Consider the following 45,815-nt stretch of genomic DNA (forward strand, 5'->3'; position numbering starts at 1 on the left):
GGCGAAGCCTGGTTTATGCAACATCTGATTGATGGTGACCTGGCTGCTAACAATGGCGGCTGGCAATGGTGTGCCTCGACCGGCATGGATGCAGCACCTTATTTCCGGATTTTTAATCCGGTGAATCAGTCACAGCGTTTCGATCCCAACGGCGACTATATCCGTGAATGGGTTCCAGAACTGGCACATCTGGATGCTAAAACCATTCATGAACCTTATGCCAAAAATCCAGATTTAGGGCTGGATTATCCAAAACCGATTGTCGATTTAAAACAGTCCCGCATCCGGGCAATTGAGGCCTTTAAGAATCTGTAATCAAATTTTGAGTTAAATCATAAAAGAATACTTGCATGAAAGAGGTGGCATGAATGCCACTCTTTCCCCTCTTTGCACTGTAGGTTAAAACAGTATTTAAACTGGCTCAGGACGTCATGTATGGGAAACAAAGAGCTTTAGCCTTGCGGAATCTCAACATATTTTGAAAGTCCTCATGGCCCATCAAAAACAGGGTACTGCCAAACTGATCTTTAAGAATAAAAACTTGGATCAGGCACTTTACCCGTCAGTACCCATTCACCTATTTCCTGATATTTATAATCCACCGGATCATGCAGGGTCTGGGTGCGTACATTGCGCCAGAAACGGTCCAGATTTAGCTTGGCTGTCGTTGCCCGTGCGCCCATGACCTGAAAAATATTCTGAGTGATATACAGTGAAGTATTAGTTGCAGCGATTTTTGCGATGGCAATGGCAATAGATACTTCACCACGCTCTTCAGCTGTTAGATCAGGCCCAACATCCCAAGCCTTTTGCAAAGTCTGAATGGCTTTATTTGCCAATAGACGTACACCTTCTAGCTGTACATAAAAATCGGCAAAATGCTTCTGGGTAAAGGGATCATTGACTGCATTTTCAACCAGTGATTTCGACCAGGCTTTCTGGTTTTGTACCGTCTGCTTGGCTACTTCGAAGGCCCCTTCCGCTACACCGAGGAACATATGCACAAAAATCAGCTGGGCAATCAATGGACGCAGGCTGGAATATGGTGTACTCAATGGCCCTGGATTCAATAACAGCTCATCTTTATGAATTTTCACCTGTTCAAAATGACTGGTCCCGCTGTCGGTTTGACGCTGGCCCATATTGTTCCAGTCACCCAGGAAGCTGACGCCTTCACGCTGGGTTGGAATTACGCCAATCAGTAGTTGGTCCTCTTCGTTATAACCTGAACAGAGCAGGATGTCTGAGTCGATTGAACCGGAACAGAAGCTCTTGTCTCCATGGAAAATATATTCTTGGTCAGAAACTTTAATGGCTGTCGTACGTCGATCCAGCGGGTTTAAGGTATTGCCCCAGAATAGGTTTTTACGTGCAGTCTGTTCAAACCACAAGCCATATTGTTCCGGCTGTGAGAACAGCTGTACCGTCGCAATCAATAAATGATGAAAGCCATAAACATGTGCCAGTGAACTGTCTACGCGTGCAATTGCCTGAATGGTCTGGAAAATTGTCTGCCAGTCTGCACCCAGCCCGCCATATTGCTTTGGAATAGACAACCCGAGCAAGCCACTGTCACGAATCAGGTCGCGTTGCTGCTTGGGATTGCCCCCCTGTTTATCACGTTCAGCTGCGCTCAGGGCAAACTGATCTGCCAGAGACTGAGCAATATCAAGCGGAGATTGATTCAGGTATTGTTGTCGCACATTCATTCTTTTGTACTCATTTCAGCTATCTACAGCATGCCAGAAGCTTAACAGATCAAACTCGGAGCCCATATCCGAAAGCATGCAGAGCTTATCAATGATATAAAAATACCGGCTAAAGAAAGCCGGTATTCTCTTGATTTTACAAAAATTTAAGCTGTTCTTTGCACTTCAGCAATCAGGTTATCCACCACCTGTGGTTCAGCTAAAGTTGAAGTATCACCTAAGCTATCCAGTTCATTCGCTGCAATTTTTCTCAAGATCCGGCGCATGATTTTACCAGAGCGAGTTTTCGGTAATGCTGGCGCCCAGTGCAGTGCATCTGGCGTCGCGACTGGTCCAAGAATCTTGCGCACCCAGGCCACCAGTTCAGCACGCAGTTCTTCCGTACTCTCGGTTCCTGCCTGTAAAGTCACGAAAGCACAGATGCCTTGACCTTTAATATCATGCGGCATACCCACGACTGCAGCTTCAGCTACAGACTCATGTGCCACCAGCGCACTTTCAATTTCAGCTGTTCCCAGACGATGACCGGATACATTCAGCACGTCATCGACACGACCAGTAATCCAGTAATAGCCATCTTCATCCCGACGCGCACCATCACCCGTGAAATAGGTCCCCGGATAAGTCGAGAAATACGCCTCGATAAAGCGTTCCGGATCACCCCAGATGGTGCGCATCTGACCTGGCCAGGAATCCTTGATCACCAGATTACCTTCCACTGCACCTTCCATCTCTTTGCCTTCAGCATCAACAATCGCTGGCTTCACACCAAAGAATGGCCGGGTTGCAGAGCCCGGTTTCAGATCGGTCGCACCCGGTAATGGGGTAATCATGAAACCACCGGTTTCGGTTTGCCACCAGGTATCCACGATCGGACAGCGACTTTCACCGACTACACTGTAGTACCAGTTCCAAGCTTCCGGATTAATCGGTTCACCCACTGAACCGAGCAGGCGCAGGCTGCTGCGGTCACTTTCACGCACAAAGGCATCCCCTTCACGCATCATGGCGCGAATCGCAGTGGGTGCGGTGTAGAGAATAGTGACATTGTGTTTGTCCACGATATGCCCGGTGCGTGCCCAGCTTGGATATTGCGGAACCCCTTCAAACATGACTGTGGTGGTACCGTTCGACAATGGACCATACAGTACATAGGAATGACCCGTAATCCAGCCCACATCAGCGGTACACCAGAACACGTCATCCTGCTTGATGTCGAAAACTTCACGAAAGCTGGAGTTCACATACGTCAGATAACCACCGGTGGTATGCAGTACCCCTTTTGGCTTGCCTGTTGAGCCTGATGTATACAGAATAAACAGAGGATCTTCTGCATTCATGGGTTCCGGTGGGCAGATCTCATTGACCGTCATGATTTCCATGTGATACCACAGATCCCGACCTTCTTTCATTTCGATCGGATTACCCGTGCGATGCACCACCATGACATGCTCTACTGATTCAGTACCAGCAATTTTCAGGGCTTCATCCACATTGGCTTTCAGTGGAATGGGCTTGCCGCCACGCATACCAGAGTCAGCCGTGATGACCATTTTCGCCTGACTGTCCTCAATACGGCTAGCCAGCGAGTCTGGCGAGAAACCGCCAAACACCACGCAATGTACTGCGCCGATACGGGCACAGGCCAGCATGGCAATCGCAGCTTCAGAGACCATTGGCATGTACAGCACCACACGGTCACCTTTCTTGATGCCGTTCTTTTTCAGAACATTGGCAAAGCGGCAGGTTTCATCATACAGCTCATGAAAAGAGATAATCTTGTGACGGGATGGATGATCCCCTTCCCAGATAATTGCCGGCTTATAAGGATGTTCTTTTAGATGGCGGTCCAGACAGTTGGCACTGACATTCAGCTGGCCATCAGCAAACCATTCGATCTTGAAATTATCTTTGTCGAAGCTGGTATCTTTAACTTTGGTAAATGGCTTGATCCAGTCAAGGCGCTGGGCTTGCTCGGCCCAAAACTCATCCGGTTCTTCAATAGAGCGCTGATAGCGTTCGAAATATTCAGCCTCGGTGGTCCGTGCGGTTTTTTTAAATTCTGCTGGTACAGGATAGATCTCTTTCATTATTTACTTCCTTGATCTTATTCCCTCTCATCACGAGAGGTTCATGCCACGTTATTGATTGTTTTTTATGCATAGCTCAGTATGAACGGCTTATCTCAAATTGGACAATCATGCTTTGGTAGTATTCTGATCAATTCATTTAAAACATAGGTTTACAGGTGAATCCAATACATTCCTGTCTAGTTTTCGTATCTCACCATTCCGTTTAATCTTATAATGGTGTTGAATTTTTATACTTTCTTACAGGCAAACATGTTTGCCTGTTTTCAATTACTTGAACTGGCTCAGCCCATGAACTCTAAAGATACTTCGCCATTCTTCTCCCGCTCTCCGGCACCTTCCAATGATAATCCGCTATCTCTTGAAGGGCGCTTTGGCCGGCTCAGCTTTATTGGCTGGTACGCTTTCCTGCATATCATTTTTTTCTTTGCTTCGATTGCCCTCAGTCTGGTCAGCGGTATTTTCAGCCTGACCACCTTGTCTCTGGATAATCGGCAGTTTGTTGATGCACTGACTGGTTTGGCTGGCTTGGGCTATCTGCTGTTGGTTGTGTTCTATCTGTATTTCTATATTGTGGTAGTGGCACGCCGCCTGCATGACCTGAATAAATCTGGCTGGCTGATGCTGCTGATGCTAGTGCCGGTGGTTAATATTTTATTTATTTTCTATCTGCTGCTGGCAAGAGGCACAGCAGGACATAACCGCTTTGGTGCACCGCGACCAACTGCAGTCTGGGAAAAAATTCTGGCCTGGCTGATGATTCTATTGACCGTGTTAAGTCTATTTGCTGCTAGCAGCATGGTATCCTTTATGATGGGAAGTGGTGAGCTGGAAAGTCCACAGGAAGTGATCCAGCAAGGAACAGAATATTTTTAAGCTTATGTTAAATTTTGCTACCACCCGCAAGGGCTATGCAACTTTCTATTAAGTTCAATGTAAAAATCAGGCAAAATAATGCGATTTTTTTATAATCGGGATACTCGTGGCTGAAAAAGACAATGCTCTAAGCCAAGTGACTGAAGGGACCACTGAGCTGTTGCATCAAGCAACTGAAAAAACTGCTCAGACCGTCATTGAGCACACGGCTAAATATAATGATGCGTATTCAACCGTCGATAAATTTATTGAGGCGTTTTGGGAGCGCCTGCCTTATATCTGTATCGCACTGGTAGTTTTCAGTATCTTTTACCTGCTTTCGAAACTGTTCAAGTTTTTTGTGCGTAAAGCGATTGGTGAACGGAGTTACAGTAAACAGAACCTGGTATTGGTACTTAACCGTGTCGGTACATCTGCAATTATTTTTATTGGCTTCCTGATTGCCATGGTCATTGCCATTCCAGGCTTTACACCCGGGCAGCTGATGAGTGCCTTGGGGATTGGTTCGGTGGCGATCGGTTTCGCTTTCAAGGATATTTTCCAGAACCTGTTGTCCGGCGTGCTGATTCTGCTCGGTGAACCGTTTAAAATTGGCGATGACATTATTGTCTCAGGTATGGAAGGCACGGTAGAAGATATCCAGATCCGTGCAACTTTCCTGCGCTCACCCGATGGCCGCCGTATTGTGATTCCAAATGCAACGGTTTATACCAGTGCCGTGACAGTAAATACGGCTTATCCGCGCCGCCGCTGTCAGTTTGTGGTTGGTATTGGCTATGAAGATGATGTGCAGAAAGCCAAGAGTATCATTATGGCAATTCTGGACAAGGATCAGTTGATCCTCAGCCAGCCTGCTTTTAATGTTAATGTGACTCAACTGGCTGACTTCTCGATTAATCTGACGGTAACCTGGTGGGTCGATACCCAGGAAAATTCGACAGGTAATTCAATCAGTACCGTTCAGGAACATGTGATTGAAGCCTTTGCAGAACATGGCATTTCAATTCCTTACCCTGTACAGGAAGTAAAAGTGTACCGTGGTGAAAATATTGAAGATGCTTCAGGCCGTGCTAAACAGTCGACCTAAGACATAAGGGATTACTGTTTCAGTACGGATAATACGGTTGCCAAGGCTCACAGCCTGGCAGCCGTTTTTTATAAGCAGATCTATTTCATAAGGAATAAAACCGCCTTCTGGTCCAATTACCACCGTACACGGATGCTCAATTGCAAAAGGCATTTTGTTTTCAGTATAAGGATGCGCCACATAAGCCGGACAATCTGTACGAATCAAGGTCGGTAGTACATCTTCTACGAAGGGTTTAAAACGTTTATATAATTCGATTTTCGGCGCAATCGTATCCCCGGCCTGTTCCAGTCCCAGCTCTATATAATGATCTAACTGTTGTAAAAATGGGGTTTGCCAATAGCTTTTATCAACCCGATAGCTATGCAGCAAAATGATTTTCTCTACCCCAAGTGTCGCTGCATCCATAATTAAACGACGCAATACTTTCGGACGTGGTAAAGCCACAATCAGCGTCACTGGCAATTTCGCTGGTACGGTTTCTTCTTTTAAGGGTTTCAGACGAACTGTTTTTTCTGTAATTTCGATAATTTCCGTAAGATACCGTTTGCCTTCACGGATACCCACTTTAAGCGTATCACCGACCTGAATATCCAGATACTGCTGTAAATGCTCCAGCTGCCGCTTGGAACTAATCGACCACAGTTCAGATTCAGTTTGGCGAGGATCAAGCAGGACGATGTTCATAACTAAAAACCAATCAAAAGATTTAATTCAGTAACGCATTGTCTGCACGACAATCATCAGCACAACAATGAGTCATATAGGAATCACAACTCAATATAGGAATAACAACTCGCCATTGGCATTCGTGACAGGTGACATGGATATCACCCGTTTGATTGGGGTACATGGATGTATCCTCAATCAAACAAAAGATTTTTGCTACTTTTCATCTCTGAAAAGTAGGTCATCTCTACAATTAAACTTTTAGTAGTAAACCGATATATGCGAGTGTGGTGGAGTTTTACAAATACTGATCTATTACTGCAATATGCTTGGCAAGCGAACCCTGATTCTGCTGCATAATCTTTTGTGCTGCGGTATTTAAACTTTCTGCCTTGAATGAATCATTGAGAATCTTCAGCAAAGTTGTAGCTGCCTGCTGAACATTCTCTACCACTTCTACAGCTTGAGCTTCAACAAACTCATCGACAATAGTCTGGAAGTTAAAATAATTCTTACCCAGAATCGTAGGCACATTTAGTGCGATCGGCTCCAGAATATTATGTCCACCACCAGGCTCATTTAAAGAACCACCGACATAGCAGACTTGGCTAAGTGCATACCACAGCCACATCTCACCCATTGAATCTGCCAGATAAATCTGGGTATCCGCTTCAATTTTCTGTTCCAAACTACGGCGTTGGGTGGTTAAGTTAAGAGCCTGCGCGGCCTGAAACACTTCATCAAAACGTTCCGGATGGCGTGGCACCACAATACACAGTAAGTTTGGATCAGTATCTAGAGCTGCTTTTAATTCGGCCATCAGCTGCTGTTCTTCCGGTGCATGGGTACTGGCCAAGGTAATGATCTTACGGCCTTGTAAAGTCCATTCCCGTTTTAACTCACTCGCACGCTCAATAAACTGCTGTGGTGCCGTGATATCAAACTTGATATTACCTAAAATCTGGGTTTTTTTAGTTTCGATGCCTAAATCAATATAACGTTGTTGCGTTGCAAGATCCTGAGCCAATAGCTGCTGCATTGCGTTCAGCATGCCATGGGTTAGCCCTTTAACCTTGGCATAACCTTGAGCTGATTTTTCTGAAAGACGGGCATTCAGCAACAGACAAGGCACCTTATAATTCTTTGCCTGATCAATGAGATTTGGCCAGAGCTCAGTTTCCATTAATAGCAATAATTTCGGCTGATATTTCTGATAAAAATCCCGAATCAGATGTTTTTGATCGGCAGGCAAATAAACGGCCTGAAATAAATTTAAATAGGGTTCTTTAAGAAAAAGAGATTTGGCGCGTGCCTGACCTGTTTTAGTGGTATTGGTCACCAGCACCGGATGGCCTGATTTTAAATAATATTCAATCAGTGGCTGTGCTGCATTGGTCTCTCCAACCGAAACCACATGAAACCAGATGGCATGTTTGTTTTTTGGGGTCTGAAACGGACCAAAACGCTCAAGCAATTCCTGTTGTAGTTGTTCAGGACTTTCCGCACGCTTGCGAATACGTGACTGATATAAAGGCTTGATCAGTGTCAGTGCCGCGTTGTACCAAAAAGGAGTAGCCAAATGTTGCCCCGAAATTGAGTGAATCGGCAAAATATAACAGAGCCACATCGACATGTTAACCGATGTGGCTCATTTTCAGATTATTCTATTGTGCTTAAAACTTTTACTTCGGCCAAAGTCGGGTAATCAATATAACCCTCAGCCGCCTGACTGCCGATCATATTTTCCAGTTTTAGCTCGTTCAGCGGTGCATCTTGCAACAGACGCTCGTATAGGTCCGGATTGGCAATATAGGCCTTACCAAAAGAGACCGCATCCGCTTTACCTGAGGCTAAAAGTTCAATAGCATCCTCACGGCTCAAGCGCATATTAGCAATATACGGCACGCCACCTGAACGCTGTTTCATATATTCAGAAATGCTGTCTTCAGCTAGATATTCACGGGTAAAGAAAAATGCGATCTGACGTTTGCCCAGCTGCTCCATTGCATAACCAAATGTTTCACGTGGATCATCATCACCCATGTCATGCTCATCACCACGTGGTGCCAGATGCACACCAATACGATCTGCGCCCCAGACTTCGATCAAGGCATCTACCACTTCCAGCAGGAAACGAGCCCGGTTTTCAACAGAACCACCGTATTCATCTTCACGCTTGTTGGTCTTGGTTTGCAGGAACTGGTCAATCAGATAACCATTGGCGCCATGCAACTCTACCCCATCGAAACCGGCGTCTTTGGCACGAATAGCAGCTTGCTTATATTGCTCGGTAATGGCATGAATTTCTGAGATTTCCAGCGGACGTGGAAGAACATAAGGGCGCTTAGGACGTAACAGGCTGACATGACCGGCTTGTTGTACTGAACTTGCAGATACCGGTGTTTCACCATTTAACAGCTCTGGATCAGAAACACGCCCCACATGCCATAGTTGGGCAACGATTAAACCACCCTTCTCATGTACAGCATTGGTTACCAGTTTCCAGCCTTCAACCTGTGCATCTGTAAATAGACCAGGTGTATTGCGGTAACCATTGGCTTCTTCAGAAATGACAGTCGCTTCAGAAATGATCAGGCCTGCACTTGCACGTTGGGCATAGTACTCAGCTATCATCGCGGTTGGGACACGCTCATCAGTTGCACGACTACGGGTTAAAGGTGCCATGATGACACGGTTTTTTAATTCAAGCGCACCCAGTTTCAGGGGGGTATTTAATTCAGCCATACTGACTCCGACCTCCAGATCTGTTTTAGAGGTGTTGTTGTAGATGTTCGATGTACTGCTGAATCAAAGCTTCGTTGCGGGAGAAATATGACCATTGCCCATGTCTAGTGGCAGTAATTAATCCCGCCTGCTGTAACACGGACAAATGATTGGACATGGTGGACTGCGAAACTTGCCCTAATTTTTCAATCTGGCCCGCACAAACACCACGCTGAAAGCCGCCACATTCTTCGGCAGACAGAAACTGCTCTGGTGTTTTTAACCATTCCAGAATTTGCCGGCGTGTGGGATTTGCCAGTGCTTTAAAGATCAGATCAAAGTCCATAGTCACATCACATAGTCGTGCGCAACAAAGCTGATTGCAGCATTTATCCCATTATATCGTATTTTTTCGATTTATATATCGAATATTTTAGATATAAGAGTCACAAACTGTATCTGCTTTGCTACGCAGAGAGTTAAAAGGTCTGCTTACAGGCCTTGTTTCAAGCTTGCTTCAATAAATTTATCCAGATCACCATCCAGAACTGCACCTGTATTTGAATTTTCAACACCAGTACGTAAGTCTTTGATACGTGAGTCATCCAGTACATAAGAACGGATCTGGCTACCCCAACCAATGTCAGACTTCGAGTCTTCTAATGCCTGAGCGGCTTCATTACGTTTGCTCATTTCCAGTTCATAGAGTTTTGCACGTAACTGTTTCCAGGCATGGTCACGGTTGGCATGTTGTGAACGCTGGTTTTGACAGGCCACCACAATACCGGTTGGAATATGGGTCAGACGTACCGCAGAGTCAGTTTTGTTAATGTGCTGACCACCGGCACCCGAGGCACGGTAAGTATCGGTACGGACATCTGAAGGATTGATTTCAATCTCAATATTGTCATCTACTTCAGGCGATACAAATACTGCAGAGAATGAGGTATGACGGCGGTTACCCGAGTCAAATGGTGATTTACGTACTAGACGGTGTACACCTGATTCGGTACGTAACCAGCCATAGGCATACTCACCTTCTACACGGATCGTAGCAGACTTAATCCCGGCTACATCACCGTCAGACTCTTCCATCACTTCTGCTTTAAAACCATGACGTTCAATCCAGCGCATGTACATACGCAGCAGCATCGATGCCCAGTCTTGTGCTTCTGTACCACCTGAACCTGCCTGAATTTCCACATAGCATGGATTCGGATCCATCGGATTACTGAACATACGACGGAATTCAAGCTTTGCCAGCTCTTCCTCTGCTGTTGTCAATTCTGCCTGTACATCTTCAAGCATGGCTTCTTCATCGGCTTCTACAGCCAGATCAAGCATGGCTTGTGCATCTTCAAGCTGATTCGCCAGACCATCCAGTACATTCAGTACATTCTCAAGCTCGCCTTTTTCTTTGGCCATAGCCTGCGCACGGTTCTGATCATTCCAGATGGCTGGATCTTCTAATTCACGGAGAACCTCTTCCAAACGCTCTTTTTTCAGATCGTAGTCAAAGATACCCCCGTAGTGTTTGACCACGTTCGTTCAAGTCTTTTAGCTGGAGTAGATAAGGATTAATTTCCACGTGAATTTCTCTCAATCAATAAGGCATAAATTTTTAGCAGGCAATTATATCACAGTCCTTTCCCGCAGTTTGAACAGGACATCTGTATGATTTCTGCCTGCCATAAATATTTATTTCAATAATTCAACTCAATCAATTTAGCAGTGTTGATTCATCTTCATATAGAGAGAAAATGCATTCAAAATGAATTTTATTAACGAAAAACTTCTAATTTTTTAAAACTCAACCAGTCTTTTTAATCATAAATTTTCTGATTATTTATTAATCAAAATCTCTAAAATTCACAATCTTTACATAGTTTTAATAAAACAAAACATTGTTTTTTTTATTTATATTTCAATGAATTAAAATCATAAAATTACACAAAATTACTGAATTGACATTAATGTAACTTTCCCTTGATTGACGATCTGTCGATTTGGGCTAGACTGAAACTGTAACAAAAAATGTATTAAATCCCAGCCAAAATTTCAGAGGGGAGTATCCGCATGAAAAAATTAGCAATCGCTTCAGCACTAATTTCAGCCGTAGCTTTTACGGGTACCGCAGCACATGCTTATCAAGCAGAAATTGGTGCATCAGCAGGCTTAACAGATCCGGACAACGGTAGTTCAAGCGGCTCTTTCGGTGTAGATGGCACTTACTACTTTAATCCTGTACAAACGCGTAATTCACCATTAGCCGAAGCTGCTTTCCTTGATCGTGCAAGTAATGTGAAAGCTGAATACCATTATGATGAAATTGGTGATGCTGAAGCACATCGTTACGGTGTCGGTGCAGAATACTTTGTACCGAATTCAGACTTCTATCTAGGTGGTAAGGTGAGTGGTCATGACTTGCAAGACAATGATGACTTCGATAATGACCTAACGACTTATGCTGCAGAAGTGGGTTACCTTCCAGCACCAGGCTTATTGATTGCTGCTGGTGTGAAAGGATGGGATAACGACCGTGATGACGGTGTAGATCCAACACTTCGTGCAAAATATGTGACTACCTTAAGCAACGGTAAAGACATTAACCTTGAAGCTGGTGCCGCTTTTGGTGATCTTGATGAGTACAACCTGAAAGCTGACTACTTTATCGATAAAACTCTAAGCGTTGGTGCTGACTATCAGAACAATGACCTTATCGACCGTAGTGAATTTGGTGTGAGTGCACGTAAATTCATCAACCAGCAAGTTAGCCTTGAAGGCCGTGTAGGCTTTGGTGAAGCAGGTAATAATGACTACAACAAATTTGGTGTAGCTGCAAAATACCGCTTCTAATCTAAGTTAGACATAGCTTTAATAAAAAAGCCCTTCTTCGGAGGGGCTTTTTAATGCACCAAAATAAGACCAATGGTCTTGACCATAAGAATAAAAAACATACAATTTGTTACAAGTATAAAATTTTAAGTTTTATCAATAACAACCGAGACTTTTACATGTTAAAAAAAATTGTACTTGTAACTGCCCTGCTGGGCACATTTGGTTTGAGCCATGCTTATCAGGCTGAAGTAGGTGGCACTATTGAGATCCTAGACCGCGACCAAGGTGGTTCAGATGTAGGTTTTTCGATTGATGGCACTCATTACTTCAGCCCAGTTCAAATCAAAAATTACCCTTTAAACGAAGCTGCATTCTTAAATCGCGCGAGCAATATAAATGGTGCTTTAAGTTATGTAGATGACTCAGAGATTTTTGGGATTCAAGCAGGTATTGAATACTTTGTTCCAAATTCAGATTTTTACTTGAGTGGTAGTCTTTCTCATTTTGATAATGATTTTGGGGATTTAACCAGTTATAGCGCTGAAGCAGGCTACTTACCAGTTCCTGGTTTATTAGTTGCTTTAGGACTTATCGGCATTTCTGAAGATGATGCAGATGATGAAATTGATCCAACGTTACGTGCGAAATATGTAACTCAAGTTGGAACTTATGATATGAATTTTGAAGCTGGTGCGAGTTTCGGTGACATCGATGCGTATAATCTGGGAGCTGATTTATATCTAGATAAAACCTTTAGTGTAGGTATTGGATATACTGATTCTGACTTAGAAGGTACTGACGTATTTAGTATACGTGCTAAAAAATTCTTTTCTCAGCAATTTAGTTTAGAAGGTGGTATTACTTTTGGTGACAATGCTGACATCTTCGGTGTACGTGGTGCCTATCGCTTCTAATTAAATATTACAGAGTATAAAAAAACCGCTCAAAAGAGCGGTTTTTTTTATTTACTGTTCCAGATGTGCAATCCGCATCTGCAAACTGACATTGCCATTAAAGATATTTTTGTCCAGTTCATAGACCAGACGTACACTGTCCTGCATTGGATCGAACTGATATTTATTGGCTGCATTAAAAGCAATCGCATCCACCACCTGTCCATTTTCCAACGCCACTCGCAGCTTCAGATGTACCTCTTTAAGCCAGCGATAATCCAATACTTTAAATATGCCTTCAAATATAGGTTGTGGAAACTTTTGTCCCCATGGGCTCAGATTATGCAGAAGATCTACTGTATCAATCTGAAATGCAGAGGCTGGCAGCTCACCATCAGTCCATAACGTTGCAGTAAACAGACTTTCATCCATACAGCCTATTAACTGTTCAAAGGTCTGCTTAAATTCAGCAAAATGTGCTTTTTTAATGGTCAGGCCTGCCGCAGCTGCATGCCCACCAAAGTGACTGACAATATGTGGATTTTGTTCAGCGACCCGCTCAATCGCATCACGGATATGAATCCCCTCAATTGAACGGGCAGAACCCTTGATATGAATGCCATCTTCATCTGCAGCAAAAACAATACTTGGACGATGAAACTGTTCTTTTAAACGCCCAGCGACAATTCCAATCACGCCTTGATGCCAATGCTGTTCAAACATGATCAGGGCAGCTGGCAGCTCCATTTCATCCAGCTGGATTTTTTCCAGTTCAGCCAGCGCCTCCTGCTTGATCTTGCCTTCGACCTGACGGCGCTCGACATTGAGCTGATTCAGCTGTTCTGCGAGTGGATAAGCAGTTGCCAGATCTTTAGCGAGTAGACATTCAATCCCGATATCCATGGTTTCCATACGTCCAGCCGCATTAATGCGCGGACCGAGTACAAAACCGAGATCTTGGGCTTTTAAAGTTGCTGCATCCCGCCCTGCGATTTCCAGCAGTGCACTAATCCCTGGACGGCATAAGTGCTGCTGAATCCGCTTCAGCCCAGCGTCAACCAAAATACGGTTGTTATAGTCCAGGCTAGCTACATCTGCATAGGTTCCCAGTGCCACCAGATCCAGATAGTTGGTGATTACTGTAGAAGACTTACCAAGCTTCTTACGATGGGTAGATAGATTGGCTAATACATAGAAAGCCACGCCTACCCCAGCCAGTGCCTTGCTTGGGAATTCACAACCAAGCTGATTTGGATTGACCACTGCTTCAGCAGCAGGTGTCGGTTTGGTGGTAAGATGGTGATCAGTGATAATCACTTGCATACAATGATCTTGTGCCTGTTTCACCCCGTCATGACTGGAAATCCCATTATCCACAGTAATGAGCAGATCAGGGGTAAAACTGGCAAATGCCAGATCAGCAATTGCCGGCGTTAAGCCATAGCCATATTTAAAACGGTCTGGGACCAGATAATCAACATCCGCTCCCATATCACGCAGTGCCAGCAGCATTAATGCCGTACTGGTGGCACCATCGGCATCATAATCACCGACAATCACGATTTTCTGACCTGCATCAATCGCTGCATCGATCAGCTGAATGGCTTCCGGCAAGCCTTTCATGCTCGGTGCCAACAAATGCTTGAGTTTCAGCTCCAGCTCCTGCTGCGATTCCACTCCACGGCGTGCCAGAATCTCTGCAATAAAAGACGGTACGTCCTGAAAAGATTCAGGACGGGTCAGTAAAGGGCGCTGCTTGATTTCAAGTTTTGGCATTTATGGCATCAGTCGCTGCAATGTCCAGGCATCGTCAGTCCTGGTATAACTCAGACGATCATGCAAACGATTTGGACGTCCTTGCCAGAATTCATAATAATCAGGTACTAAACGGTAACCACCCCAGAATTCTGGCTTATCAAGCTGTTCCTGGTTTGCCATCGTATCATGGTAGTCCCAGAAACGCTGCTGCAGTTCATCGCGACTGGCAATCACACCACTCTGGGGCGTACTGACATGCGCAGCAATCTGACTGTCACGTGGACGCTTATGATAATAATCTGTGGATTCTTCTTTGGAGATTTTAACTACACGCCCAGAAACACGGATTTGTCGTTCCTGCTCCTGCCAGTAAAATAGCAGCTCAGCATAAGGATTTACCTCAAGGTCCATCCCTTTCTGGCTATCATAATTGGTATAGAAAGCATAACCATCTGGAGTCGCCCCACGCAGCAAGACTGTGCGTACATGCGGACGACCTTGCGCATTTGCCGTAGCCAGTGACATGGCATAAGGCTCATGCAATTGCGCTGCCAGGGCATGGTTAAACCAGAGCAAAAACTGTTCATGTGGATCCAGTTTAACCTGATCCTCAAGCAGCTCGCCTTTCTGATAATTCAGGCGTAGTTCACTCAGATCTTTAATTAAATCAGTCATTCCATCTCTCTATAATCAGTCAGCAAGTTTAGGCAGCATTGGCACGTATAGCATCTGCCAATGAATGGGCCAGTGTAGTGACTTCATCCAGGTCTTCGCCTTCCACCATAACACGAATAACCGGCTCAGTACCTGACTTACGAATCAGCAAGCGGCCACGGCCTTTCAGCTGTTGTTCTGCTTTTTCAAATTCAGCAGCAAGCGCAGGGACGGCGTACGGATCAAACATGGCGTCCAGACGCACATTGACCAATACGTTCGGTAACAAGCGGAAATCAGCTACCAGTTCATGCAGGGCTTTCTTCTGCTCAACCATCACCGTCAATACTTGTAGCGCAGCAATAATGGCATCACCCGTGGTGCTCTTGTCTAGTGTCAGGATATGACCGGATGGCTCACCGCCAGTGACCCAGCCCTTTTGCTCCAGACCTTGTAATACATAACGGTCACCCACCTTGGCACGCAAGAATGGGACTTGGGCTTTTTCTAGAGCCAATTCCAGCGCCATATTACTCATGAGTGTGCCCACAATTCCTGCTGGCTTATTTTTGGCCTGAGTCGCAAGGATATACAGAATATGGTCACCAGTAATCTGCTCACCGTTTTTGTCGACCATAATGACACGGTCAGCATCTCCATCAAAGGCAATCCCAAGATCAGCCTGATATTCAATGACTGCTTTTTGCAGATTCTCAGGATGAGTTGAGCCACAGTCTTTATTGATATTAAGGCCATCAGGATCATCAAACATTGCAATAACTTTTGCGCCCAATTCACGGAACACTGCAGGACCCACGTTATAGGCTGCCCCATTGGCACAATCCACTACAATCGTTAAATCATTCAGATCTAAATGATAAGGGAATGTCGATTTACAGAATTCGATATAACGGCCATTGGCATCTTTGACACGGAAACTTTTACCCAGATTCGCCGTATCTTCAATCACCAGTTCTTTTTCGAGTTCCTGATTAATTTCATCCTGCAAAGTATCTGGCAGTTTTTTGCCCTCACCCGAGAAGAATTTAATCCCGTTATCAAAATACGGATTATGAGAAGCTGAAATAACAATACCCAGACTGGCATGCAGTGCACGGGTCAAATGGGCAATTGCAGGAGTCGGTAATGGACCCAGTAAATGTACATAAACACCTGCTGCGTTCAGGCCCGCCTGCAAGGCAGATTCCAAAATATAGCCTGATAAACGCGTATCTTTCCCCATCACCACCAGCGGTTTATTTTTCTTGCTATATCGCTTGAGTACCTTTCCTGCAGCAAAGCCTAATTTAAGCGCAAACTCAGGCGTAATTGGCAATTCGCCAAACTTGCCACGGATACCATCGGTGCCAAAATAACTCATCGTTGTCTCACTTCTTATTGGGTGATTTCCATCATCCATTTTTACAATGTGTGACACTTTACACCAAAACAAAAAAGCCGTCATTGCTATGACGGCTTTTTTCGAACGAGTGCAGAAAGGAAATTAGCCAACGCGATAATTCGGCGCTTCCTTGGTAATCGTCACGTCATGTACGTGAGATTCAGACATACCTGCAGAAGTGATTTTCACAAACTTCGCATTTTGGCGAAGATCTTCAATCACTGCAGAACCGGTATAACCCATAGATGAACGCAGACCACCCATCATCTGATGCACGATGTTACCCATTGGGCCTTTATAAGGTACACGCCCTTCAATGCCTTCTGGAACCAGTTTCTCGGCACCCGCTTTAGAATCCTGGAAATAACGATCTGCAGAACCTGTTGCTCCAGCCATCGCACCTAATGAGCCCATACCACGGTAAGCTTTATAGTAGCGGCCCTGGAAGAACTCAACTTCACCTGGTGCTTCTTCGGTACCAGCCAACAGTGAACCCACCATGATGGTGCTTGCACCAGCGCCAATCGCTTTTGCCATATCGCCAGAGAAACGGATACCACCATCAGCAATCAATGGAATCTGTTCTTTCAATGCATTCGCAACTGAATCGATTGCAGAGATTTGCGGCATACCAATACCGGCAACAATACGCGTCGTACAGATTGAACCAGGACCGATACCCACTTTAACAGCATCTGCACCAGCATCCAGAAGTGCAAGTGCAGCATCACCCGTTGCAATGTTACCGCCAATCACCTGAACTTGTGGGAAGTTCTGTTTTACCCAACGTACACGTTCAATCACACCAGCAGAGTGACCATGTGCAGTATCGACGACAATCACGTCTACACCAGCTTCAACCAATGCTTCAACACGGCTTGGTGTTTCTGCACCCGTACCAACTGCAGCACCCACGCGTAGGCGACCTAAGTCATCTTTACAGCTGTTTGGATAGCTTTCAGCTTTGCGGAAATCTGTAACCGTGATCAAACCTTTCAGTTCTTGCTGTTCATTTACCACCAGAACTTTTTCGATACGGTGTTTTTGCAGTAAGGCCTGGATGTTTTCTTTCGACTCACCTTCACGAACTGTGACCAGACGATCCTGACCTGTCATGATGTTACTGACTGGCTGTTCAAGATTGGTTTCAAAGCGTGTATCACGACCTGTCACGATACCAACCACTTTGCCATCTTTAACAACAGGTACACCGCTAATATTGTTTGCCTGAGTTAAGGCAATCAACTCACGAACGGTAGTTTCTGGGGTAACAATGATTGGATCTTTCACCATACCCGCTTCGAATTTCTTCACACGACGTACTTCAGCAGCCTGTGCAGCAATATCCATGTTCTTGTGCAGAATACCGATACCACCATTTTGCGCCATTGCAATCGCCATACGGGATTCAGTCACCGTATCCATAGCTGCAGACACAAGAGGAATATTCAGGTTAATGCCGCGAGTCAGGCGTGTCTTTAGAGAGACATCTTTTGGGAGAACAGTAGAGTAGGCAGGGAGTAATAGGACATCATCGAAGGTTAACGCGTCTTGAACGATGGTCAACATAACAGTCTCACTGGTAATTTCCGTGCGCCATTATAAACAAATTTAGCTCTAAATTTCATTGCAATTGCAAAATTTATTTTGTCGAAATCTGGACTTAGATTTAATTTAACTGCCTAAATTTATAAATTCGACTATTCAATCAACAGTTTAAATATTCCAGTATAGCAGGATGATCAATTGAGCTTACAAAATCATTTATACACTTCTTCTTTTCCACAGATAGTGAAATAAAAAAACAGATCATGGAAAGATAATCATTTGCCTGCAACATGGCAGATTCGAGGCTCAATCATACCAACACTTATACCCAATAAAAAAGCAGAGCCTAAGCCCTGCTTTTGTAAATCTTGCATGCAGATTTAGCTGACGCGCTCAAAGTTATCGTCATTCCCGGCTTCATCCCGATCGATCTGGATGAATGGAATCATATTATGGGCAATGCGGGCTTTATTACACTGCGCACCTGCAACCTGTACTTCCTTACATGAAGTACTGCGTAGCTCATACATACCACAACTGACCTGCTCACCAATCGTACCTTGTAATGCAATACAGCGCGGATTTTTCTGATTGGTCCCTGCCATACACGAATACACCGATGTAACAGGTTCCGTATAGTGCTCTGGCATCGGAATGCCCTCGGCCCAGTAAAACGACACCCTGAAATGGGCGCAACATGCGCCACAACTTAAACATGCATCCTGTGTTGGAACTTGAGACAACATTTTTTATAAATTCTCGTCATCAAAAAGATTTTTTGGAATCCGAAAATATAAAAAATGTTGTTTTTTCACTCAAGTATTTTTTTAATTTTTCCTGTTATTCCGGACAGGTAAATACCGTTTCATCCATTAAGTCAGTGCCACATTCCAGGGTTTCAATCCAGTCCAGGAACTGATTGATCTGCTCTTTGCCCACAAACGGTGTACCGTGCTGTGGCACGATCATTTCTATATCCATGGTACGTACCATTTGTACCCAGAGACGGATCACCTTGTTATTACACATATAGCGCTGGTGAAAGCCTTTCATTTTCGGAATATGCGCCGCAAAGTTTTCTAGTGGACGCGAAGCGTCTTCGACCATAGACGCGCCCATATCGCCTGAAAACAGAATTTTTGCAATCGGGTCATAGAATTGGAAATTACCGACTGAATGCAGAAAATGAGCAGGAATTGCCACAATATTGGAATTGCCCAGTTTGATAATCTGGCCATGATCCGGCAGCTCCACCAGACGATCTAACCAGTTACCTTTCATGCGGTCACTCATAAAGGCCGAGTTCAGGTGCGGCAAGAAACGTGCCCAAAGCTTGGATGCAACCACTTTGGCATCGGTATAGACTAACCAGCGCGGCATCGAAGTGATAATGTCCGGATCCTGATGCGAGGCCATGACATAATCCAGATTGGCCAGACGGGTATATTTGTTCAGTTCCATGGTGAGCGGCACATAAGTCAGGTCACCACCCGGATCCAGTACTGCCGCACGGTTATTATCAATAATTAAAAACTGGTTGGCCTGAACGCCTTCACCTTTTACCAGGCTGGTAAAACTAATGCACTTGTGGATGCCATCATCAAATAAAACCTGTGATGTGGTACGTTCAAAAGCCATAACTTTCCCCAATTTTATACATTTAAAAATGATTTTTGTGTTGTTGTTAACATATAAGCATTCAGAGAAACTTACAATAAATAAAAATGTCTATATAGCCTTATTTATCAGCATTTTGAGAGCTATTTCACAATAAAAAATCCCGAGTTTTTAGCTCAGGATTTAATATATTATTCTTATGAATTAGAAATAATAATGTTTGAGCAAGGTACCAATACCAATCAACAGGAAGATCAACGCACCAATTTTGTGAATCAAGGCGATTGGCAAGCGGTTTGCCAGCTTATCCCCAATAAAAACTGCCGGTGCATTGGCAATCATCATACCTATTGTGGTTCCCAGCATCACCCAAAGCACACTGTCAAAACGTGCTGCCAGGGCTACAGTTGCAACTTGGGTTTTGTCACCAATTTCTGCCAAGAAGAACAAGATAAAAGTCGCACCAAATACCCCCAATTTTTGCCATTTGTTAATGCTAGAAGATTCATCACCAAGTTCATCCGGAATCAGCATCCAGATCGCCATGGCAATAAAACCAATTGAAACAACCCATAACAACACATCTGGACTGATGACCGTAGTAATCCACTGACCCAATACCGCAGACAAACCGTGGTTGATCAAGGTCGCTAGCAAGATCGCAATAAGAATAGGAACAGGCTTTCTGAATCGCGCGGCAAGCAGCAAGGCAAGCAATTGGGTCTTATCGCCCATTTCGGCAAGTGCTACGATGGCAGTTGAAAGAAGGAATTCGTACATGTGTCTTTCTCTGGCTGGCATGTGCTACCGATGACTTACCCTTCCCGCCAGCCAAAATCTGCAGAATGGTAAATCAAAGGTCTTGCCAACAAAAGAAAGCTTCGAGAAGCTCATTTGGTTCTTTGCTATGATGACCATGTCCGGTTCAGGACAAATATGTTGACCATCACCCTTTCGCTTTGCGCAAAAGGCGGCTACTCCCCAATGAAGTAAGCTCATTATAATCAAGAGCATCCATATTTACAAATCGTAATATAAAAAAACCCTGCCGGAGCAGGGTCTTTCTATTAAAGCATTAATGAATTAGATCAATAGGCTACGAATATCTTTTAACAATTTGGTTAATTTATTGGTGAAGCGTGCCGCATCTGCACCATTAATCACACGATGATCGTATGACAATGACAATGGAAGCATTAAGCGTGGATCAAAGCCCTCACCATTCCAAACCGGTTGCATGGTCGCAGGTGAAATACCCAGGATTGCAACTTGTGGCCAGTTCACAAGTGGGGTAAACGCTGTACCACCAATTGCTCCAAGACTTGAAATCGTGAAATTCGCACCTTGCAGATCTTTCGGTGAAAGTTTCTTATCACGTGCTTTTTGACCCAGTTCACCCAATTCTTTCGAAATTTGCTTAATGGATTTTTGATCTGGATTACGCAGTACAGGAACCGTCAAACCATCTGGTGTTGCGACTGCAATCCCCATATGGATTTCGTTACGCAACAGGACTGACTTACCGTCATCTGACAAATGACCTGCAAATTCACGCTCTTCTTTCAGCAGGTGTGCTACTGCCTTGATAATGAATGACATAATAGTCAGGCTTAGGCCTTCTTTCTTAAAGTTGCCTTTAAGTTCATTACGCCATGCTTCAAGTTCAGTAATATCGGCCAAGTCGAACTGTGTCACTTGCGGGATGTAATTATTGAGAGACAACTGCGGAATAGAAACCTGCTGCAAACGCGTCAAGGCTTTCTCTTCCACGCCACCAAATGCATCGAAGCTTGGTAGTTTTGGCAAGCCTGCGGGTGCAGCCGCGGCTGGCGCAACTGCAGCAGGTGCCGGTGCAGTCAGACGTGTTTTCACGTATGCAAACAGATCTTCTTTCATCAGGCGTGCATGCGGACCAGATGCTTTGACTTCAGCAAGTACCACACCCAGCTCACGTGCAAGCTTACGAACTGCAGGACCAGCATAGACTTTGGCATTGGCAGCGTTCTGCTCTTTGGTGAGCTTGTCTGCATTTTGTGTTTCAGGTGCAGTAGCAGTCTCAGCTTTTGGCACTGCAGCTGGTATAGGTACCGTTTTAGCTGCTGACACTTCTGCTTCTGGAGCCGGAGCTGTCGCAGGTGCTGCCTGCCCTGCAGCTTCAATCGTAATCAGGGCAATGCCTTCAGAAACGTTCTGGCCGAGCTCGACATGAATTGACTTGATCACACCTGCAGTCGTGCTTGGCACTTCGACAGTCGCCTTATCCGATTCCACCACGATGATGCTTTGGTCTTTCTCAACCTTGTCACCGACCTGTACCAGAATTTCTGCTACAGCAGCTTTGTCGACACCCAAGTCAGGTACTTTCACTTCCACATCACCCGCAGGCGCTGCGGGTGCTTGTGTAACTGCTTCAGCTTTGGCTTCAGGTGCTGCTGGTGCAGAAACCTGTTCAGCCGACTCAGGAGCTGATTGCTGAACCGATGCTGAAGCTGCAGTTTTCACTGTCAGAATAACCACACCTTCTTTAACGGTATCGCCTTCCTTAATTTGAATAGCTTCTACTGTGCCATCGACGGTGCTTGGAACTTCAACAGTTGCTTTATCAGACTCTACGACCACGATGCTTTGATCAACCGTGATTTCATCACCGACCTGTACCAGAATTTCACCCACCAGTGCTTTTTCTACACCGATATCTGGCACTTTCACTTCAACAGTCGCAGATGCAACGCTATTAGCAGCAGGTGCCTGGCTTTGTTTAGCCGCGGTGCCCGGCTGATGTGAAGCCACTTCCTGGAGGATTTCATCATCAGGTAATGAAGTCGGGGTATTTTCCGAAGTTTTATCAGACACATCAGCTTGCTGGGTTTCTACAGCATTGGCATCGTCTTCAGCCTCTAATTCAATGAGTACTGCACCTTCAGATACTTCATCACCCTGATTAACCAGAATGCTTTTTACCACGCCTGCTGAAGTGCTAGGCACTTCAACAGAGGCTTTGTCAGATTCCAGCAGCACAATGCTTTCATCGATGGCAATGGTATCACCCACTTTCACCAGAATTTCAGCAACTGTTGCCTTATCTACACCAATATCAGGAGTCGTAATTTGCATGATTAGTTCTCCTCCTTGTAGTCAGCAACAGCGTGTAGTTCAGGCGTTGCTTGTGGCGCCCATGCAACTGGACGATCAGTATCCAGCTCGAAGCTAGAAATCGCATCTTTCACTAGACGCGCATCTACTTCACCTTCGTCAGCCAGTTTCTTCAATGTAGCAACCACAATATGAGCAGCATCTACACCGAAGTAGCTACGAAGTTTGGCACGTGTATCGGAACGACCATAACCATCAGTACCTAATGCAACGAATGGGCGGTTGTCTGGAAGGTAGGCACGGATTTGCTCACTATACGCACGCATATGGTCTGTTGCAGAAACAACGATACCGTTTGTGCTACGCAGTTGCTGAGCAACCCAAGACTCTTTGACTTCTTCAGCTAATGGATGTAAACGGTTGTACTCTTCACACGCCATACCATCACGTGCCAGCTCGTTGAAACTGGTTACGCTGTATACGTTTGAATGGATTTGATATTCTTCACGCAGGATCTTCGCAGCTTTGATCACTTCACGCAGAATCACACCTGAACCAAGCAACTGGACAGTCGCTTTCTCGTCTTCTTCCAGCAGATACATACCACGTTTGATGCCTTCTTCAACACCTTGTGGCATTGCAGGATGCTCGTAGTTTTCGTTCATTACGGTTAAGTAGTAGAACACACGCTCTTGATTCACGTACATACGCTTCAAGCCATCGTGAACAATCACGGCAAGCTCATAACCAAAGCAAGGATCATAAGAAATACAGTTTGGAATCGTATTCGCAAGAATATGCGAGTGGCCATCCTGGTGCTGTAAGCCTTCACCATTTAATGTAGTACGACCTGCTGTGGCACCGAGCAAGAAGCCTTGTGCTTGCGCATCACCTGCTGCCCATGCAATGTCACCAATACGCTGGAAACCAAACATAGAGTAGTACATGTACATTGGAATCATTGGCAGGTTATTGGTTGAATAACTGGTTGCCAACGCAGCCCAGGCACTCATCGCACCCGCTTCATTAATCCCTTCTTGAAGCATGTGACCGTCTTTTGCTTCACGGTAATGCATCAATTGTTCCTGGTCTTCAGGCGTGTATTTTTGACCATGTGCAGCATAAATGCCCAGCTGACGGAACATACCTTCCAGACCAAATGTACGTGCTTCATCTGGAACGATTGGAACCACGCGGTCTTTGATGGCTTTTTCTTTCAATAATGAAGAAATTAAACGAACCATCACCATGGTGGTTGATTGTTGCTTACCGTTAGAACCTGCAAGTACTGCGTCAAATACCGACAGTTCTGGAATCGCAAGCTGTTCGCTTTCCTTACGACGTGCAGGCAGGTAACCACCGAGCGCCTCACGACGTGCCTTCATATATTTCAACTCAGGCGAGTTTTCGCTTGGACGGTAGAATGGAACTTCTTCTAACTGCTCATCAGTAAATGGCAAGTTGAAACGGTTACGTACATATTTCAACGACTCAAGCTGCATTTTCTTGATTTGGTGAGTCTTATTCACCGCTTCAATTTCTTCAGACAGGCCATAGCCTTTCACTGTTTTCGCCAAGATAACAGTTGGCTGACCTGTGGATTTCATTGCTTCTGCATAGGCTGCATATACTTTGAATGGATCGTGACCACCGCGGTTCAAGTTGTCGATGTCTTCATCACTTAAACCTTTAACCAGCTCTTCAGCTTCTGGGTATTTACCAAAGAAGTGCGCACGTGTATAAGCACCACCTTTTACTTGATAACGTTGGTAATCGCCGTCTACCGCTTCTTCCATAATCGCTTTTAGAGCGCCAGTTTCATCTTTGGCAAGCAATGGATCCCAATGACGGCCCCAAACGACTTTAATGACGCGCCAGCCTGCACCACGGAATAGCGACTCAAGTTCCTGGATGATCTTGCCGTTACCACGTACCGGGCCATCAAGACGCTGCAGGTTACAGTTGACCACCCAAATCAAGTTATCTAACTTTTCACGGCCAGCCAGAGAGATTGCACCGGTACTTTCTGGTTCATCCATCTCACCATCGCCCAGGTAAGCCCAGACTTTACGATCTTCTTCCTTGATCAAGCCACGGTTCATCAAATACTTTTGAATGTGTGCCTGGTAGATCGACATAATCGGACCCAGACCCATCGATACAGTCGGGAATTGCCAGTAATCCGGCATCAAATATGGATGTGGATAAGAAGGTAAGCCAACGCCATCTACTTCACGACGAAAGTTATTTAAATGGTCTTCCGTTAAACGGCCTTCCAGAAATGAACGTGCATAGATACCCGGAGCACAGTGACCTTGATAATAGATCATGTCACCGCCGAAGTTGTCGCTATTGGCACGGAAGAAGTGGTTAAAGCCTACATCATATAATGTTGCGGATGATGCAAAACTGGCCAAGTGGCCACCTAGATCATCGCCAGTTTTGTTCGCGCGAAGAACCATCGCCAGTGCATTCCAGCGGATCAACGCACGAATACGGCGCTCCATGTCCTGGTCACCCGGCATAGGTGGTTGTTCTTCAACAGAAATCGTGTTTAAGTAAGGAGTATTTAAACGCTGAATGGGAACATGCTTAGCAATCGCGCGCTGATAAAGTTTCTCTAATAAGAAAGCTGCACGCTCAGTGCCCATGTGTTGCAAAACAGAGTCAAAAGCGTCTTGCCATTCTTGAGTTTCTTGCGCGTCTGTATCGCCATAAAACGCCATAATCTACTGTTCCTAAAGATCTACATTAATCGTTTATATGTATCATATTTAGGGCAGTGACAGGTATCGCCCACGCTGAATGCGCGAATGCCAGGGTATTTAGCAGCTAAATACCTATTGATCATTTATTACACAAAGATACAAATCTGAGTCAGTAAAGAATCAAAATTATACATTGATCATATTTTTTAGTGATAAATTAAGACCTGAAAGCAATAAATCTCCAGTTTCTCTCATTTTAGAAAGAGACCAGAGATTTATTACTTTTAAATATGGATGTGCTTTTTCTGTAGGTGTTATGTACAGGGTAGCTTAAATGACCTGACAGGCCTTATGGCAGCATGGCAAGATAAGTTGAAGGATTCTTACGCTGACCGTCTTTTACTACTTCATAGTGTAAATGCGGGCCTGTACAGCGACCTGTACATCCTACGTTGGCAATGTGCTCACCTGCTTCTACGCGATCACCCACACGTGCAATCAGACGTGAAGCATGTGCATAACGAGTTAGGTAACCATTACCGTGATTAATTTCCACGTATTGGCCGTAACCTGTACCCCAACCTGACTTGGTCACAATACCAGGCCCCGTCGCATAGATCGGTGTACCGCTTGGTGCAGACATATCCAGACCAGAATGGTTTTCAGCGCGACCATTCATGGTACGCCCACCAAAGTCAGAGCTGACACGTTTCAGGTTTGGCAGAGGATGTGCAACTAACCAGGAATATGGAGAAGATGAAAAACTTGAAGAAGATTTAGATGTAGACTTAGAAGCGCCGTATTTTTTCTCAATCGTTGCATTGTTGAGCTCAACTGGCTTCTCACGGAGCTGAACACTTAATTTGGTTTCAGCAGGGATATAAACATCATCTGATTGTGTGTAAGCGCCCTGTGCTAAAGTCCGTGTAAGCTGCTCAAGACGATCGACGGATCCACTTTCCTGATTTAGATCCACTAAATCTGCGAATGCTACAGAAGCAGCTGAACTCGCCAGGGAAAATGCCAACAAAATACGTCGCAAATGCATAAAAAACCTCTCTAAAACTGTTTTAATCGAGTTCCTTGGGTGATCTCTTCCTTGATATCTACCGAAAAGAGCGCATAAGATTAAGGCATAATCATGTAGGAATGATGTATGTCTGAACCTGTCAACGTTTTTCAACAAACAAGAAAACACATAAAAACAGGAAACTTCTCGTTTCTCTCATCACAAGTTGCTGCATGGCAGAAACTTACAAAACTCATTCAACCTTTGTTGCCCCAACCGGAACATTGGCAGGTTGTCTGCTATCAAAATGGTGTGTTAACGCTTACTGGTGAAAACCAGGCCATGATTTCTCAATTGGCCTACTTACAGAAGCAATACGTTTCACAACTCTCTCAAATTAGCGAATTAAAGGACTTAACCAAACTGCAAGTGTGTTTACGAAATCCATCCAAAACACCTTTGATTACAGAAAAATCCGAAAGAGCCTTAAGCCCAGAAACACAGGATATGCTCCGTAGTGCTGCTGACTTTATAAGCGACCCTAAGCTTAGCCAAGCTTTACTACGTTTGGCAAGCAATAAAAAATAACATACAAATCAAATTATGTTGATTTACAATGTAAATTGCGAGAACCAGTTCTCATTCTACATTGTTATAATATAACATACACACTAAAAGACAATGACTTATGTCACATTCACATAAGGAATTGGACAAGTTTCAATGTCATCAAATGTTACAATTTCATAGCTATCCGGATCACTGCTGACATTACGCAAAAGCTGGTTATTTAAGGCATGTCCGGACTTGTAACCGTCGAATTTAGCGATAATCTGGTGACCCATCAGATATAAGTCACCGACAGCATCCAAAATCTTGTGACGCACAAATTCATCTGAAAAACGTAACCCTTCTTCATTGACTACCCCAGTTTCATCCACGCCAATCGCGTTTTCCAGACTTGCACCAAGTGCCAGATTATTGGCTTTGAGATAGTCCAAATCTTTCATAAAGCCAAAGGTACGTGCTTCACTGACTTCATATACAAAGGTTTCAGTAGAGAAGTCGATGGTGGCAGACTGATATTCTTTCTTGAAAGCAGGATGATCAAAGTCGATGGTGAAGTTAAGCTGAAAGCCTTCATGCGGGCTAAAAGCCGCACGCTTATCATCAATAAGCGCTTCTACAGGTTTGATGATTTTAATAAATTTCTTTGGTGCCTGCAGTTCCTGAAGTCCACCCTGCATCAGCAGATAGATAAATGGCCCAGCACTACCGTCCATGATGGGCACTTCAGAAGCTGACACTTCAATAATCAGGTTATCGATGCCCAAGCCGGCAATAGCACTCATGACATGCTCAATGGTACCCACTTTGGCATTTTCCTGAACCAGATTCGAGCACATGAAGGCTTCCTGGATCAGCATGGCATTGGCGGGAATGTCAACTGGTGGATTCAGATCGATGCGTCGAAATACAATTCCCCCATCGGCATGGTGTGGCACGAAGTTAATCATGACTTTCTGCCCACTATGAAGACCGATACCGCTCGCTTTCACGACACGTTTCAGGGTACGCTGTTTCAACATGCTTTTATCATCTGTTCATCAACAAAACCGCTATACGTTAGCATATTTAGCCATTGATAAAAAACAAAAAGGTGGCCCTAAAGCCACCTTTTCTGTTGAATCATCGTAAACACATATTGTTACATATTACTTACGTTGTTGATTTTTAAGATAATCCTGAATACTCATTGGCGTTGGACGTGGGCTTGAAACAGAGGCTGCCGGCGTCGCTGCCGCACCTGCACCAGTTTGTTGACGCTGAATCGCTGGCACATCATCTTCATCTACTGCAGCCGGGGCTGTTGCAGGACGTGACTGCTGTACATTGGTACGTTTCGCAGGCTCAGCAGCATCTGCCGAGTTACGGGTTAGACCTGTTGCGATTACAGTTACGCTAATTTCATCACGCGCATCTGGATCGAATACGGTACCATAGAAGACTTGACCTTCGTCCAGATCCACGATCTGGTTCACAACATCGGTAATTTCTTCAATTTCACCGAAGGTTACATCATCACCACCAGTCACGTTAATCAGGATGCCTTTGGCATTCATGATAGTAACGTTATCCAGTAATGGGCTACGAATTGCCTGTTCAGCTGCCTGACGTGCACGGTTTTCACCACGACCAAGACCTACACCCATCATGGCATAGCCACGTGTGCTCATCGCTGTTTTCAGATCGGCGAAGTCAAGGTTGATATGGCCTGGACGTACCACAAGATCAAAGATACTGCGTACTGCGTTTAACAGAACGTCATCCGCTTTCTTGTAAGCATCTTTCATCGAGATGTCACGGAATACTTTCAGCAGGCGCTGGTTTGGAATGATGATCAGGGAATCCACGTGCTGTTCCAGGGCTTGAATACCTTTCTCAGCGGACTGTAAACGGCGTTTACCTTCAAAGTTGAATGGCGTAGTCACGACACCAACTGTCAGGATACCCATTTCTTTAGCAATTTCTGCAACCACTGGTGCCGCACCGGTACCTGTACCGCCGCCCATACCAGCAGTCACGAATACCATATCTGTGCCTTCAAGATGCTGGCGGATCAGTTCACGGCTTTCTTCTGCTGCCGCTTGACCGACTTGTGGGTTTGCACCTGCACCTAGACCACGGGTACTTTGTTCGCCCAGCTGAATTTTAAATTCAGCTTCCATGCGATCCAGTGCCTGTTTGTCAGTATTGGCACAGACAAATTTTACACCCTGGATGTCTGATTGCAGCATATGCTGTACAGCATTACCACCCGCACCCCCTACACCAAAGACAGTGAAACGGGCTTGACCAATGCTATCGTCTTGATCGTCTTCAAAAAATTCAAATGAGGCCATGACCTATAAAATTCCTAATTTAGTACTGGCAGTCACTAAGCCCGTATACTGCCCTGATCTTAATAAAAAATTGTTTTTAAGAATGCTGCTCCACAACTCAGTTGTCAAGTGCAAGCATTTTTTACTACAACTTCTCAACAATATTCACAATAAATGTCGACTAAAAAATTGACTTCAATGTTTCATTAAAGCCTGTCCAGGCACGTTTAACGCGCTGAGTCACCGACAGTCTTTCATTTTCTTCCGATTCTACGATAGTTTCCTGCGCGTCACTCTGGCTGAACATCAGCAGACCTGCAGCTGTAGCGTACTGCGAACGACGTAGCGCTGCCTGATGTGCTTCATCTGCATGTACTGGCGCTGGCGGATTACCCAAATGCGCCGATATACCTAAAGTGCGGCGTACATAGCTGACCATACCTTCAATATGGCTGGCATCACCCGTTAATACCACACCATGGTACAGACCCTGCATTGCACCACTGTTTTCCAGTTCATCACGCACCAAGCCCAGAATTTCACTATAACGCGCAATAATAATTTCGGTCAGTTCAATCCGGCTAATAGTCTGCGGACCATCAATACCCTGGAACTGAATCATATGGTCCGGTTTTACCACTTTCAGATCGACACAACCATATAACAGCTTAATACGCTCAGCTTCTTCAGTGGTAGTCTGTAACACGGCTGCGATATCACGTGTTACATGTTCCCCACCACGCTGAATGGTATGGGTCAATGCCAGACGACCATCCAGGTAAACTGCAAGATTTGTGGTTCCGGCACCGATGTCGACCAGACATACCCCATATTCTTTTTCATCTTTCAGCAAGCTGGCTTCAGCAGTGGCCAGACATGATACCACCATGCGCTCTACACCAATATTGGCGCCTTTCAGGGCACGGTCAATATTCTGCATGGTGCTAATTGGCAACATCATTAAATGATAATGCCCGGTCATGCTGTGCGCCGACATACGGATCGGATTCAATACCCATTCCGGTGCATCATCCAGCTCGAAACCTAGTGGAACTGCGCTGACCAGATAATGATCTGAGGTCTGATGACTGGCTTTGGCCAGTTCAAGCGCGCGCACCACTTCACTGGTGGTAATTGTATGTTCTGCATTGTCAACTGAAGTACGGCCTGAAGCATAAAAGCTTTTCAGCTCCGCACTTGGAATTGAAATCCAGGCTGAATGTACACGACATTCCGCCATGTCTTCCGCTTCTTGAACGGCATTTTTTATTGCGGTAATGACTTTATCGAGACTTACAATTTTCCCTTTATTCATGCCTCGGTTACGAGCAGTCGCCATCCCAATGACCTGGATATTGTCTGGCGCATGTACCTTACCAATCAAAACTGAAACTTTGTGCGTCCCAATGTCAATCGCAACAACTGAGGGAACAGCTTCATTCATTATTCGTTACTACCATTACCTGTGTTTAATTTATGGCTCTAAGCCTCTATTTTTCAAAGCCGAACATTATGGCTTTACTGTAACGCCGTTCTCAACGCCGGTGTCATTATTCGTTACAATAAAATGACCATTTTGTATCTTTGGTGGAACTGCATTCTTCCACTGAATCGCAAGCCCATTTCTATAGCGCAGATCAATTGAAGAAATTCTAGACCAAACTGGCTTCAAATCGCTATAGGAAAGATGGCTAAGACGTTGCAGCTTGCTCATGGTTTGATCCTGATCCACAATCACGCGTAATCCCGAATCAAACTGCATAAACCATGTCATGCGCTCTGTTAGATATAATTCTTTTAAACGAATGCCATGCGGTGCGAACAGCTGATTAATTTCGTTATAGCGACGCATCATGGTTTTGGCCTGGCTGGCAGGACCATGCAGTAACGGCAATTCAGGATAACTCTGAGGAAGTACTTCCGTGAAAATTTTTCCGCTATCACTGAGCAGACGTCCAGTGCCCCAACGTGCAATTGCATGATGTGGCATTACCCGTACCCGAATTGCATTCGGCCAAGCACGTGATACTACAACACGATCTACCCAAGATAATTCTAAAGTTTTATCACGGACTGATCTTAAATCCGAGGTAAAATAATTTTCGGTAATAATTGGCGATACATGTTGCAGGATCTGACGTTCTTCTGCCGCCGAACGAGAACCAGTCACTTCAAGCTCTGCTACCTGGGCATCGGTCATCACACGATAGAATCCCAGTATTCCTGCAGCAAGTACTACAAACGCCACACACAGCAGTAACCAACCACCTAGATTGGCCATTTTTTCTTTTCGTGTGGGCGGCTTGTCGTGAATTGATGTAATCGCAGCACGTTTGCGGCGCATGGATGCAGGAAGTTGAGCCATATCTTAGTGAGCCACACCGTTCAGGGTTTGTTCCAGAATCGCCACACATAGCGCTTCAAAACTATAGCCTACTGCTGCTGCCGCTTTTGGCACCAAAGAATGACTGGTCATGCCTGGCACCGTGTTCACTTCAAGTAGCCAGAACTTACCATCCTGATCCTGCATGGCATCAATACGGCCCCAACCGCTAGCACCTACTGCCTGGAAAGCCCGTAAAGCCAAGGCTTGCAGTTCTTTTTCTTCTGTTTCGCTTAGACCGCATGGAATGCCGTACTGTACATCATTACGGTTATATTTGGCTTCATAGTCGTAGAAAGCCACATCTTCTGGTGGTTGCAAACGAATTACTGGAAGTGCCTGACCATTTAACAAAACAATAGTGAATTCACGACCGGTAATCCATTTCTCTGCCATCACAATGGCATCATGTTCAGTCGCTTTCGCAATGGCAGTGGCAAAGTCTTCGATTTTCTCAACCTTGCTCATACCAATGCTTGAGCCTTCATGCACTGGCTTGATAATCAGTGGCAAGCCGAGTGCTGCAACGATTTCTTCAGCATTCGAATCTTTGGTCACAATACGGTAAGGTGCTGTTGGCAGTTCTGAACCTTGCCAAACCTGCTTGGTTTTAACCTTGTCCATACCAATCGCTGAACCCTGTACGCCTGTACCAGTATAAGGAATATTCAGCCACTCCAGTGCACCTTGAATCTGCCCATCTTCACCACCACGACCATGCAGTACGATGAAAGCACGATCATAAGCTGTCAGTTCCGTGATACTGCGCTCCTGAGGATCGAAGCCTTCGGCGTTCACCCCAGAACGCAGCAATGCCTCAAGCACTGCCGTACCACTGTCTAGCGAAACCTCACGCTCTGCAGATTTACCACCAAGCAATACAGCAACTTTTCCGAATTTTGAAGCATTTGACACGTTTATATCCTTAAACTTTTAAATCTGGTCAATTCTATCTAAGCCACACACGGCGACTATTTTACATATAGATGATTCTGAGCAAGTTCAATTGAAATTGCACCTACATTACCGGCACCCTGAGTCAGCAGCAGGTCATTTGCTTGTAGCACATTTTTCATGACATTGCTGAGGTTTCCTTCAACCGGATCAACCAGAATCGGCTCTACCTCACCACGCAGACGAATACTGCGCGCCAGAGCACGGCTATCTGCACCAACGATTGGTTTCTCCCCTGCTGAATAAACTTCTAGTAATAACAACTGATCTACCGTGGACAATACATCGACAAAGTCTTCAAAACAGTCACGGGTACGGCTAAAACGGTGCGGCTGGAACATCATTACCAGACGACGGTCTGGATGGCTGGCACGTGCCGCCTTGATGGTTGCTTCAACTTCTTTAGGATGGTGACCATAGTCATCCACCAGCTTCACATCACCGCCTTCAAGCTCGAACTGACCTTGCACTTGGAAGCGACGACCAACACCGCTAAAGCTTTCCAAGGCACGGCAAATCGCAGCATCAGAAACGCCTTCATCAGTCGCAATACCAATTGCTGCCAGTGAATTCAGAATATTGTGTGCACCCGGCATATTGATCGTAACACGTAGCGGCTCACGATCTTTACGCAATACCGTAAAGTGCGACTGCATGCCATCCTGTTCAATATCAACTGCACGAATGTCATTGTCTTCATTGAAACCATAGGTAAGGAGTGGGCGACCGATCCGCGGCATAATTTCGCGTATATTGGCATCATCACCACATACCACGGCTAGGCCGTAGAACGGAAGTTTTTGCAGGAACTGAACGAAAGTATCTTTCAGCACATCAAAGCTGCCGCCATAAGTATCCATATGATCAGCATCGATATTGGTGACAATGGTCGCCATTGGCTGCAGGTGCAGGAAAGAGGCATCTGATTCATCTGCTTCTGCCACGATATAACGACTGGCACCCAATGCAGCATTCACACCCGTACGATTCAGCAAGCCACCGATCACATAGGTGGGATCAAGATTTTCTTCGGCCAACATACAAGTCACCAGACTGGTGGTTGTCGTTTTACCGTGAGTACCTGCTACTGCAATACCGTGACGGTAGCGCATCAATTCACCCAGCATTTCAGCACGGCGAACCACTGGAATACGCTTTTCAATCGCAGTCTTAATTTCCGGATTTTCAGGATCAATGGCGGTTGAAACCACAATGACATTGGCACCCTGAATATTTTCAGCGGCATGACCGATGTACACCTTAATTCCATTTTCTTCCAGCTGAGCCGTGGTTTTGGACGCTTTAATATCTGAACCAGAGACTTTATAACCCTGGTTTTTCAATACTTCAGCAATACCACACATGCCAGCACCGCCGATCCCCACAAAATGAATGTGTTTGATACGGCGCATTTCTGGCACTTTGATTAATTTTTTCGCTTGGTCAGCTGGAGTTGATGGAGACATAATTTACTCGGTTTACAATTCTTGAATTAAACGAACCACGTGTTGGGTTGCATCTGGTTGAGCCTGCTGGCGTGCTTTTATAGCCATTTCCATAAGAAGCTGGCGATTCAGCATCGGTTCCAGCAGCGCTTTTAGACTGTCTGGGGTCATTGTGGCTTGCGGGCAGATTTTTGCTGCGCCAAGATTCGCCAGGAATCGGGCATTGGCGGTTTGGTGATCATCTACCGCACTTGGTAATGGCACAAAGATTGCGGCCACGCCTGCTGTAGCAATTTCAGTTACGGTCAACGCACCGGCACGGCAGATAATTAAGTCCGCATCGCTATAGGCCTGTGCCATATCTTCAATAAATGGCTGTACTTCAACATTTAAAGTTGCAGGTGCATTAGCATAACGGGCACGCGTCGCATCTGCATGATTTTGACCGCACTGATGAAAAACATTCAATGGGACATTCAGCTGTTTTAAGGCTTCAGGCACACGTTCATTGAGTGCCTGTGCGCCCAGTGAACCCCCGACAATTAAAATACGCAGTGGCTGACCAGCTTTTTCCCGTTCCTGATAACGCCAGGACGGATTGAAAATTTCAGTAATTTCTTTACGTACCGGATTACCTGTAGTGACAATTTTATCTTGGGCCGGAAAAGTATTCGGAAATGCCTGACAGACTTTTTTAGCAATACGGGACAGCTGGGTATTGGTAAAACCGGCTACAGCATTTTGCTCATGAATAATCACAGGAATGCCCAGCATCCGCGCTGCCAGACCACCCGGACCGGCGACATAGCCACCAAAACCGGCTACAGCATCCACCTTCAGCTGCTTCATATACTTCATGGCGCTGAGAGTGGCTTTTAGAATTTTAAACGGTGCCGCCAATTTACGCACGACGCCATTGCCGCGCACGCCTTGAATATCAATCTGATAAATTGGAATATTATGGTTTTTTAAAAGTCGGTTTTCCATGCCTGCCGGAGTTGCCAACCAGGACACTTTGATCCCCTGCTGTTCTAAGTCTTTTGCAACGGCTAACGCTGGAAATACATGTCCACCGGTACCTGCGGCCATCATCATGACATGTTTAGGCTGTTTTTGCTGAGCATCGGTCACGGTCTAATTCTTCAATTCTAAAATATAAACAGGATGTGTAATTTAAGTCGTCAATTGTAATCACAATCGCTAAGCCATGAAAGTTTATTTACTTTATTTCAACGAGCGTTTCATTGTTTTTTTTCACACGATTTTAAAGTTTAAACTGTATTTATAATCAGGTCTGCATTTTTATTCAATTTTCAGAAAAAAAACGGATTTTATTAATTGATTTCAATGATTTCTTTTTTATAGATATAAAACAGATTTTATCGCAGGATGAAGCGAAAACATTATTGCACTGATCACTATTTTTCAGACCTAAACTTAGGTCTAAACAGCATGAAATTTATTCTTTTTCTATGTTATTTATATTCTGAATAAATACCATCAATTCTTTAATGAATTGATTTAATAGATAAAGCGATGACAGATGTCAAAAATTTCAGTGCATGACAGCTGGGTGATCCTGGCAGGTTATCTGGCTGCCATTCATGTCGGCAAACTCTCTGCGGTAATTCCAATTTTGCAGCAGGACTTAGGACTCAGTTTTACCCAAGCAGGTTTTTCCTTGTCTCTGGTTCAAGGCGCAGGCATGCTGTTTGCACTCAGTAGTGGTGCATTCTCTGAAAAATTTGGTCTAAAACGTTGCCTGATTCTGGCGCTAACGATTCTAGGACTCAGCAGTATTGCCGGACTCTGGATTCAGCATGTTACTGCATTATATTTTTTTCGTTTTACTGAAGGTATCGGTTTCCTGACCATCTCCCTGTGTGCACCAGCCATTCTGAAAAGGATCAGCCGGCCAGAACATCTGAATTTCAAGATGGGACTGTGGAGTTCCTATATGGGTGTAGGGGTGAGTCTAGCCGTTCTGTGTATTCCGATATTGCTGGAATGGCTGCAATGGCAGACTATCTGGGTTTTACTCGGTGGATTGTGTCTGTTGATTGCCTTAATGGTACATCGTTATCTGCATCTTGAACCGCAAGTACCTACCTCTGAAACAGCATCATCATCGGCTACAAGTTCTTCTTTCTGGGAAATTGTTCGGGTCACCATTACTCATCCACCAATTTTATGTCTGGCGGTAATTTTTGCCTGTTATACCAGTCAGTGGCTGACTGTAATCGGCTTTTTACCGAGCATGTATGTCGCGAATCAGATTGATTTAAAAACTGCAGGTATGTTGGCTTCACTGGTCGTGGTTTCCAATCTGGGTGGTACCTTTGGTGCCGGTATGCTGTTGCAACGTGGCTGGCAGCCGAAAACCCTGCTCTGGACTGGTTTTATCAGCATGATGCTGACCAGCTTTCTGGCCTTTGCTGCTCGTTCCTGGTTGATGCTGGAATTACAGATACTGAGTGCTGTATTGTTTTCACTGATTGGCGGAATTATTCCGACGACTGTTTTTGCGATTACCCTGAAATACGCACCTCAGGCCAATGCCGCGGCAGCCAGTGTCGGTCTTGTTCTTCAAGTTTCGGCATTTGCACAGTTTTTTGTCCCGCCACTGAGTGCATCACTGGTTTCTGCGACTGGACAATGGGCCAATATTGCACTGGTTACTGTCTGCCTTTCGGTACTCGGTCTGATGATGAGCAGCTATCTGTTCCGACGGCATGGTAAATAAAAAGAGCCTCAATAGAGGCTCTTTTTATTTATGACTGCAAATCTTAGGCCTGCTTGACCCCTGCTTCCAGCACATCAAACAGGTCATCCGCAATCGAAGTCCCAAACTGGGTATCAATTTCACGGATACAGGTTGGACTGGTCACGTTAATTTCAGTGACATAGTTACCAATCACATCCAGACCCACGAAGACCAGACCTTTTTCACGTAAAAATGGGCCAACTTTTGCAGCGATGGCTTTATCATTTTCAGTTAAAGGACGCGCTTCCCCCAGACCACCTGCTGCCAGGTTGCCACGCACTTCACCATTTTGGGGAATACGTGCCAGACAGTAAGGTACTGGTTCACCGTTTACCATCAAAATACGTTTATCGCCTTCAACAATTTCTGGAATATAACGCTGTGCCATGATGGGCTGAGTCCCATTATTGGTCAGGATTTCGATAGTCGAACCGATATTTACTCCGTCCTGATACAGACGAAAAATCCCCATTCCCCCCATGCCATCTAAGGGTTTAACAATGACATCACCATGATCTTTAATGAATTCACGTATCAGGCTTTGTTGTGAAGTCACTAAAGTTGGTACTTGCAGTTCCGGGAACTGGGTGGCAAACAGCTTTTCATTACAGTCACGCAGGCTTTGCGGCTTGTTAATGATCCAGGCACCTTCACGTTCAGCCTGTTCCAGGATATAAGTTGCATAGACAAAATTCATGTCAAAAGGTGGGTCTTTACGCATTAACACCACATCATATGCCGCGATGGATTCTTTACGCTTTTCACCTAATTCATAGTAATGATTATAGTCTTCAAACACCTGTAGTGGTGAGATCAAACCAAATGCTTTACCCTGATCAATATACAAATCTTGCTGTAATGCATAACCTAGTTCATGACCACGGCGTGCGGCTGCCCAAAGCATCGCCATGGTTGAATCTTTTTTCAGGTTTACATTTTCGATGGGATCCATCACAACAAGTACGCGCATATTTCTGTGCTCTTTTTTCAAAATGAATTTGGCAATGAGTATAGCCGAGATTATTCTTTTATTTATTCAGATTTTGCATGAGTATGTATGCATTCTTGTGTTAAGGATGAATCTAAAGATGTTGCAAGCTATCGTCGGTTTTCATTTAGATGAAGAAAATCATTGGGTCGCTGAACTGGCCTGTGGACATGGTCAACATGTACGGCATGATCCACCCTGGCAAAACCGTCCCTGGGTCATGACTGAATCAGGTCGAAGGGAAAAACTGGGCATAGAACTGGACTGCAAAAAATGTGAGGAAACACAGCAGTCCGATAAAGATGAGTGATTAGAATAACCCTGACTACTCATCACAAGCTTTCTAATTTTTTAAATAAATCTTTCAGCTTCTTTGGAATATTTAAGCTATCTGCATTGTTAAGTGCTCCTGTATTATTGCCAAATCCCTGCAGAACTTTTATGCTTAAAAATAATACGCATTCTGCGATTCAAGGTGCTTCGTGCTGCAACGCTTTTTTCAACAGGCCTGGTTTATCCTGCTGATGGTTTTTGCCATCGGCTGGGGCACTATGTCTGTAGCATCCGCGAACTCCATGCATCTGATTCAAATGCAACAACAGCCTTGTGCCAAACAAATGGTACATGGTGATAAGCACGCCTCACAGATGGCTACCATAAAACATGCAACGCATGCTCCCGCTTCTCAACACTGTAATAATCAAGCTTCGACTCAACAACATGAATGTCTCGATTGCAGCTTTAGTGCCTGCCAAAGCATGATGAGCTGGTTAAATACCGAACCGCAGCCGTTGACTATATTGCACCCCTACGAAGCCAATACCGAACTTTCTTTCCCTTATACTGCCCGCCACCTTAGCGGTTACTGGCAAGATATTCTCCGCCCTCCCAAAGCCTGATCCGAATTTTTAAATATTTTTAATAAATTTCAGGATCAAGTTATGTCTATCAAATTTCGTCACAGCCTGCTTGTAGGCTTATGTATGATCTCGTCCTCTGCTTTTGCCGCAGTAAAAGAATACCATCTGATTATTGATGAAGGTAAACTCAATCTGACCGGGAAACCTGTACAGCGTATTACCGTCAATGGTCAGTTCCCGGCTCCGACACTTGAATTTAAAGAGGGCGATGAAGCAATTATTCACGTACAGAATAATCTGGATCATCAGGATTCTTCCCTACACTGGCACGGCCTGTTATTACCCGGCCTGATGGATGGTGTGCCTGGCTTTAACGGTTTTCAGGGCATTAAGCCCGGACAGAAGTTTAGCTACCGTTTCAAGGTACGCCAGAATGGTACCTACTGGTATCACGCCCATTCCAAAGGTCAGGAACAGGATGGGCTGTACGGTGCGCTGCTGATTCACCCTAAAAATCGAAATACGATTCCTGCCCATGAAAAAACTGAGCGTGACTATGTGGTGATGCTTTCAGAATTTCATGAACAGAGCAGCCAGTCTATTCAGAATAACCTGAAAAAATCAGCAGATTATTACCAGAACCAGCGTGAAACAGTGGGTGATATTTGGCAGCAGATCAAACGTGATGGTCTTAAGGCAACCTGGTCAGACCGCAAGATGTGGAACCAGATGCGCATGCTCAAAACCGACCTGTCCGATGTCAGCGGCTATACTTTTCTGGTAAATGGCAAAACGCCTGAACAGAACTGGACCGGACCGTTCCAGTCGAATGAAAAAGTGCGTCTACGCTTTATCAATGCCGCAGCCATGTCCTTTTTTGATGTACGTATTCCAAATCTGAAAATGACTGTAGTCAGTGCTGATGGCCAGCCAGTCAAACCGGTCAGTATTGATGAATTCCGCATCGGTGCCGCAGAAACCTATGACGTGATTGTAGAACCCACTGCAGCACACTATCAGATACAGGCGGAATCAATTGACCGTTCCGGCTTTGCCTTGGGCAGCCTGCATGACCAGACACAGGCCATGCCACATCACATCAGCCAACCCGCAGCCCGTCCCCGTGCTTTATTAACCATGCAGGATATGGGACATGCTGAACAACACGAAATGCCACAGCATATGCCTGCTAGTCATAGCATGCATTCGGAAAAATCTTCAGATGATGAGCCTGCTCAATACGATCTGCATGCACAGCATTCCATGCCAGAACAAAAACAGCCTGCCAGACCTGTTGAAGGCTGGGCCAATGCGTCCACACCTGTGGGGCATAAAGCCCTGCAGTATCGTGATCTGAAATCCTTATTTCCTCAGCCGGATGTTCGTGAACCGGAATCGGAACTGGTGATCCGTCTCGGTGGCAATATGGAGCGTTACATCTGGACCATCAATGGTAAGAAATATAGCGAAGCCGAGCCTTTACAGGTGAAGTATGGTCAGCGTATCCGGCTGAAATTCATCAATGACAGCATGATGGCACATCCAATGCATCTGCATGGCATGTTTATGCAACTGGAAAATGGTCAGCCTGCAGGTGATCTGCCAAATAAGCACACCATTGTGGTGCCACCCGGCAAAACAGTCACTGCGCTACTGACTGCCGATGAACTGGGTGAATGGGCAATTCACTGTCACCTGCTCTATCACATGAGCGCTGGTATGATGAACAAACTGATTGTGGCGCATGTCAACGATGATCGCGCCAGTACGTCTGCTAAACCGCAATCAGCTCAACCACAAGGAGATGCTCATGCACACCATTAAAATAATAAAGCGCTCCCTGTCATTGGCGGTTAGTTTGCTGATGAGTTCTACCGTATTTGCCGAAACGATGCAGCATGATCACACCATGATGCCAGAATCTGCCTCTGTTCATATACATCAGCAACATCGTATAGATACCCAGCCCTCCCCATCTGTTGTTTCCACCGACAGGGTAAAGAAGACTGACCATGAGCATAAACACGAGCATGGTGGACAGATTTATACTGTGCTTGAACTGGATCAGCGCTGGCAAACTACAGGACATGGTCATGGCAAATTTCAGTCAGACAATGAACTGAAAATTGGTACGGATGAAAACAGGCTGGTGCTTAAACTGGAAGCTGAAAAGACTGAGTCCAGACCAGATGAATACGCTACCAAACTGCTATATAGCCGTATGGTTTCGGACTTCTGGGATATGCAGGCCGGTCTGGGTTATCAGGAACATTCGCTTGAAGTGAACCAGCAATACACCAAACAGGAACACTGGAATGCCGTGCTTGGTTTACATGGGCTGGCACCATATTTCTTTGAAACTTCGGCTTATCTGGAAGTGGGTCAGGATGACTATGTAGCATTGAATTTTGAGGCTGAACGCGATCTGCTTTTGACTCAAAAACTGATTCTACAACCTTATCTGCAAGTGGAAGCGATCTTAAATGATGGTTCCCCTTATGCAGAAAAGACCGGACTGCGTGAAGCTGCATTGGGTTTGAATACCCGTTATGAAATAACGAAGCAGGTCATGCCTTATATTGATATTGCCTACCGTTACGAGCAGGAAAGCCAGTGGGAAAATGATCAGCTCATGTCAAATTCTGAAAAAGATTGGATTTATGGGCTTGGGATGAAGTTTAGATTTTAGCTTCTACCCTTTCTGAAGATTATAAAAAAGGAATTGATCCTGACGATTTAGGGGTCAATTCCTTATATATCATTTTGGTATGAGCTAGATTTCATATAATGTCCATTATGCTAAATGGAAGCGGCTAGCTGGGATCTGTGTAGCAACTTTAAGCCAGTTGCTATGCATCCAAATACAGATTGCACCTCATATTCAATTTATAAGAATTTTAGGTTTTAGACAGCACTCTTTAATCAAGTGTTTGTACACCACCACCATTTACAAATAAGGTTTGTCCAGAAACCCATGATGAAATAGGTGAGGCAAAGAATAACACTGCTCTCGCAATATCTTCAGGTTCACCTAATCGTTGTAATGGTGTGTGAGAAAGCATTGTTTTTTCAATCTCAGGCTTCAGTACTTTTTCTAGTGCTGCGGTACGAATCGCTCCAGGACCTACAGCATTAATACGTATATTTGGACCAAAATCATGTGCCAAATTAGCGACCATATGGTTTAAAGCAGCTTTTGATGATGCATATCCACTCATAGCAGGGCTTTTGTTAATTGAACTCATAGAGCTGATATTTATGATTGAGCCGTCACCCGCTTTATTCATATGCGGTGCGACGAGTTGACACAATCGCCAAGCAGCAAACACATTAAGCTGAAAATCACGTTCTATAGTATCTACGCTAATTTGATCAGGAGATTCACGGCCACCGCCACCTCCTCCAGCATTGTTCACTAAGATGTGAATGTGACCAAAAGTTTCGATTGTTTTATTCACTGCATTGACCAATTGATCATCTTGCAGAATATCGCATGCAACATATTCTATGTTGCATCCAGTTAGCTTCTTGATCTCTTCAGCTGTATGTTTAGCTGCTTCTAAATTTAAATCGGCAATCATAACGTCCGAGCCTGCTTGTGCAAGAATGAGAGCGCTGGCTTTCCCAATACCTGCTGCACCGCCTGTTACAAGTGCTATTTTATTCGTCAGTGATAATAAACTTGGTGGCATCATTTTGATTTATTTCCATTTGTATATTAAAACTCGAAATATTTAATTTTTATACTGCGTAGCTTTATTTTGAGTTCAAAATCCTAAATCTACCGTATCATTTTGAATTGCAGGTATTTACAGTTTTCCCTTGTTCAACTGAATTGATAAAGCTTCCAATCAGGAATTCACTTTGTCTTAAAGAGTCACGATGATCTCCATTCTTGACGGGGTGAAAGGAAATAGGTTTTTGCTTCTTACATACTTGCTGATAGTAAGCATAAGTATCACGATAATCTACAAGCTGGTCTTTATCACCTTGTACAATTAGAAGCGGCACAGTAGGTGTCATATTCTCAATAGACTGTTTTTTTAAATAATTTGTCAAAGGTGTCAAATTTATATTCGGTTTAAAAACTGTTTTAGGTGCTGCCTTTAGATCAGATTGTAATTCTGACAAACAGCGACTACGTGCATAGTTTAGAATTTCTCCCATTTCTGGGCTAACTAAATTTGCTGGAGCAAGGCTAGGATCTGCAGCTTCCGCACCGAGAAGAACGATTGGAAAAAATGCCGCAACACTTGTTTCAATTTGAGAATGGGTTGCTACGTATTCAGCGATTCCTTGGTATTGATAGCCACCTGGTGCGAGTGCAATGGCACCTCTTAAATTGAGTTCAGGTGCATTTTTTAGGCCATCAGCAGCAACCTTAAGGGAAGCTGCGCCTCCTTGACTATGACCCATAACATACCAATTTTTACTAAATTTATAAGGCTTTAAAAGGTGGGTCGCCCGTACGGCATCAACGACAGTGTGCAACTGGCTTTGTGCATTCATATAGGGATGACCACCTGGAGTTCCTAGACCCTGATAATCTGGTGCAACAACTGCATATCCTCGCGCAAGCCAGGCATTTAAAGCTTTAGCAGCTATTTGCTGATATACATGAACTGGTCCATCGACATAGTCTGCAGAGGGTGCACAAGTATCTGCTACACCGGTTGTACCATGTGCCCAGGCCAAAACTGGCCAGCCATCTTTAGGAGGATTGCCTTTAGGCAATAAGATAAACCCGGAAGTAACAATAGGTTCGGACTGTATTCCTCTACTACGATAAGTGATTAAGAACCGCTGTGAAGCATTCGTAAATAGATCGATATTCTCTTCTTGTATGGATAAGATTGTTCCTGGCGTTTTGCTAGAGATATTAGATGTTTGGACTTTACTATTATTGGGAAAGACAGGAGAGGCTATTGCATATGTTGAATTTAAGCAAAGGTAGCTTACGACCAATTTTAGAATGGGATGTTTAATTTTCATTACTGCCACCATCTTTTTTTATAATCTAATTCTTAATGTAGCAGATTTATCTTATTTTCTAAATAAAGCATTAAAAAATTGGTATGAATTTAAGTTTTATAATAATGGTTGAATGTTTCTTTTATTATATTATTTTCATAAAGATTATATAATTTTCTAGAATTAATATAACGCATACAGTATAAAACCAATTTAATTATTAAATATAAATCAAGTACTTATTTAAATATGAAATTTTATGTTTTTCAAATAGATTTTTTAATGATTTTTTATGTTTCATATTTAATATTTCAATAGGTTTCAAAACTTTATATACCTTTACTAAATAAACTATAAAAAAAAGGAAACCTCAGCTTCCCTTTCTTTTATACAAACACTGAAATTTTAGATCCCATATTTCAAACGATAGTCTTCCATTTTTGCTAACGCGTCTTTGTCGCCTTTAGTATCGAGGTAATCCATCAAGTCTTTCATGGTAATCAGTGCATGCACCGGAATTTCCAGTTCTTTTTGTACTTCCTGAATCGCAGAAAGCTCACCTTGACCTTTTTCCTGACGGTCTAATGCAACCAGTACACCTGCAATTTGCGCACCGGCATTTTTCAGGATGGTGACTACTTCACGAATGGCAGTACCGGCTGTAATCACATCATCAATAATCCAGACTTTTTTCCCTTCTACAGCAGCACCAACAAGTACACCACCTTCGCCATGATCTTTGGCTTCTTTGCGGTTAAAGCCCCAAGGCACACTCACGCCATGATTTTGCGACAGCGCCACTGCGGTTGCAGCCACAAATGGAATACCTTTATATGCAGGACCAAAGATCACTTCAACATTGTCACATTCAGTCAGTTTTGCTGCATAGCCAGATGCCAGGCCAGTCAACGCTTCGCCATCATTCAGCAAACCTGCGTTGAAAAAATAAGGACTCACACGACCTGATTTTAAAGTAAACTCACCAAATTTAAGCACACCGCGTGATAATGCGAGTTCGATAAAAGCTTGCGGGTTAAACTGAGCTTGCGTTGACATGAGGTGCTCCTAAATCCATTAATTAAGGTAAGACTTGCGCATGATACCAAAGAGTAGCTATCCAGGTGATCAAAAAATTCTTCGTGTCGTTTCAATTAATGTCAACGGCTTACGTTCATCCGTGACCAAAGGTCTGCTGGAGTGGATGGAAAAATCTGACGCAGATGTGATTTGCATGCAAGAAAGCCGGATTACCCATGCGCAGTGGACCGATAAATTTAAACCTGAAGGCTGGTATACACACCTGTTCCCGGCTGAACGTCCAGGTTATGCCGGTACCGCCATTTATAGCCGCCTGCCTTTTGTTTCTCTGACCGATGGTCTGGGCTTTGAACTGGCAGATTCTCAAGGCCGCTTTATTGCTGCCGAATTTGACTTAGGTTTAGATAAAACTGCACATATCTGTTCGCTGTATCTGCCATCCGGTTCATCGGGTGATGAAGCACAGGCGCGTAAAGATCACTTCTTGGATGAATATAAAAAGATCCTGAAACAATGGCGCGATGAAGATAAATCTATCATTGTATGCGGTGACTACAATATCGTGCATAAACGCATCGACATTAAAAACTGGTCAGGTAACCAGAAAGCCTCGGGTTGCTTGCCACATGAACGCGCTTGGTTAGATCACATCTATGATGAACTGGGCTATGTCGACACTTTCCGTGAAGTACGCAAAGAAGCTGAGCTATACTCATGGTGGTCGAATCGCGGCCAGGCCCGTGCCAAAAACGTAGGCTGGCGGATTGATTATCAAGCCTGTTCACCCGACTGGAAAGAGCGTACCGTAAATGCCTGGGTGTATAAAGATGAATGGTTTAGTGACCATGCTCCAGT

General features: G+C 44.6%; 40 protein-coding genes and 1 riboswitch. Of the genes, 12 read left to right on the forward strand and 28 right to left on the reverse strand.

The genetic code is table 11. The features are described from left to right. On the forward strand, window positions 1-315 hold a 315-nt coding region (locus B3D47_RS12750), incomplete at its 5' end, for an FAD-binding domain-containing protein (protein WP_286862330.1). A gap of 212 nt (window positions 316-527) precedes the next feature. On the opposite strand, the gene B3D47_RS12755 is transcribed toward B3D47_RS12750, so the two are convergent. Both B3D47_RS12755 and acs read right to left on the reverse strand, forming a co-directional pair. Further along, a complete protein-coding gene (locus tag B3D47_RS12755) occupies window positions 528-1,709 on the reverse strand; it encodes an acyl-CoA dehydrogenase family protein (protein ID WP_286862332.1) in 1,182 nt (393 codons plus the stop codon). A 146-nt stretch (window positions 1,710-1,855) separates the two neighbouring features. Beyond that, window positions 1,856-3,799: an acetate--CoA ligase gene (gene acs / locus B3D47_RS12760; protein ID WP_286862334.1), complete on the reverse strand. Its 1,944-nt coding sequence runs from the start codon at window positions 3,797-3,799 to the stop codon at window positions 1,856-1,858. A 252-nt stretch (window positions 3,800-4,051) separates the two neighbouring features. On the opposite strand from acs, the gene B3D47_RS12765 reads away from it, so the two are divergent. Next, window positions 4,052-4,675, forward strand: coding sequence for a DUF805 domain-containing protein (locus tag B3D47_RS12765; protein ID WP_005220597.1), 624 nt, complete (start codon window positions 4,052-4,054; stop codon window positions 4,673-4,675). A gap of 106 nt (window positions 4,676-4,781) precedes the next feature. Beyond that, the gene (locus B3D47_RS12770) at window positions 4,782-5,762 is read left to right on the forward strand and encodes a mechanosensitive ion channel family protein (RefSeq protein ID WP_163172463.1); all 981 of its coding nucleotides are present in this window, start codon (window positions 4,782-4,784) and stop codon (window positions 5,760-5,762) included. Here B3D47_RS12770 and B3D47_RS12775 read toward each other — a convergent pair. From B3D47_RS12775 to prfB, 5 genes are all read right to left on the reverse strand, one after another. Continuing rightward, entirely contained in the window at window positions 5,736-6,449 is a 714-nt protein-coding gene (locus B3D47_RS12775) for a 16S rRNA (uracil(1498)-N(3))-methyltransferase (RefSeq protein ID WP_286862337.1), read from the reverse strand. The two genes, B3D47_RS12770 and B3D47_RS12775, sit on opposite strands and share 27 nt — an antisense overlap. A gap of 280 nt (window positions 6,450-6,729) precedes the next feature. Continuing rightward, on the reverse strand, window positions 6,730-8,010 hold the full coding sequence (locus tag B3D47_RS12780) for a 3-deoxy-D-manno-octulosonic acid transferase (protein ID WP_286862339.1): 1,281 nt from the start codon (window positions 8,008-8,010) through the stop codon (window positions 6,730-6,732). 80 nt (window positions 8,011-8,090) lie between these two features. After that, entirely contained in the window at window positions 8,091-9,176 is a 1,086-nt protein-coding gene (locus B3D47_RS12785) for an alkene reductase (RefSeq protein WP_286862340.1), read from the reverse strand. A gap of 25 nt (window positions 9,177-9,201) precedes the next feature. Continuing rightward, window positions 9,202-9,501 (reverse strand): ArsR/SmtB family transcription factor, encoded by a 300-nt coding sequence (locus B3D47_RS12790; protein WP_286862453.1) that lies wholly within the window; start codon window positions 9,499-9,501, stop codon window positions 9,202-9,204. Window positions 9,502-9,647: 146 nt separating this feature from the next. After that, window positions 9,648-10,743 (reverse strand): peptide chain release factor 2 gene (gene prfB, locus B3D47_RS12795; protein ID WP_099046667.1). Its coding sequence is split into 2 segments (ribosomal slippage): window positions 9,648-10,670 and window positions 10,672-10,743, totalling 1,095 coding nucleotides; the frame shifts between segments, so codons are not numbered across the junction. Between the two features lie 488 nt (window positions 10,744-11,231). On the opposite strand from prfB, the gene B3D47_RS12800 reads away from it, so the two are divergent. Next, window positions 11,232-12,011, forward strand: a complete 780-nt coding sequence (locus B3D47_RS12800) for a putative porin (protein ID WP_286862342.1) — start codon at window positions 11,232-11,234, stop codon at window positions 12,009-12,011. Window positions 12,012-12,169: 158 nt separating this feature from the next. Continuing rightward, on the forward strand, window positions 12,170-12,907 hold the full coding sequence (locus B3D47_RS12805) for a putative porin (protein ID WP_286862455.1): 738 nt from the start codon (window positions 12,170-12,172) through the stop codon (window positions 12,905-12,907). Between the two features lie 51 nt (window positions 12,908-12,958). On the opposite strand, the gene recJ is transcribed toward B3D47_RS12805, so the two are convergent. From recJ to B3D47_RS12855, 10 genes are all read right to left on the reverse strand, one after another. Further along, window positions 12,959-14,662, reverse strand: coding sequence for a single-stranded-DNA-specific exonuclease RecJ (recJ, locus tag B3D47_RS12810; protein ID WP_286862343.1), 1,704 nt, complete (start codon window positions 14,660-14,662; stop codon window positions 12,959-12,961). Next, window positions 14,663-15,319 carry a pyridoxamine 5'-phosphate oxidase gene (pdxH, locus tag B3D47_RS12815; protein ID WP_278364019.1) on the reverse strand — a complete coding sequence of 219 codons (657 nt, stop codon included), beginning with the start codon at window positions 15,317-15,319 and terminating at the stop codon, window positions 14,663-14,665. Between the two features lie 28 nt (window positions 15,320-15,347). Then, the gene (gene glmM / locus B3D47_RS12820; protein ID WP_004813735.1) at window positions 15,348-16,679 is read right to left on the reverse strand and encodes a phosphoglucosamine mutase; all 1,332 of its coding nucleotides are present in this window, start codon (window positions 16,677-16,679) and stop codon (window positions 15,348-15,350) included. Window positions 16,680-16,802: 123 nt separating this feature from the next. Next, complete coding sequence (gene guaB, locus B3D47_RS12825; RefSeq protein WP_004813737.1) at window positions 16,803-18,269, reverse strand: IMP dehydrogenase; 1,467 nt, start codon at window positions 18,267-18,269, stop codon at window positions 16,803-16,805. 359 nt (window positions 18,270-18,628) lie between these two features. Continuing rightward, entirely contained in the window at window positions 18,629-18,994 is a 366-nt protein-coding gene (locus tag B3D47_RS12830) for a YkgJ family cysteine cluster protein (RefSeq protein ID WP_163172477.1), read from the reverse strand. A gap of 94 nt (window positions 18,995-19,088) precedes the next feature. Beyond that, on the reverse strand, window positions 19,089-19,886 hold the full coding sequence (locus B3D47_RS12835) for an MBL fold metallo-hydrolase (protein WP_286862348.1): 798 nt from the start codon (window positions 19,884-19,886) through the stop codon (window positions 19,089-19,091). Between the two features lie 183 nt (window positions 19,887-20,069). Next, entirely contained in the window at window positions 20,070-20,645 is a 576-nt protein-coding gene (locus B3D47_RS12840; RefSeq protein ID WP_004813742.1) for a TMEM165/GDT1 family protein, read from the reverse strand. Between the two features lie 71 nt (window positions 20,646-20,716). After that, a riboswitch (yybP-ykoY riboswitch) is annotated at window positions 20,717-20,860 on the reverse strand. 88 nt (window positions 20,861-20,948) lie between these two features. Beyond that, the gene (locus B3D47_RS12845) at window positions 20,949-22,979 is read right to left on the reverse strand and encodes a 2-oxo acid dehydrogenase subunit E2 (protein ID WP_286862350.1); all 2,031 of its coding nucleotides are present in this window, start codon (window positions 22,977-22,979) and stop codon (window positions 20,949-20,951) included. Window positions 22,980-22,981: 2 nt separating this feature from the next. Next, window positions 22,982-25,684: a pyruvate dehydrogenase (acetyl-transferring), homodimeric type gene (aceE, locus tag B3D47_RS12850; RefSeq protein ID WP_163172484.1), complete on the reverse strand. Its 2,703-nt coding sequence runs from the start codon at window positions 25,682-25,684 to the stop codon at window positions 22,982-22,984. Window positions 25,685-26,015: 331 nt separating this feature from the next. Beyond that, complete coding sequence (locus tag B3D47_RS12855; RefSeq protein ID WP_004813747.1) at window positions 26,016-26,714, reverse strand: M23 family metallopeptidase; 699 nt, start codon at window positions 26,712-26,714, stop codon at window positions 26,016-26,018. A gap of 108 nt (window positions 26,715-26,822) precedes the next feature. Here B3D47_RS12855 and B3D47_RS12860 point away from each other — a divergent pair, with 108 nt between their 5' ends. Continuing rightward, the gene (locus B3D47_RS12860; RefSeq protein WP_004890764.1) at window positions 26,823-27,263 is read left to right on the forward strand and encodes a DciA family protein; all 441 of its coding nucleotides are present in this window, start codon (window positions 26,823-26,825) and stop codon (window positions 27,261-27,263) included. Window positions 27,264-27,361: 98 nt separating this feature from the next. Here B3D47_RS12860 and lpxC read toward each other — a convergent pair whose 3' ends face one another. The 7 genes from lpxC to murG form a co-directional block, all read right to left on the reverse strand. Further along, window positions 27,362-28,264 (reverse strand): UDP-3-O-acyl-N-acetylglucosamine deacetylase, encoded by a 903-nt coding sequence (gene lpxC, locus B3D47_RS12865; RefSeq protein ID WP_004813751.1) that lies wholly within the window; start codon window positions 28,262-28,264, stop codon window positions 27,362-27,364. 126 nt (window positions 28,265-28,390) lie between these two features. Further along, window positions 28,391-29,578: a cell division protein FtsZ gene (gene ftsZ, locus B3D47_RS12870; RefSeq protein WP_004813752.1), complete on the reverse strand. Its 1,188-nt coding sequence runs from the start codon at window positions 29,576-29,578 to the stop codon at window positions 28,391-28,393. A gap of 160 nt (window positions 29,579-29,738) precedes the next feature. Further along, on the reverse strand, window positions 29,739-31,001 hold the full coding sequence (ftsA, locus tag B3D47_RS12875; RefSeq protein ID WP_286862353.1) for a cell division protein FtsA: 1,263 nt from the start codon (window positions 30,999-31,001) through the stop codon (window positions 29,739-29,741). A gap of 66 nt (window positions 31,002-31,067) precedes the next feature. Continuing rightward, the gene (locus B3D47_RS12880) at window positions 31,068-31,922 is read right to left on the reverse strand and encodes a cell division protein FtsQ/DivIB (protein WP_180185333.1); all 855 of its coding nucleotides are present in this window, start codon (window positions 31,920-31,922) and stop codon (window positions 31,068-31,070) included. 3 nt (window positions 31,923-31,925) lie between these two features. Further along, window positions 31,926-32,855 (reverse strand): D-alanine--D-alanine ligase, encoded by a 930-nt coding sequence (locus B3D47_RS12885; protein ID WP_004813759.1) that lies wholly within the window; start codon window positions 32,853-32,855, stop codon window positions 31,926-31,928. A 56-nt stretch (window positions 32,856-32,911) separates the two neighbouring features. Next, window positions 32,912-34,360: a UDP-N-acetylmuramate--L-alanine ligase gene (gene murC / locus B3D47_RS12890; protein WP_004890776.1), complete on the reverse strand. Its 1,449-nt coding sequence runs from the start codon at window positions 34,358-34,360 to the stop codon at window positions 32,912-32,914. Window positions 34,361-34,372: 12 nt separating this feature from the next. Continuing rightward, window positions 34,373-35,470: an undecaprenyldiphospho-muramoylpentapeptide beta-N-acetylglucosaminyltransferase gene (gene murG / locus B3D47_RS12895; RefSeq protein ID WP_005220556.1), complete on the reverse strand. Its 1,098-nt coding sequence runs from the start codon at window positions 35,468-35,470 to the stop codon at window positions 34,373-34,375. A gap of 412 nt (window positions 35,471-35,882) precedes the next feature. Between murG and B3D47_RS12900 the strand changes: the two genes are divergently transcribed. Then, window positions 35,883-37,082, forward strand: a complete 1,200-nt coding sequence (locus B3D47_RS12900) for a CynX/NimT family MFS transporter (RefSeq protein WP_286862359.1) — start codon at window positions 35,883-35,885, stop codon at window positions 37,080-37,082. Between the two features lie 43 nt (window positions 37,083-37,125). Here the strand turns inward: B3D47_RS12900 and gshB are convergent, their stop codons facing one another. Continuing rightward, window positions 37,126-38,073, reverse strand: a complete 948-nt coding sequence (gshB, locus tag B3D47_RS12905; protein WP_004890785.1) for a glutathione synthase — start codon at window positions 38,071-38,073, stop codon at window positions 37,126-37,128. Window positions 38,074-38,191: 118 nt separating this feature from the next. On the opposite strand from gshB, the gene B3D47_RS12910 reads away from it, so the two are divergent. From B3D47_RS12910 to B3D47_RS12925, 4 genes are all read left to right on the forward strand, one after another. Beyond that, a complete protein-coding gene (locus tag B3D47_RS12910) occupies window positions 38,192-38,401 on the forward strand; it encodes a DUF3565 domain-containing protein (protein WP_286862361.1) in 210 nt (69 codons plus the stop codon). A 172-nt stretch (window positions 38,402-38,573) separates the two neighbouring features. Next, window positions 38,574-38,990, forward strand: coding sequence for a hypothetical protein (locus tag B3D47_RS12915; RefSeq protein ID WP_286862363.1), 417 nt, complete (start codon window positions 38,574-38,576; stop codon window positions 38,988-38,990). 42 nt (window positions 38,991-39,032) lie between these two features. Continuing rightward, on the forward strand, window positions 39,033-40,775 hold the full coding sequence (locus B3D47_RS12920; RefSeq protein WP_286862364.1) for a copper resistance system multicopper oxidase: 1,743 nt from the start codon (window positions 39,033-39,035) through the stop codon (window positions 40,773-40,775). Beyond that, window positions 40,762-41,640: a copper resistance protein B gene (locus B3D47_RS12925; protein WP_273798198.1), complete on the forward strand. Its 879-nt coding sequence runs from the start codon at window positions 40,762-40,764 to the stop codon at window positions 41,638-41,640. The genes B3D47_RS12920 and B3D47_RS12925 overlap by 14 nt, the downstream gene beginning before the upstream one ends. A 229-nt stretch (window positions 41,641-41,869) precedes the next feature. Here B3D47_RS12925 and B3D47_RS12930 read toward each other — a convergent pair whose 3' ends face one another. The 3 genes from B3D47_RS12930 to pyrE form a co-directional block, all read right to left on the reverse strand. Continuing rightward, on the reverse strand, window positions 41,870-42,643 hold the full coding sequence (locus tag B3D47_RS12930; RefSeq protein WP_286862457.1) for a glucose 1-dehydrogenase: 774 nt from the start codon (window positions 42,641-42,643) through the stop codon (window positions 41,870-41,872). A gap of 97 nt (window positions 42,644-42,740) precedes the next feature. Beyond that, window positions 42,741-43,955 carry an alpha/beta hydrolase family protein gene (locus B3D47_RS12935; RefSeq protein WP_414631724.1) on the reverse strand — a complete coding sequence of 405 codons (1,215 nt, stop codon included), beginning with the start codon at window positions 43,953-43,955 and terminating at the stop codon, window positions 42,741-42,743. A gap of 372 nt (window positions 43,956-44,327) precedes the next feature. Then, window positions 44,328-44,978 (reverse strand): orotate phosphoribosyltransferase, encoded by a 651-nt coding sequence (gene pyrE / locus B3D47_RS12940; RefSeq protein WP_253170316.1) that lies wholly within the window; start codon window positions 44,976-44,978, stop codon window positions 44,328-44,330. Between the two features lie 40 nt (window positions 44,979-45,018). On the opposite strand from pyrE, the gene B3D47_RS12945 reads away from it, so the two are divergent. Further along, the coding region (locus B3D47_RS12945) for an exodeoxyribonuclease III (RefSeq protein ID WP_286862369.1) at window positions 45,019-45,815 on the forward strand (797 nt) is incomplete at its 3' end.

It is taken from the genome of Acinetobacter sp. UBA3461 (assembly GCF_002381195.1).
Lineage (GTDB): Bacteria > Pseudomonadota > Gammaproteobacteria > Pseudomonadales > Moraxellaceae > Acinetobacter > Acinetobacter schindleri.

Coding starts and splice junctions, on each gene's coding strand:
- B3D47_RS12755 (WP_286862332.1), bottom strand. CDS start 1,709: ATGAATGTGCGACAACAATACCTGAATCAATCTCCGCTTGATATTGCT.
- acs (WP_286862334.1), bottom strand. CDS start 3,799: ATGAAAGAGATCTATCCTGTACCAGCAGAATTTAAAAAAACCGCACGG.
- B3D47_RS12765 (WP_005220597.1), top strand. CDS start 4,052: ATGTTTGCCTGTTTTCAATTACTTGAACTGGCTCAGCCCATGAACTCT.
- B3D47_RS12775 (WP_286862337.1), bottom strand. CDS start 6,449: ATGAACATCGTCCTGCTTGATCCTCGCCAAACTGAATCTGAACTGTGG.
- B3D47_RS12785 (WP_286862340.1), bottom strand. CDS start 9,176: ATGGCTGAATTAAATACCCCCCTGAAACTGGGTGCGCTTGAATTAAAA.
- B3D47_RS12790 (WP_286862453.1), bottom strand. CDS start 9,501: ATGGACTTTGATCTGATCTTTAAAGCACTGGCAAATCCCACACGCCGG.
- B3D47_RS12800 (WP_286862342.1), top strand. CDS start 11,232: ATGAAAAAATTAGCAATCGCTTCAGCACTAATTTCAGCCGTAGCTTTT.
- B3D47_RS12805 (WP_286862455.1), top strand. CDS start 12,170: ATGTTAAAAAAAATTGTACTTGTAACTGCCCTGCTGGGCACATTTGGT.
- recJ (WP_286862343.1), bottom strand. CDS start 14,662: ATGCCAAAACTTGAAATCAAGCAGCGCCCTTTACTGACCCGTCCTGAA.
- pdxH (WP_278364019.1), bottom strand. CDS start 15,319: ATGACTGATTTAATTAAAGATCTGAGTGAACTACGCCTGAATTATCAG.
- glmM (WP_004813735.1), bottom strand. CDS start 16,679: ATGAGTTATTTTGGCACCGATGGTATCCGTGGCAAGTTTGGCGAATTG.
- guaB (WP_004813737.1), bottom strand. CDS start 18,269: ATGTTGACCATCGTTCAAGACGCGTTAACCTTCGATGATGTCCTATTA.
- B3D47_RS12830 (WP_163172477.1), bottom strand. CDS start 18,994: ATGTTGTCTCAAGTTCCAACACAGGATGCATGTTTAAGTTGTGGCGCA.
- B3D47_RS12835 (WP_286862348.1), bottom strand. CDS start 19,886: ATGGCTTTTGAACGTACCACATCACAGGTTTTATTTGATGATGGCATC.
- B3D47_RS12840 (WP_004813742.1), bottom strand. CDS start 20,645: ATGTACGAATTCCTTCTTTCAACTGCCATCGTAGCACTTGCCGAAATG.
- B3D47_RS12845 (WP_286862350.1), bottom strand. CDS start 22,979: ATGCAAATTACGACTCCTGATATTGGTGTAGATAAGGCAACAGTTGCT.
- aceE (WP_163172484.1), bottom strand. CDS start 25,684: ATGGCGTTTTATGGCGATACAGACGCGCAAGAAACTCAAGAATGGCAA.
- B3D47_RS12855 (WP_004813747.1), bottom strand. CDS start 26,714: ATGCATTTGCGACGTATTTTGTTGGCATTTTCCCTGGCGAGTTCAGCT.
- B3D47_RS12860 (WP_004890764.1), top strand. CDS start 26,823: ATGTCTGAACCTGTCAACGTTTTTCAACAAACAAGAAAACACATAAAA.
- lpxC (WP_004813751.1), bottom strand. CDS start 28,264: ATGTTGAAACAGCGTACCCTGAAACGTGTCGTGAAAGCGAGCGGTATC.
- ftsZ (WP_004813752.1), bottom strand. CDS start 29,578: ATGGCCTCATTTGAATTTTTTGAAGACGATCAAGACGATAGCATTGGT.
- ftsA (WP_286862353.1), bottom strand. CDS start 31,001: ATGAATGAAGCTGTTCCCTCAGTTGTTGCGATTGACATTGGGACGCAC.
- B3D47_RS12880 (WP_180185333.1), bottom strand. CDS start 31,922: ATGGCTCAACTTCCTGCATCCATGCGCCGCAAACGTGCTGCGATTACA.
- murC (WP_004890776.1), bottom strand. CDS start 34,360: ATGTCTCCATCAACTCCAGCTGACCAAGCGAAAAAATTAATCAAAGTG.
- B3D47_RS12900 (WP_286862359.1), top strand. CDS start 35,883: ATGTCAAAAATTTCAGTGCATGACAGCTGGGTGATCCTGGCAGGTTAT.
- gshB (WP_004890785.1), bottom strand. CDS start 38,073: ATGCGCGTACTTGTTGTGATGGATCCCATCGAAAATGTAAACCTGAAA.
- B3D47_RS12910 (WP_286862361.1), top strand. CDS start 38,192: ATGTTGCAAGCTATCGTCGGTTTTCATTTAGATGAAGAAAATCATTGG.
- B3D47_RS12920 (WP_286862364.1), top strand. CDS start 39,033: ATGTCTATCAAATTTCGTCACAGCCTGCTTGTAGGCTTATGTATGATC.
- B3D47_RS12925 (WP_273798198.1), top strand. CDS start 40,762: ATGCACACCATTAAAATAATAAAGCGCTCCCTGTCATTGGCGGTTAGT.
- B3D47_RS12930 (WP_286862457.1), bottom strand. CDS start 42,643: ATGCCACCAAGTTTATTATCACTGACGAATAAAATAGCACTTGTAACA.
- B3D47_RS12935 (WP_414631724.1), bottom strand. CDS start 43,955: ATGGTGGCAGTAATGAAAATTAAACATCCCATTCTAAAATTGGTCGTA.
- pyrE (WP_253170316.1), bottom strand. CDS start 44,978: ATGTCAACGCAAGCTCAGTTTAACCCGCAAGCTTTTATCGAACTCGCA.